General features: G+C 69.8%; 42 protein-coding genes, 2 tRNA genes, 3 pseudogenes and 1 riboswitch (1 of these 48 running past the window's edge). Of the genes and pseudogenes, 24 read left to right on the top strand and 23 right to left on the bottom strand.

Annotated features, from left to right (window positions below; all coding sequences use genetic code 11):
- Nucleotides 1-1468 carry the 3' portion of an amino acid permease gene (locus ACFVT1_RS32810; protein ID WP_389802116.1) on the top strand. Its footprint begins 62 nt before the window's first position, so only the last 1468 of its 1530 coding nucleotides appear in the window; its start codon lies beyond the left edge, outside the window; its stop codon occupies nucleotides 1466-1468.
- A gap of 92 nt (nucleotides 1469-1560) precedes the next feature.
- Nucleotides 1561-1633 (top strand) — tRNA-Lys (locus tag ACFVT1_RS32805).
- A 34-nt stretch (nucleotides 1634-1667) separates the two neighbouring features.
- Here ACFVT1_RS32805 and xerC read toward each other — a convergent pair.
- Both xerC and ACFVT1_RS32795 read right to left on the bottom strand, forming a co-directional pair.
- Complete coding sequence (gene xerC / locus ACFVT1_RS32800) at nucleotides 1668-3230, bottom strand: tyrosine recombinase XerC (RefSeq protein ID WP_389802186.1); 1563 nt, start codon at nucleotides 3228-3230, stop codon at nucleotides 1668-1670.
- A 437-nt stretch (nucleotides 3231-3667) separates the two neighbouring features.
- A pseudogene (locus ACFVT1_RS32795) lies at nucleotides 3668-3892 on the bottom strand (JmjC domain-containing protein); the annotation flags it as partial.
- 97 nt (nucleotides 3893-3989) lie between these two features.
- Between ACFVT1_RS32795 and ACFVT1_RS32790 the strand changes: the two are divergent.
- Complete coding sequence (locus tag ACFVT1_RS32790) at nucleotides 3990-4361, top strand: hypothetical protein (RefSeq protein ID WP_389802114.1); 372 nt, start codon at nucleotides 3990-3992, stop codon at nucleotides 4359-4361.
- A 189-nt stretch (nucleotides 4362-4550) separates the two neighbouring features.
- Here the strand turns inward: ACFVT1_RS32790 and ACFVT1_RS32785 are convergent, their stop codons facing one another.
- Nucleotides 4551-5321, bottom strand: a complete 771-nt coding sequence (locus ACFVT1_RS32785) for a hypothetical protein (RefSeq protein ID WP_389802112.1) — start codon at nucleotides 5319-5321, stop codon at nucleotides 4551-4553.
- Between the two features lie 315 nt (nucleotides 5322-5636).
- Here ACFVT1_RS32785 and ACFVT1_RS32780 point away from each other — a divergent pair, with 315 nt between their 5' ends.
- On the top strand, nucleotides 5637-5909 hold the full coding sequence (locus ACFVT1_RS32780) for a twin-arginine translocase TatA/TatE family subunit (protein WP_389802109.1): 273 nt from the start codon (nucleotides 5637-5639) through the stop codon (nucleotides 5907-5909).
- 268 nt (nucleotides 5910-6177) lie between these two features.
- Here the strand turns inward: ACFVT1_RS32780 and ACFVT1_RS32775 are convergent, their stop codons facing one another.
- Together ACFVT1_RS32775 and ACFVT1_RS32770 are read right to left on the bottom strand one after the other, a co-directional pair.
- Nucleotides 6178-7197 carry a hemolysin family protein gene (locus ACFVT1_RS32775; protein ID WP_389802107.1) on the bottom strand — a complete coding sequence of 340 codons (1020 nt, stop codon included), beginning with the start codon at nucleotides 7195-7197 and terminating at the stop codon, nucleotides 6178-6180.
- Nucleotides 7194-8534, bottom strand: a complete 1341-nt coding sequence (locus ACFVT1_RS32770) for a hemolysin family protein (protein ID WP_389802104.1) — start codon at nucleotides 8532-8534, stop codon at nucleotides 7194-7196. The genes ACFVT1_RS32775 and ACFVT1_RS32770 overlap by 4 nt, the downstream gene beginning before the upstream one ends.
- Nucleotides 8535-9064: 530 nt before the next feature.
- On the opposite strand from ACFVT1_RS32770, the gene ACFVT1_RS32765 reads away from it, so the two are divergent.
- The gene (locus ACFVT1_RS32765; protein WP_389802101.1) at nucleotides 9065-9499 is read left to right on the top strand and encodes a sec-independent translocase; all 435 of its coding nucleotides are present in this window, start codon (nucleotides 9065-9067) and stop codon (nucleotides 9497-9499) included.
- A 65-nt stretch (nucleotides 9500-9564) separates the two neighbouring features.
- Nucleotides 9565-9795 (top strand): hypothetical protein, encoded by a 231-nt coding sequence (locus ACFVT1_RS32760; RefSeq protein WP_389802098.1) that lies wholly within the window; start codon nucleotides 9565-9567, stop codon nucleotides 9793-9795.
- 19 nt (nucleotides 9796-9814) lie between these two features.
- On the opposite strand, the gene tatA is transcribed toward ACFVT1_RS32760, so the two are convergent.
- Nucleotides 9815-10096, bottom strand: a complete 282-nt coding sequence (gene tatA / locus ACFVT1_RS32755; protein ID WP_389802095.1) for a Sec-independent protein translocase subunit TatA — start codon at nucleotides 10094-10096, stop codon at nucleotides 9815-9817.
- A gap of 146 nt (nucleotides 10097-10242) precedes the next feature.
- Here tatA and ACFVT1_RS32750 point away from each other — a divergent pair, with 146 nt between their 5' ends.
- Nucleotides 10243-11769, top strand: coding sequence for an LCP family protein (locus tag ACFVT1_RS32750; protein WP_389802093.1), 1527 nt, complete (start codon nucleotides 10243-10245; stop codon nucleotides 11767-11769).
- 432 nt (nucleotides 11770-12201) lie between these two features.
- Here ACFVT1_RS32750 and ACFVT1_RS32745 read toward each other — a convergent pair.
- The 5 genes and pseudogenes from ACFVT1_RS32745 to ACFVT1_RS32725 all read right to left on the bottom strand — a co-directional run.
- Nucleotides 12202-12780 (bottom strand): annotated as a pseudogene (locus tag ACFVT1_RS32745) (TerD family protein).
- A 219-nt stretch (nucleotides 12781-12999) separates the two neighbouring features.
- Nucleotides 13000-13674 carry a lytic transglycosylase domain-containing protein gene (locus tag ACFVT1_RS32740; protein ID WP_389802090.1) on the bottom strand — a complete coding sequence of 225 codons (675 nt, stop codon included), beginning with the start codon at nucleotides 13672-13674 and terminating at the stop codon, nucleotides 13000-13002.
- Nucleotides 13675-13777: 103 nt separating this feature from the next.
- Nucleotides 13778-16375: a magnesium-translocating P-type ATPase gene (gene mgtA, locus ACFVT1_RS32735; protein WP_389802087.1), complete on the bottom strand. Its 2598-nt coding sequence runs from the start codon at nucleotides 16373-16375 to the stop codon at nucleotides 13778-13780.
- 31 nt (nucleotides 16376-16406) lie between these two features.
- Nucleotides 16407-16769, bottom strand: coding sequence for an ArsR/SmtB family transcription factor (locus ACFVT1_RS32730; RefSeq protein WP_389802084.1), 363 nt, complete (start codon nucleotides 16767-16769; stop codon nucleotides 16407-16409).
- Nucleotides 16770-17446: 677 nt separating this feature from the next.
- Nucleotides 17447-18007 (bottom strand): annotated as a pseudogene (locus tag ACFVT1_RS32725) (TerD family protein); the annotation flags it as partial.
- A 248-nt stretch (nucleotides 18008-18255) separates the two neighbouring features.
- On the opposite strand from ACFVT1_RS32725, the gene ACFVT1_RS32720 reads away from it, so the two are divergent.
- Both ACFVT1_RS32720 and ACFVT1_RS32715 read left to right on the top strand, forming a co-directional pair.
- Nucleotides 18256-18522 carry a GlsB/YeaQ/YmgE family stress response membrane protein gene (locus ACFVT1_RS32720; RefSeq protein WP_389802081.1) on the top strand — a complete coding sequence of 89 codons (267 nt, stop codon included), beginning with the start codon at nucleotides 18256-18258 and terminating at the stop codon, nucleotides 18520-18522.
- Between the two features lie 32 nt (nucleotides 18523-18554).
- Nucleotides 18555-18812 (top strand): hypothetical protein, encoded by a 258-nt coding sequence (locus tag ACFVT1_RS32715; protein WP_389802078.1) that lies wholly within the window; start codon nucleotides 18555-18557, stop codon nucleotides 18810-18812.
- A gap of 227 nt (nucleotides 18813-19039) precedes the next feature.
- Here the strand turns inward: ACFVT1_RS32715 and ACFVT1_RS32710 are convergent, their stop codons facing one another.
- The 3 genes from ACFVT1_RS32710 to ACFVT1_RS32700 form a co-directional block, all read right to left on the bottom strand.
- Nucleotides 19040-19945 (bottom strand): ion transporter, encoded by a 906-nt coding sequence (locus tag ACFVT1_RS32710; RefSeq protein ID WP_389802076.1) that lies wholly within the window; start codon nucleotides 19943-19945, stop codon nucleotides 19040-19042.
- Between the two features lie 267 nt (nucleotides 19946-20212).
- Nucleotides 20213-21145 (bottom strand): M56 family metallopeptidase, encoded by a 933-nt coding sequence (locus ACFVT1_RS32705; protein WP_389802183.1) that lies wholly within the window; start codon nucleotides 21143-21145, stop codon nucleotides 20213-20215.
- Nucleotides 21146-21149: 4 nt separating this feature from the next.
- Nucleotides 21150-21581 (bottom strand): BlaI/MecI/CopY family transcriptional regulator, encoded by a 432-nt coding sequence (locus ACFVT1_RS32700; protein ID WP_389802073.1) that lies wholly within the window; start codon nucleotides 21579-21581, stop codon nucleotides 21150-21152.
- Between the two features lie 212 nt (nucleotides 21582-21793).
- On the opposite strand from ACFVT1_RS32700, the gene ACFVT1_RS32695 reads away from it, so the two are divergent.
- The 4 genes from ACFVT1_RS32695 to ACFVT1_RS32680 all read left to right on the top strand — a co-directional run bounded on the left by ACFVT1_RS32695 (nucleotide 21794) and on the right by ACFVT1_RS32680 (nucleotide 24359).
- On the top strand, nucleotides 21794-22369 hold the full coding sequence (locus ACFVT1_RS32695; protein WP_389802070.1) for a TerD family protein: 576 nt from the start codon (nucleotides 21794-21796) through the stop codon (nucleotides 22367-22369).
- A gap of 56 nt (nucleotides 22370-22425) precedes the next feature.
- Nucleotides 22426-23007 (top strand): TerD family protein, encoded by a 582-nt coding sequence (locus ACFVT1_RS32690; RefSeq protein WP_389802067.1) that lies wholly within the window; start codon nucleotides 22426-22428, stop codon nucleotides 23005-23007.
- A gap of 47 nt (nucleotides 23008-23054) precedes the next feature.
- Complete coding sequence (locus tag ACFVT1_RS32685) at nucleotides 23055-23510, top strand: tellurite resistance TerB family protein (RefSeq protein ID WP_389802064.1); 456 nt, start codon at nucleotides 23055-23057, stop codon at nucleotides 23508-23510.
- A gap of 102 nt (nucleotides 23511-23612) precedes the next feature.
- Entirely contained in the window at nucleotides 23613-24359 is a 747-nt protein-coding gene (locus ACFVT1_RS32680; protein ID WP_389802062.1) for a hypothetical protein, read from the top strand.
- Nucleotides 24360-25360: 1001 nt separating this feature from the next.
- On the opposite strand, the gene ACFVT1_RS32675 is transcribed toward ACFVT1_RS32680, so the two are convergent.
- Nucleotides 25361-26755, bottom strand: a complete 1395-nt coding sequence (locus tag ACFVT1_RS32675; protein WP_389802059.1) for an FAD-binding oxidoreductase — start codon at nucleotides 26753-26755, stop codon at nucleotides 25361-25363.
- Nucleotides 26756-27122: 367 nt separating this feature from the next.
- Nucleotides 27123-27533, bottom strand: coding sequence for an SHOCT domain-containing protein (locus ACFVT1_RS32670; RefSeq protein WP_389802057.1), 411 nt, complete (start codon nucleotides 27531-27533; stop codon nucleotides 27123-27125).
- Between the two features lie 262 nt (nucleotides 27534-27795).
- Between ACFVT1_RS32670 and ACFVT1_RS32665 the strand changes: the two genes are divergently transcribed.
- The 6 genes from ACFVT1_RS32665 (at nucleotide 27796) to ACFVT1_RS32640 (ending at nucleotide 34109) form a co-directional block, all read left to right on the top strand.
- Nucleotides 27796-28017 carry a hypothetical protein gene (locus ACFVT1_RS32665; RefSeq protein WP_389802054.1) on the top strand — a complete coding sequence of 74 codons (222 nt, stop codon included), beginning with the start codon at nucleotides 27796-27798 and terminating at the stop codon, nucleotides 28015-28017.
- A 221-nt stretch (nucleotides 28018-28238) separates the two neighbouring features.
- The gene (locus tag ACFVT1_RS32660) at nucleotides 28239-29438 is read left to right on the top strand and encodes an SPFH domain-containing protein (protein WP_389802051.1); all 1200 of its coding nucleotides are present in this window, start codon (nucleotides 28239-28241) and stop codon (nucleotides 29436-29438) included.
- 284 nt (nucleotides 29439-29722) lie between these two features.
- Nucleotides 29723-29796, top strand: a tRNA-Met gene (locus tag ACFVT1_RS32655).
- Nucleotides 29797-30016: 220 nt separating this feature from the next.
- The gene (locus ACFVT1_RS32650; protein ID WP_389802048.1) at nucleotides 30017-31180 is read left to right on the top strand and encodes a PP2C family protein-serine/threonine phosphatase; all 1164 of its coding nucleotides are present in this window, start codon (nucleotides 30017-30019) and stop codon (nucleotides 31178-31180) included.
- A 282-nt stretch (nucleotides 31181-31462) separates the two neighbouring features.
- Nucleotides 31463-31615, top strand: a riboswitch (cyclic di-AMP (ydaO/yuaA leader).
- An 11-nt stretch (nucleotides 31616-31626) separates the two neighbouring features.
- Complete coding sequence (locus ACFVT1_RS32645; protein ID WP_389802045.1) at nucleotides 31627-32904, top strand: M23 family metallopeptidase; 1278 nt, start codon at nucleotides 31627-31629, stop codon at nucleotides 32902-32904.
- A 260-nt stretch (nucleotides 32905-33164) separates the two neighbouring features.
- A complete protein-coding gene (locus ACFVT1_RS32640) occupies nucleotides 33165-34109 on the top strand; it encodes an aldo/keto reductase (RefSeq protein ID WP_389802042.1) in 945 nt (314 codons plus the stop codon).
- Nucleotides 34110-34195: 86 nt separating this feature from the next.
- Here the strand turns inward: ACFVT1_RS32640 and ACFVT1_RS32635 are convergent, their stop codons facing one another.
- The 4 genes from ACFVT1_RS32635 to ACFVT1_RS32620 all read right to left on the bottom strand — a co-directional run bounded on the left by ACFVT1_RS32635 (nucleotide 34196) and on the right by ACFVT1_RS32620 (nucleotide 40482).
- Entirely contained in the window at nucleotides 34196-35896 is a 1701-nt protein-coding gene (locus ACFVT1_RS32635) for a PrsW family intramembrane metalloprotease (protein ID WP_389802039.1), read from the bottom strand.
- Between the two features lie 60 nt (nucleotides 35897-35956).
- Complete coding sequence (gene trmB / locus ACFVT1_RS32630) at nucleotides 35957-36769, bottom strand: tRNA (guanosine(46)-N7)-methyltransferase TrmB (protein WP_389802180.1); 813 nt, start codon at nucleotides 36767-36769, stop codon at nucleotides 35957-35959.
- A gap of 286 nt (nucleotides 36770-37055) precedes the next feature.
- Entirely contained in the window at nucleotides 37056-38312 is a 1257-nt protein-coding gene (lhgO, locus tag ACFVT1_RS32625; protein ID WP_389802177.1) for an L-2-hydroxyglutarate oxidase, read from the bottom strand.
- A gap of 265 nt (nucleotides 38313-38577) precedes the next feature.
- Nucleotides 38578-40482, bottom strand: a complete 1905-nt coding sequence (locus tag ACFVT1_RS32620) for a collagen-like protein (RefSeq protein ID WP_389802037.1) — start codon at nucleotides 40480-40482, stop codon at nucleotides 38578-38580.
- Between the two features lie 1203 nt (nucleotides 40483-41685).
- Between ACFVT1_RS32620 and ACFVT1_RS32615 the strand changes: the two genes are divergently transcribed.
- Together ACFVT1_RS32615 and ACFVT1_RS32610 are read left to right on the top strand one after the other, a co-directional pair.
- Nucleotides 41686-43881 (top strand): asparagine synthase-related protein, encoded by a 2196-nt coding sequence (locus ACFVT1_RS32615; RefSeq protein ID WP_389802035.1) that lies wholly within the window; start codon nucleotides 41686-41688, stop codon nucleotides 43879-43881.
- A 211-nt stretch (nucleotides 43882-44092) separates the two neighbouring features.
- On the top strand, nucleotides 44093-47593 hold the full coding sequence (locus ACFVT1_RS32610; RefSeq protein ID WP_389802032.1) for a BTAD domain-containing putative transcriptional regulator: 3501 nt from the start codon (nucleotides 44093-44095) through the stop codon (nucleotides 47591-47593).
- Nucleotides 47594-47620: 27 nt separating this feature from the next.
- Here the strand turns inward: ACFVT1_RS32610 and ACFVT1_RS32605 are convergent, their stop codons facing one another.
- Both ACFVT1_RS32605 and ACFVT1_RS32600 read right to left on the bottom strand, forming a co-directional pair.
- Nucleotides 47621-49675 (bottom strand): sigma-70 family RNA polymerase sigma factor, encoded by a 2055-nt coding sequence (locus ACFVT1_RS32605; RefSeq protein WP_389802029.1) that lies wholly within the window; start codon nucleotides 49673-49675, stop codon nucleotides 47621-47623.
- 846 nt (nucleotides 49676-50521) lie between these two features.
- Nucleotides 50522-51511, bottom strand: a complete 990-nt coding sequence (locus ACFVT1_RS32600; protein ID WP_389802026.1) for a TetR/AcrR family transcriptional regulator — start codon at nucleotides 51509-51511, stop codon at nucleotides 50522-50524.
- Nucleotides 51512-51851: 340 nt separating this feature from the next.
- Here ACFVT1_RS32600 and ACFVT1_RS32595 point away from each other — a divergent pair, with 340 nt between their 5' ends.
- Together ACFVT1_RS32595 and ACFVT1_RS32590 are read left to right on the top strand one after the other, a co-directional pair.
- Nucleotides 51852-53294: an NAD(P)/FAD-dependent oxidoreductase gene (locus ACFVT1_RS32595; protein ID WP_389802023.1), complete on the top strand. Its 1443-nt coding sequence runs from the start codon at nucleotides 51852-51854 to the stop codon at nucleotides 53292-53294.
- A gap of 184 nt (nucleotides 53295-53478) precedes the next feature.
- Nucleotides 53479-55260 (top strand): SpoIIE family protein phosphatase, encoded by a 1782-nt coding sequence (locus tag ACFVT1_RS32590; RefSeq protein WP_389802021.1) that lies wholly within the window; start codon nucleotides 53479-53481, stop codon nucleotides 55258-55260.
- Nucleotides 55261-55313: 53 nt separating this feature from the next.
- Here the strand turns inward: ACFVT1_RS32590 and ACFVT1_RS32585 are convergent, their stop codons facing one another.
- Nucleotides 55314-56618 (bottom strand): MFS transporter, encoded by a 1305-nt coding sequence (locus ACFVT1_RS32585; RefSeq protein ID WP_389802175.1) that lies wholly within the window; start codon nucleotides 56616-56618, stop codon nucleotides 55314-55316.
- Between the two features lie 155 nt (nucleotides 56619-56773).
- On the opposite strand from ACFVT1_RS32585, the gene ACFVT1_RS32580 reads away from it, so the two are divergent.
- Complete coding sequence (locus ACFVT1_RS32580; RefSeq protein WP_362201019.1) at nucleotides 56774-57331, top strand: MarR family transcriptional regulator; 558 nt, start codon at nucleotides 56774-56776, stop codon at nucleotides 57329-57331.
- The last annotated feature ends 340 nt before the right edge of the window (nucleotides 57332-57671 follow it).

Below are 57671 nucleotides of genomic sequence, written 5' to 3'. Positions count from 1 at the left end.
CGAGCTCGGGTACACCCAGGTACTCGCCCGCCGGATGTCGGCATTCTCCAACTACGCCGTCTCGTTCACGATCATCTCGGTGCTCTCGGGCTGCCTGACGCTCTACCTCTTCGGCATGAACACCGGAGGTCCCGCCGTCATGACGTGGGGCTGGGTCGGCGTCGGCCTGATGACGCTGTTCGTCGGCCTGGCGATGGCCGAGATCTGTTCGGCGTACCCGACCTCCGCCGGCCTCTACTTCTGGGCCCACCGGCTGGCCCCGCCGCGCTCGGCGGCGGCCTGGGCCTGGTTCACGGGCTGGTTCAACGTCCTCGGCCAGGTCGCCGTGACGGCCGGAATCGACTTCGGGGCGGCGTCGTTCCTCGGCGCGTACCTGAACCTCCAGTTCGACTTCGAGGTCACCCCCACCCGTACGATCCTGCTCTTCGCCGCGATCCTGCTGCTGCACGGCCTGCTCAACACCTTCGGTGTCCGGATCGTCGCGATCCTGAACAGCGTGAGCGTGTGGTGGCACGTGATCGGCGTCGCCGTCATCGTCGGCGCCCTGACCTTCGTACCCGACTCGCACCAGTCCGCGTCGTTCGTCTTCACCGAGTTCGTGAACAACACCGGCTGGGGGAGCGGCTTCTACGTCGTGATGATCGGCCTGCTGATGGCCCAGTACACCTTCACCGGCTACGACGCCTCCGCCCACATGACGGAGGAGACCCACGACGCGGCCACGGCGGGCCCGCGCGGCATCGTCCAGTCCATCTGGACCTCCTGGATCGCCGGCTTCGTCCTGCTCCTCGGCTTCACGTTCGCCATCCAGTCGTACGACGGCGCGCTGAACTCCCCGACCGACGTCCCGCCCGCCCAGATCCTCCTGGACGCCCTCGGCGCCACCACCGGCAAGCTCCTGCTGCTGGTCGTGATCGGCGCCCAACTCTTCTGCGGCATGGCGTCCGTCACGGCCAACAGCCGTATGATCTACGCCTTCTCGCGCGACGGGGCCCTGCCCTGGTCCCGCGTCTGGCACACGGTCAGCCCCCGGACCCGCACCCCCGTCGCCGCGGTCTGGCTCGCAGCCATCGGCGCCCTGGCCCTGGGCCTCCCGTATCTGATCAACGTCACGGCGTACGCGGCGGTGACCTCGATCGCGGTGATCGGCCTGTACATCGCCTACGTCATCCCCACCCTGCTCCGGCTGCTCCGGGGCGACGACTTCACCCCGGGCCCCTGGCACCTGGGCCGCTGGTCCCGCCCGATCGGCATCGTCGCGGTGACCTGGGTCCTGATCATCACGGTGCTCTTCATGCTGCCGCAGCTCTCGCCGGTCACCTGGGAGACGTTCAACTACGCCCCGGTCGCGGTCCTGGTGGTCCTGGGGTTCGCGACGACGTGGTGGCTGGTGTCGGCGAGGCACTGGTTCCTCACACCGGATCACCAGCGCACGACCCCCGCGGAGGACCCCGCCCGCACCCCGTGATTCCACCGCGGATCCCCCGCGACAGGGCCCGGTAACCGATACCCGATCGGCGGCCGGGCCCCGGCGGGCTATGCTCAGGGGTGATTCGCCGAGGGCCGTTAGCTCAATTGGCAGAGCAGCGGACTTTTAATCCGTTGGTTGTGGGTTCGAGTCCCACACGGCCTACCGCCAGCAGCGCGGGGAAACCCCCTCTGACCTGCTACTTAGCGCCTCGATCGGTTTCATCCGGTCGGGGCGCTTCGTCTTCTCCGGCCTCGTGCGTGAGCGATGCGTGAGCGGACGGTCCGACAGCAGGGGCTACGGAGGGGGCCTTACGGGCACGTGGCACCAGCGCGGCGGCGGCTTCTGCCGCGGCTTTGTCGATCTCGGGCAGCAGGCTCGTGTACGTGTCCGACGTGAGCGTGATCGTGGAGTGGCGCAGGGTCTCCTTGAACGTATGGAGGTCACCACCCCCGCCGTGGGTGAGAGCGGCCGCGACGTGACGCAGGTCGCGCAGGGTGATCGGCGGCAGGTCGGTGGCGGCGAGGATGCGGCGGAACGTCTCGGAGACCGTCTCCAGGTGCAGCCAGGATCCGTCCTCGCGGGTGAAGACCTTGCCGGTCTCGTTCCAGGCGTCGCCCCACTTCTCCCGGGCGCTCAGCATCGCCTTGTGGTGCTCGCGCAGAAGAGCGACGTTGATGCTGTCCAACGCGATCGTGCTGGCGCTGCCGTCGGTCTTGGGGGCGGACTCGTAGGTGTCCCAGCCGTCGACGACGATTTCCTTGGCCGGGGTGATGAGGCCGGCGTTCAGGTCGACGTCGGTCCAGCTCTGGCCAACGGCCTCGCCCCTGCGAAGGCCACGGGTGCCGACGAGGTGGAAGAGGGCGTAGAGCCGATCGGATTCGGCCGCGTCCAGGAACGTGCCGAACTGCGCCGGCGTCCAGACCATCACCGGTGACGGCAGCTCACCGGTAGCACGCCAGCGCTCCACCCGCTGGGTCGTCCAGAGCAGGGGCTTCGGGCGTTTGCCGGATTCCAGCTCGATGTGGGAGGCCGGGTTGAAGGTGATGTACTGCTGGGCGATCGCCGCGTTCAGAGCCGCTCGCAGCGTGCGCCGGATGCTCTGCTGCGTCGCTGGGCCGGTGATCTTCCGGAAAGGCTTCATCTCGGCGAGTTTTTCCCGCTCGACGGCGAGCCGCGCCCGCTCGGCTGCGATGGGGCGACCGGCCTTGCTGGGCTTACACCTGGCGATCTGCTCGCGGCGTTCGAGGTTCTCCGCCTGGATCACCTCGTTGGCGTCGGCTATGCCGTCGTACATCTCCACCAGGTGGCCGACATTGAGACGGTCGAGGCGGACATGGCCGATGCGCGGCTTCAGGTGCACGCGTATGTGCGAGGCGTACCCGTTGAGCGTCGTCGTGCGTGACTTCTTCGAAAGAAGCCACTGGTCGAGCCATTCGCCCACGGTTCGTCGGCCGATCAGGTCCAGGCCCGCCCTGAAGCGCCTTCGGGTGTCTTCGACGTCGGGCAGCGGAGCTTTCTCGTCCGCGACCTGTTCGAGCAGGGCCGCGATGCGGGCCAGGTCGTGCTCGTCGTCGGAATCGGCGATGGAGATAAGGGCCCGTACGTGGTCCAGGTCGGACTGCGCGGCCTTCAGCGTCTCGTAGCCGGCGCGGTTGAAGGAGCGGCGGGTGCCGTCCTCGCGGGGTGGGAGTTCCTGGCGTATGGAGTAGGAGCCGTGCTTCCGGCTGGTGAGCTTGGGGCACTTCTTGCCGAACGGCAGCCGCCTGCTCCAGAGTGAGTTCGGTGTCGCTGACGAGGTCGGCGAGCGGGTGTTCCGATCGGTCGGCGAGGCGCTTCAGCAAGGGCAGTGCGGGTGCTGCGAAGGTCCAGGACTCGCCGCCTGCCGTCAGAACGGCGTTGCCGTCGTCCGTCGTACTGAGCGTGTGGCGTGCGGTGAGCATCCGCGCCCTGACGCCGGGGTCCGCCGGCACTGCGTCCACGAAGGGCGAACCGTACAGGCTCGTCCGCGTCCCGGTGCTGGAAGTAGCGATCAATCAGGCTTCCGTCGGCCATTTCTTTGACGAGCAGATCGCGCAGCTGGTCAACGACATGCTGCTTCTGATCGGCGGAACCGAAATGGGGGAGGTCCGCCCTGACTATCTGTTCTGCTCGCGGAGTGTCCAGAACCCAGGACACGAGGTCGACGCCGGTTGTGGAGCTGAGCCCGCACGTCAGGTGGAGCGACCGCTGTCCCTCGGAGGCAGAGACGGCGTGCCACCAGCCACGGGGCAGGTAAAGGATGTCCCTTGGTGTGAGGACGAACTCTGCGACGGGCTCGTCGGGCGGCGGGGCGGTTTCGGTCACGTCGCGGTACATGGGGGCGACGCGGGTCGGTCCGTAGGTCTTCCAGCGTTTCCGGCCGTCGACCTGGACGACGACCACGTCGTGGTCGTCCCCAGTGCACCCCGAAGCCCTCGCGCGGCTTCCAAGAGGCGTACAGGTTCACCTGGACCTTTGAGCGGAGCCTGGCCTCAAGAGCATGGGCAAGGCCGTGTACGCCTGGGTGCAGTTCATCGAATGCGTCGATCACCATGGTGGCGCCCTGGGCGAGCTGTTCGTGCAGGGAGGCGGGGTGGATTCGATGCCACACGGTTCGGCGCCTGGCCACTTCACGCACGGTGTAGGCGTCGAGGGGAACGACCACGCCGTCGGCGGAGAGACGGAGTCGCGGTGGTTCCAGGCGGTGTCGGGCGATGATCTCGTTGAGGTCGTCCCAGTCGAGGAGTGGCCCTGGTGGAAGGAAAAGGCAGAGTGTCGCACCGCGCTCCCTGCCTGGACCGCATACGAATCAGGCAGGGCTTTGGTCAGCATGGGCGGCCAGGTATCACGGCCGATGCAGGCGACTCCATGACTGCTGCACTCATACCTGGAAGACCGACCTCTTCCGGTTCGCAGCCGAGCCTGGCCCGGCGTTCACCGTCTGCGCAGACAACGGGATCCTGGCTCTCTCCTGCCAGCCCAAGAGGAGGGCGCATCTCGCAGGAACCGGCGCGGCGCGATGAGCGGCAGACCTGACTTCGTCCCAGTGCGATCAGTTTGCTCAGGGCAGTTCGGGGCCAGTGAAGTCAGGCCCCGAGAAGTCGGGGCTCGAATAGTCGGGAGCGCTGAATGCTGGTCCCCGTCTCGGCTCAGAACCCCCCTTCGCGCAGTCTGTCGCACGTGACGTGGCTGTCGCATCCGGCTGGTCGAGGTCGCCGGGGCGCGCAGCTCGAAGCGAGTTGCGCAAGAAGGGCAAGATGCCACGTTCGAGCAACGCTTCCTGCCATGCGTTGTTTGCGCGGTCCACATCGGAATCTGTGTCGCCAGCCGTCGAGCGATTACGCGTCGCTGCCACCAGTAGCCAGACGAGGCCGGTCAGCAGCGTCACTGCCGCAACCCCTGCCGCAGTCATTGCGGCGAGGAGCATGACGTCAGCGAGGTGTGAGTGTGCGTCAACGGCACGAAATCCGAAGCCGATCAGGCCGAAGACCGCAGCAGCCGTGGCAGAGAGTCCCGGAATCAATACAGCCACTGCGTGCAGCATGCCGCTGCCGTTGACCGCCGCGTCATCGGACTCGCGCTGTGTGTGCAAACGCGCCATGCCCGACGAGGCCGAGGCAGCGAGCAGCTGGCGATACACGCGGTACTCAGAAGCAGCCGAGGTGGCGATGGCGATGCGCGCGCCAAGTGCCTGGGTACGCAGTTGTTCGCTGTTGAGAGCTTTGGGAGTATGACGCCTCTCCTCCTGGAACGCAGTGGAGTTCAGGGCGTGGTCCAGGAGTCGCTCGAATACGAGCAGGTCTTCTGCCCGTAGGTGATCCGGATGGTCCACGAGTCCCCCTCAGTCGTTGGAATGCACTCAACGCGTCTTCAGCGATGGTTCCCGGCTTGCGCAATCCCTAAAGCATGCCCATGCGGACACCTGGCCCGAGCTGGACCTCGGGAGACTTGCAACTTACGCAAGTGGGCAACCATTGATGCCGCAGTCCACCACAGGGGAATCTGTTGACCGTGAAGCATCGTCAGACATCTCAGACGAGAGTGGCTGTCCTGACGCGATCCCTTCTTGGGGCGTGGACCGCGAAGGCGGGTTTGTAGAGCGGCCATATTCTGGGAGAGGCTTCTTCAGCGCTGAAGATTGTGGCGCGTGTCCGGTACGCAGTACAGACGCCTGCCCGCCCCGGGAGAGAGCAGACCTGATGTTCGGCTTGGGCGAGCTGGCCGTAATCCTCGTCGTCATCGTGGTCCTGGGGATCAAAAACTGCCCGAGCTGACGCGTTCGGCAGGCAAGGAGGCCCGGATCTTCAAGAGCGAGGCCAAAGCTCTCAAAGAGCAGGGCTCCGGGGAGTCAACGGCGTCGAGAGGCAGTGTTGTGTCCGACACCGTCGTCGACGGTGCCGAGCGCTCTCCGCGTCCCTGAACCGGCCCCGCCCGAGGACGTCGGCACCGTAACGCGCCATCAGGTGCCGACAGTCATCGGGCTGCCGATCGTTGTCCATGGCTCCAACCACTCCTCACGGACATGGCCCCCGGGCTGTCGGCGGGCAGGCATCCACATCTTCCCCTCCTGGTACGGCATAGACCGCCGTACCATTACCGCACCGGAGATGGCGTGGCCGTAGGGCGCGGTGGCGGGGATTGCCACGAACACCCCGGGCCGACCGGGACCCTCGACTGGCGGGCCGCCGCTATGTCCCCTGCGGGTGAAGCAGCCGGGCCAGCAGGTCATCGAGGACAACCATGCCGGTGAAACTGCCGGTGTCGTCGCGGACGAGGGCGAGCGACGCGCGGCGCTGACGAAGCTGCTCGATGGCGTGACCTACCGTGTCCTGCTCAGTCAGCTCCGGCACGGGGCGGGCCAGTTCGCGGGCAGTGACCAACCGTCCTCGGGTGCGGGCGATGAGTGCATCGCGCGCATGCACGGACCCGATGACGAGGGCGCCGTCGCGGACCAGCAGGCGGTTGCGGCCGTGCTCGGATGCCGTTGCGAGGATCGCGTCCACGTCGGCCTCGGCGGGCACCGAGGTGATCTGCGCGGCAGGCACCTGGAGGTCGCCGACCGGGTTGTGCGGCTCGGTGAGCGAACTGGTGAGCAGTTCCGAATCGGCCTCACTGATGAGGCCGAGCCGTCCGGACTCCTCGAACAGCTGGGTGAGCTGTTCGCGATTGTGGACCGGGGCGAACTCGTCGCGCGGGGTGACCTTGCACAACCGGACCAGGCTGTTGCTCACCCTGTTCAGCAGCCAGATGAGCGGGCGCACAGCCTTCACCAGCGCCCGGAAGGGCGGCGAGAGCAGCATCGCGGAGCGCTCGGGGTGCGCGATGGCCCATGACTTCGGGGCCATCTCGCCCACCACCATGTGCAGGAACACCACAGCGATCATGGCGGCGGCGAACGAGATGCCGTAGCTGAGACCACTGGGCAGGCCCAGCGTGTGCAGCAGCGGGTCGAGTTCGTGCGAGATGGCGGGTTTGGATACCGAGCCCAGGCCCAGGGTGCACACGGTGATGCCGAGCTGGGCGCCGGCGAGCATCAGGGACAGTTCGCGCATCCCGGCGAGCGCGGCCTTGGCACCGCGCTGTCCTTCGGCTGCGGCCTGCTCCATTCGGTGTCGTTTGGCTGCCACCAGGGCGAACTCGGCAGCTACGAAGAAACCACTGCCGATGAGCAGCAGCACAGTGACGAGCAGTGCCATCGGGAAACTCATGCCTGCTCCTCCTCACGCGACGTACTGATACAGGGCTGCGCTGCGAGGCGGACCCGCTCGGGAACATGTCGGTCGAGCGTGAGCACGTCGACGGCCACCCGCCTTCCGCCGGGCAGCTCAACGGTGAGGCAATCACCGACGGCGGGAAAACGGCCCAGCCGGTCGACAGTCAAACCGGCCACGGTGTCGTAGTCGTCCCCCTCGGGCAGCTCGATTCCGGTGGCCTCGGCAACCTCGTCGAGACGGCGCCCGGCGTCCACCAGCCAGCCCTCGCCGTCCGCGACGGCGAGTTCGGTGACGTTGTCGGACTCGTCGGCGATGTCCCCGACCAACTCCTCGGCAATGTCCTCGTAGGTGACGATGCCGGCCACACCGCCGTGCTCGTCCAGAACTACGGCGAATTCGTCGCCCTGCTCCCGCATCTGGCCGACCGCATCCGGAAGGGGCAGAGTGTCGGGCAGCAACAAAGGCTGCCGGACTAGGGCACCAGCGGTCGTAGCCGTCAACCGGTCGGCGGGCAGCCGCATCAGCTCGCGCACGCCTAGTACGCCCGTGAGGTCATCGGGGTGGTCACCGAGGACCGGATAGGTGGAGTGGCCGTGCTGTGCGATGACGTCGACCACTTCGGCCGCGGATGCGTCTTTGCGGACAAAGACGGCGTCCGCGCGCGGCACCATCACCTCGTCCAGGGTCCGCTCGGAGAACTCCAGCGCGTGGTCCAGCAGTACGGCAGTGTCCCTGGGCAGTTTGCCCTGCTTGTGCGACTCACCGATCAGATGCCCCAGCTCCTCCAGGGTCGCGCCATGGTGCAGTTCCTCGACCGGCTCGATGCCGACCTTGCGCACCAGCCGGTTTGCCGCGCCGTCGAAGATCCTCACGATGGGCCCGACGACCTTCAAGTACGCGAGAGTGGAGGCGGCCAGCGTCTTCGCCAGCCGTTCGGGCACAGCAATCGCGAGGTTTTTCGGGGCCAGCTCTCCGAGCACCATCTGCACGACGGTGGCCAGCACAAAGGCGAGAGCCACGGAGATGCCGGCAACCGCGCCGTCGGGGATCCCGATGCCGGACAGCGCGGGATTGAGCAGCGCGGAGACGGACGGCTCGGCGATGAATCCGACCACGAGACCAGTCACCGTGATACCGAGCTGGGCACCGGACAGCATGAAGGACAGCCGTTCCAGCACTTGCAGGGCGCGCGCGGCCCGACGGTCCCCTGCCTCGGCCTCGCGTGCGAGGGTGAGGCGATCGGCAGAAACGTAAGCGAACTCCTGAGCGACGAAATAGCCGGTGCCGGCGGTCAGAACGAAGACGGCCAGCAGGCCGAGTGCGGCACTCATCGAACACCACCCTGCCACGTGCCGTGATCGGGAAACTGGCTGGATGATCGGGGACTATGCCCCGAGAGGTCCGTCGATCTGGCGGACAACGTCGGTACTCCTCTGCTGGCAGTGGAACTGAAGAAACGATTCCGGCAACGTCCGTGGTTCCCGAGGTCGTGGCGGAGCGCCGGTCCGGGCCCACTATCAACACGCAGCCGAGCCCGGTCCGCCGGCCAGGCGGGTCCTGTTCCGCTGGAGGGCCCACTCTGTCCTCGGCTCCATCACACACCGAAGGATCCGCTGTGCCGGCCGGGGCGCACAGCCCCACCGGCACCGCCATCAGGCCCGGCGTCTCTTTACTCAGAGACGCCTTACCCCCCTCGGACAGAGAAGCTCCCACGGATCCCCCTCCCCACTCCGGGCTGTCGCTGAGTCTCAACACGGAGCCTACTGCGACAGTCCATACGCTTGCGCAACCTCTAAAGTGTTTGGTGCCGGAGCCGCTCCGATGGTGACCGGTCATGTGACGCGAAGGAGGAAGGTCTCAGATGTTCTCCGATGTGGGGCCCTTGGAGCTCGCAACGCTGGCAGTTCTCGCCGTCCTTCTGTTCGGGCCGGACAGACTGCCCGAGGCCATCCAGAACGTGACGGCACTCATCCGGAAGTTCCGCGAGTTTTCCGAGGATGCGAAGCAGCAGATCCGCTCCGAACTGGGCCCTGAGTTCAATGACTTCGAGTTCGAGGATCTCCATCCGAAGGCGTTCATACGCAAACACGTACTCGACGGCGACGGACTCGGGCTCCACGAGATCCGCGACGCCCTTGACCCGAGGGAGGAGTTGACGGAGGTCGTCGATGCGGTCCGCTCGACAGGAGATTCCCCTTCGGAGCGCGCGGCCACACCGGTGCGGGTGAACCTGGCGAAGGAACCCGGGGTGGAATCGGCGGCCCGAGCGCCGATTGACTACCCCGACGCCACGTGATGCCGCGCTCCGCCGTGACCCAACTCATTTCACTTCAAAGGTTGCGCAATGCTTAAACTGTCGCCATGGACAGAGGAAGCCCGGCGGGGTGGGAAGCGGCGGTACTTTTCGGGGGTCCCGCAGACGGGCTGCGGATGCGGGTCGCCGACCGGCCGCGGACGATCCAGGTGACCTGCCCCTGCAAGCTGGAAGCCCCGTCGAACGGAGTGCGCGCGGAGGCGCTGTATATCTACCGTCGCGACTTGCGGGTGAAGAGTGAGCCGCTGCGGTACGGCTTCGACGGGGCCAGTCCCTAATGGTCGTGTTGCGCACGGCTCAGCGGGCAGTGTCGCTCTCCGCGACGAAACGGGCCGACGCGGCATCGCCCGGTGCCGCCCGAATAGTACGCGGCGCCTCCTGTGTCGAGGTGCCGTCTGAGGGAGTGGTAGAGGGCTCTGCGGCGCCGTCCTGCTTCATGGCCTTGGCCTCACTCTTGAGGATGCGCATCGACTTACCCAGGGACCGGGCGGCCTCTGGCATCTTCTTCGAGCCGAACAGCACGATGACCACGATCGCGACGATCAGCAGGTGCCAGGGCGCCAGTCCGTTGTGGAACATCCCACCCACCCATTCCCTTCATCCGGCAGAGGTGGATGCCGGGCGCACCGCACCACCTGCAACGCTTGCTATGTTGCGCAACTGTACAACCTTGCAGTGGGGCCGGACGTCCCCTTCGTATGAGGCAGACGGATGAGGGCGTACGCATGACAACCAGCCACTCGGCGGCTCCACCGCGACGCAGGCACACGGCGCCTGAGCCGCGGGGCGGCGGAAATCACAACGTCCGCACAGGGCGGCGTCGCAGACGAAGTCGTCTGCGGATCACCCTCGTTATAGCGCTGTCCATATTCGTGCTCGGCGCAGCCGGGCTAGGCTGGATCTTCCTCAAACTGAACGGCAACATCGACACCTTCAGCGCAGACGGCATTTCCGGCGACCGCCCCAAAGCAGCGAAGGGCGAGAACGTCCTCGTCATCGGATCGGACGCGCGCACTGGCGGCAACAGCGCGCTGGGCGGCGGAGACAAGGGCGACATCGGTCGCTCCGACACCGCCTTCCTGCTGCACGTCTACGCCGACCGCCAGCACGCCGTCGCCGTATCCATTCCGCGCGACACTCTGGTCACCATCCCGCCCTGCAAACTGCCGGACGGCTCCTGGACCAAGAAGCGGACCAACACCATGTTCAACGCGGCCTACTCCGTGGGGCAGACAGCCAACGGCAGTCCCGCATGCACCCAGAACACCGTCGAGGAGCTCACCGGGTTGCGCGTGGATCACACAGTGGTCGTCGACTTCAAGGGCTTTGCCGAGCTGACGGACGTGGTCGGCGGGGTGAAGGTGTGCCTGCCACAGGACATCCATCAGAAGGACCTCAACCCCAACCGCAGCACCCAGGGAAGACTCCTCTTCAGTAAGGGGGAACAGACAGTCGCCGGCCAGAAGGCTCTGGACTACGTACGCATCCGGCACGGCATCGGCGACGGCTCCGACATAGGCCGTATCAAGCGCCAACAGGCGTTCGTGGCCAGTCTCATCACGAGGGTGAAGAGCGACGGCCTCACTCCTACCAAGCTGCTGCCGCTCGCCGACGCCGCCACCAAGTCGATGACGGTCGACCCCGGTCTCGGCTCGGCCGACAAACTGATCTCCTTCGCGATGTCCCTGAGGGACATCGACCTGCACAACACCAAGTTCGTCACCATCCCCTGGCGATACGAGGGTGCTCGCGTTGCGATCGTCCAGCCGGACACCGACGCACTCTGGGCCGCGCTGAAGGCCGACCGGACCATCGACGGCAAGGACGCCAGTGGCAAGAAGGGTGCGGCGACGACCTCCGCCGCGCCGAGCGCCGACGAGCCCCCTTCCGGGGACGGCGTCGACGTCGCGGTCTACAACGGCACTACCACCAGAGGACTTGCCGCGCGTGCCGCGGCCACTCTTACCGACCACGGCTTCACCGTCACCGGTACGGCGAACGCGAGCACCCAGGACCACGCTGACACCGTGATCGAGTACGGGCCGGGGGAGAAGAACCAGGCCCAGAGCGTCGCCGGGCTCTTCCCCGGTGCCCAGTTGCAGTCGGCGTCCAGCACGGGCATCAGCGTGACCCTGGGCCGGCCCTACGCGGCCGAGGGCCCCTCGGCCGAGGCAACCGGGGTTCCCACGGTCGTGGCCGACGACGCTCGCTCGGCCGATGACGACCTGTGCTCCAACCTGTCGTACGGGTAGGGCCGCCCGGCCAGCGGATGCACACACCGTCCAAGGAGGCGGCATCCGGGGATCGGCCATTCTGATCCAGAACCGTGCGGGGGGAAGGGCGCGGACAGCACATTCAGGGATGTGCCAGTCGGTGTCCTCCAGGTCCGGATCGGCGGCCGTCAGTGTTACCGCGTCGGCGAAGAGCGCCATGCCGTTGTTCGCGGGTGTCGAAGACCTCACCGACGATCCGGACCGTGACCGCTTTCCCCCAGGCCGTTCAGGGCGCCGGTGTCCCCGGACCTGGGCGTCGGTGGCGTCCAGGGAGTGTGGCGGGACCACGGCCTCGCCGGACTCGAGTGAACCAGCGGCTCGTGACTGCCGTGTGCCTGCCCCAGGAGGCGCCGCCAGCGCACCCGACGTGTCCACACCGGCACTCCCGGCGAACTCTGCATAATCACATAACTACTTACTGACGGCGAAGCGCATCAGAGCGTGCTCGTTACCCTGCTTGATCTTGCCCGTAGTGTTGATCACTTCGAGCTTCCAGCCGTCGCCCACGCGAATGGCCTTGGCCACGGCGCAACCGTTGTCCTGGGTGAGCAGGCTCGGCCAGATGTCGGCGACCTGCTGGGAGGTGCCCCCGGTCGCGTCGTACACCTTGAAACTGATGTTGCGTGCCTTCTGGAAGGAACTCCCCTTCTTGTAGGCGGCGGCGACGAACACGATCGACGTGATGTGGGACGGGATCCGCGCGAACTCGACGGTCACCGTTTCGTCGTCCCCGTGTTCGGTCTGGTTGTCGCCGCTGTGCACCAGCGAGCCGTTGCCCATCGGGTCGAGGGAGTCGAGACCGGCGAGGCGCACCGGGTCTCCGCCCTACATCGCGACGGCTATCAGGTCGAGGTCGGTTCCGGACTTGCGGCGGAGCATCCCCATCACTCCGCCGCTGCTGCCGGCGGTGGGGTCCCAGGACACTCCGATGGACAGATGGGTCACCCCGTCCAGATCTGCCGGACCGTCTTCCTTCTTGAGCGTAATCATGTGTGGATCAACTTTTTGGCGACGGGACTGCGACACCCAGAGTGTGCCTGGAGCTTTCGGACTTCTCCACGCCCGGCCTTCCGGTCACCGTCTCGTCTCATTGCTTCACGTGTGGGCACTGGACCACGATGCCACCGCGAAATCCGCCCCCATGGCACAGGTATTGCCCTCCTGGCAGCGCAGAAGACATGTGTCCGGCTCCGGGCCCGCCAACGATCGTCAGTGGGGCCTACGGGCGATGACTGCTCCAGCCTTGGACCAGTTGGCGTGGAGCCTGTCGAGGTACGACTGGGCCTGACTGCCTGGCGTCGCGCCGTGTGCGAAGGCCAGCATGTTACCCGCGCCCGTGTTGTAACCGAGCGCCAGAAGCTCGTTCTTACTGTATGAGGCAGACAACTGGGCGGGCAGTAGGGCTGCCAGGTCGTGCAAGTACCATGCCTCGGCCTCTATGGCTAGATCCCGGTCGTCGGGCAGTTCATCCCAACGTCGATCGCCGAAGTCCCGCCCTTGCTTGACCTCGTCGAAGGTGGCGCGGTGCATGTTCGCGATGCCGAAGGACGCGTTCGGCTTGTACCGCTGCCAGGCCCTCTCCACATCCGGGTCGTGCGGCTTGTACGACTCGTTGTAAAGGATCGCCAGCAGCAACTGGGCGCTGATGCCCGCCTGGCGGGCGCGGGCACGGATCTGCACGGTGTAGTCGACGGGGTCGTACGGCGAACCGGCCACCGAGGCGGAGGGGCTCACGGCGGCGGACGGCGAGGAAGAGGCCGCCGCGGACCCCGCCGGGAGCGGCGTGCCGGCCTGCGGAGTGTCGGCGACGCGCGCGATGACATAGAGAGCCAGGCCGAAAAGCAACAAGGGCAGCCATCGCCACTGGGCCCGGGATTCCGCCACTGCCTCACCCCTTTCGCGCTTCAGTTCCTCGTCCTGAACGTAGCGGACAGGTTTGTCTTCGCAGCAGCGCGGTCATGCGACGGCACTTTGCCGAATGAGCTGCTCAGGCTCGCTCGTAGAGTGTCCCAGCCACGTTCAGTGCAGTTGCGTAGAGCGCGAGAACGGCAGCGAGCAACAGGTAATAGAGACCTGGCAGCGGTGCCATACCGAGCAGGGGGGCGAGCGGGGACAGCGGCAGAAGAAGTCCGGCGGCGGCGAGCACGGCTGCGGCCCGGCCGACCGGTCCCAACACCCGGCCTTCGGCACCGCGCCTGCCGAGGCGCAGGAGCAGCATCACCAGAGCCTGGGTGAGCAGATTCTCGGTGAACCAGCCGGAGTGGAACACCGCCTCGTCACCCGCTGTCCCCGGCGCGTGCAGGGCCAGCGTAAGCACGCCGAAAGTGGCCAGGTCGGCGGCCGCGTTGAGGACGCCGAAGCCGGTGATGAAGCGCAGGAAGTCCCGCGGGCACAGAACCGTGGGCCGTCGCAGCGCATTCCGTGCCGGACGGTCGTAGGCGTAGGCGAGCTGAGCGGCGTCGAAACACAAGTTCTGCACCAGGACCTGTGCGGGGAGCATCGGCAGGAAGGGCAGGAGGAGGCCCGCGGTAAGCATCGCGATGACGTTGCCGAGGTTGGAGGAAAGCGTGGTGTGCAGATACGTAGTGATGTTGCCGCTGGAGTACCGGCCTGCGGTGATGGCGTGGTCGATCGAGGTGAGGTCCTTGTCGGCCAGCACCACGTCCGCGCTTTCCCGGGTCACGTCTGCGGCGTCGCGCGGGCAGATTCCCACGTCGGCGGCGTGCAGCGCGGGCACGTCGTTGATGCCGTCGCCGAGGAATCCGGTGGTGTGTCCGCCGGCGCGCAAGGCGGTGGTGATGCGGGCCTTGTGCTGTGGTGTGCAGCGGGCGAAGACGGTGGTTCGGCGGGCGAGTTCGGTGAGCTCGGCGTCGGTGAGAGCCTCGATGTCGTCGGCGGTCCGTACCTCTCCGGGGGCGAGGCCCAGGTCGTGGCAAGCGCGGGCCGCCGTAACGGGGTGGTCACCGGTGAGGACCTTGACGGTGATACCTCGGTCGGCGAAGGCCTTGAGGGCGTCGGACGCGGTCGGTACGAGCGCGTCCCGCAGGGTGACGAACCCTCGGAAGGTCAGACCACGTTCATCGGCCGGGGCGTAGTTGCGGGTGCGGGCGGGGCGTTCGGCGGTGGCGACTGCCAGCACCCGCAGACCGCTGTCCGCCTGTTCGGCTGCGAGCGTGAGCAGGCGCTCGCGTTCCCGGTCCTCCAGCACGCAGCGTTCCAGTACGGATTCGACTGCGCCCTTGGCCACCAGGGTGTGGACGCCGAGGCGTCCGGGGGTGCGTACGACGGCGGTCGTCAGTCGACGTACCGAGTCGAAGGGGATGGCTGCTGTGCCGTCGTAGCGTTCCACCGAGTCCACGTCTGTCGCTTCCAGGATGGCCTCGTCGAAGGCGTCCGGCGCGGGCAGGTCGGCGAGCTGAAGGGTCCACCAGGCGTTGACGGAGGCCCAGTGCAACACCTCGGACGCGTCCTTGCCCTGGGCGTCGAGAGCGCGTTGCACAACCGGCCGGTCCAGGGTGAGTGTGCCGGTCTTGTCCAGACACAGCACGTCGACGGCGCCGAGATCGTGCAGCGCGGGCAGCCGCTTCACGATCACCCCATGAGAGCGGGCGAGAAGTGACGCGCTGCGGGCCAGACAGGTGGTGACGATGACCGGCAGCATCTCCGGGGTCAGACCGACCGCCACCGCAACCGCGAACGGCAGGGTTTCCAGACCACGGTCGAACAGCGCTGCGTTGGCCATCAGCACCAGCGGCGGAGTGATCAGCATGAACCGGATGAGGATCCAGGAGATGCCGTGGACGGACCGGTCGAAGGCGCTCGCCTCGCGGTGCCCACGCTCCTCGTACCTGTCAGCCAGAGCGGTGCGTGCCCCGGTCGCCACGACCACTGCGGTGCCGCTTCCCGCGGCGACACTGCTGCCTTGGAAGCACAGCTGCGGCTGCTCGAAGATCCCGCCCGCAACCGGGGGCGGCGCGTCAACGGGGTACTTGGCAATCGGTGCCGACTCTCCGGTCAGCGCCGCCTGGTAGAGGCTCAACCCATCGGCCCGCAGGAGCCGTACATCGGCCGGGATCAGGTCGCCCGGGCCGAGGCGGATCACGTCTCCCGGTACCAGTTGGTCGACCGGGATCTCCCGGGCCACAGGCGGTGCGTCCTCGTCGGCGCGCCGCAGCACGGTCGTCGTGGTCGCGGCCAACGCCTGCAACGTCGTCATCGCCCCCTCCGCCCGGTGCTCGCCGGACGAACGCAGTACGCAACTGACCACGACCAGCACTATGATCACGCCTGCGGTTCCCCAGGAGGCCACGAGCGCCGAGACCAGGGCGAGGCACAGCAACACGGCAGTGAACGGATCCCGCAGACTGCGCACAAAACGCCCGAGCCAAGAACCCGGCCACCGGTCGGGCGGGATGTTCTCGCCGAACTGGCTCAGATACTCCTCGGCCTGTACTTCCATCAGCCCGCGCGGCCCGCTGTCCAGCCGCCGCAGTGCCTCAAGCGTGGTCGGCGCCGTCCGGTCGCGTATGGCTTCGTCACCGATGGGGCCGCTCTCCGGCGCCGACGCGATTGCGGGGCCGGGCATCTCCGCGCCCGTTCCCGCAATCGCGGAGGTATCAGGCACCGGTCTCGCGCAGTCGACCCACCGGTCCCGACGCTACCTCGGCGCGTGCGGCCAGCTGGCCGACCATGAGCCGGACCACGGTCACGATATCGGGATCGTCGACGTAGTAGACCTGGCGTCGGCCATCGCGGCGGGAGCGTACGAGACCGGCAAGTCTCAGCTTTGTCAGGTGTTGGCTGACTGCGGGCAGAGTCCCGCCCACCCGGACCGCGAGGTGGGTGACATCACTCTCACCCTGTGCCAGCGCCCACATGATGTGCAGCCGCGCCGAAGACGCCAGCAACCCGAACGCGGCGGCTGCCTCGGCCAGCACCCCGGCGGGCGGATCCTCGGGGCCACCAACGTCTGCCGCCACAACCCGCTCCCGTTCCGTCCTGGTCACCGTCCCGTGTCCTGGTCCAGTCTAGGTGTCCGACACCCGCGCCTTTCGCGCATCCACCCGGCCATCCGACGAGGTGACCGGGCGGGCGCGACAGGATCGGCAGGTCAGTCCTCGTAGTAGTTGTTCACGACCACTTCCGGCTCGTCGTCACTGAATGCCTCATTGAGCAGCGCACCTCCGACCAGGCCGGCCGCGCCGGCGCCAATGAGCGCACCCGTGCCGAATCTGCGGCCGCCTTGCTGGTCTTGGTGGTCGGCGTGCTGGGACGGATAGCCCTGCTGCGGGTAGCCGGCCTGCGGCTGCTGCGGGTAGCCGGCCTGCGGATATCCAGGCTGGGGTGGGGTGTAGTACGGCGGAGGGGTTGTTTGCACTCGTTGGGCGCAGCCGCCGCATACCTGGATCTGCCGGGGCACACCCCACTGCGGAGACCACGTCACGGGCGTCATGCCGGGACCATGGCTGGGATCGAAGAAGCAAGTCATGGGAGAACTCCCTGTTGGTTGTGGTGGTTCGGCGACTGTCGGCGGCTGCGGCACGACGACGGTCGGTGTCGGTACCGAAGGCGTCGTCGGCGCGTATGTACTAGTGCCTCTGCCGTCCGCGGCGGCCGGCGCCGGAGTGGTGGACTTCGGCCCCGTTGCCTCGCTCAGGACGTCGACGCCGTAGTCGGTGGCGATACCCGCGAGCCCGGAGGCGTAGCCCTGTCCTACTGCGCGGAACTTCCACTCCGCACCGTGCCGGTACAGCTCACCGAAGATCATCGCGATTTCCGCCGACAGGCTCCCGGCCGCCAGGTCGTAGCGCACCAGCTCGGCGTCGCCTTCCCGGTCGGTCACGCGAATGTGGGCGCCGCGCACCTGGCCGAAGTTCTGGCCCCGGGCCGCACCCTCGTAGATGGACACCGGAAAGACGATCTTCGCGACGTTGATCGGAACCCTGGCGAGGTCGACATGGACCTGTTCGTCGTCCTCTCCAGCGCTGGTGCTTCCGTTTCCGGAATGGCGGACCGAGCCATCCGGGCTGCTCAGGTTGTTGAAGAAGACAAAATGCTGGTCAGACAGGACCTTCCCTGCCTGGTCACACAGCAGCGCACTGGCGTCCAGATCGCAGCCGGCTCCCACCTGCCATCCAAGCCCGACCGTCACGGCAGTCAGGCCGGGGGCCTGTTTGCTCAATGCGACGTTTCCGCCCTTGGTCAGGAGCACACCCATGAACTTCCTCCGCAGTCGCTCCGGCGTTGCGCGCTCGTCTTGCTCAACGTGGTCCGGAGACGTTGAGTTCCATAGTTGCGCAATATCTTAAGTGACTGTTCCTGCTGATCTTACACCCGAAGAACATGCAACCGCCCGTCCCCGGGACTGCGTCCTTTGGGTATCTGTAGTTTGCGCAACTGAGCAACATACGACGACCGGTCGGGCGGGAGACGATCCCGAACACGGCTCGGCAAGGAGACGACGACATGGGCATCATCAGCTGGATCACCCTCGGGCTCCTCGCGGGTGCGATCGCCAAGATCCTGCTTCCCGGCCGCGATCCGGGCGGTTTCATCGGTACGACGCTCATCGGTATCACGGGCGCCTTCGTGGGTGGCTGGATCTCCGCCCGATTCCTGGACCGCCCGGTGGAGAAGGAGTTCTTCGACCTGACCACCTGGGGCGCGGCTATCGGCGGCTCCCTCGTCCTGCTCATCGGATACCGCCTCCTGTTCGGCAACTCCCGGGACTGACCAGCTACGGCTTCCCCAGCCCCGCCATCCCGGTGGCACTCGGCCGTGATCTGCGCCGTGCGGGTGCCACCGCCGAGGGTGTAGCGAGCCAGTTCGGCACCACGCCCAAGGTCATCCAGCTCTCCCGGCGGGCCTGCGGACTGAAGGTCCGGGACTTCGTCGGCCACCTGCCGCATCCGCTGAGTGTCCTGGGCCTACGAGGGTTCCACGGTCATCGTGGCCTTGATGGCTTGCGGTTCCTGCGCGAAGAAGCCTGGCTGCCAAAGGGAACTGACGAGGTCACCATCTGACGCGACGCCTGGACGGGCGCCGCGACGCGTCGCAGAAGGATCGAGGCTCGGAGATCATCCCCGCATGAGCGGGGACGCGGACAGTCGAGAGACTCCGAAGCTCGGAAATACATCGTGTCGCCGTTCAGAAGGCGAGTCCGAGGTCACTGCGGCCGTAGTTACCGCGCAGGATCGCCCCGCAGCCCCGACGGCTGAACCAGCCGCCTCCCGCACCCAGACAATTCCGGTCAGAGGCGGGCGCTCGCCGTCTCGATAGTGTCCGGGCTCCCTTCTCCAGTGCTGCTGTGCGCGAGCCCTGCTTCGATGTCGTCAAGAGCCCTACGCGCGGCAGCCAACTGCTCACGCAGCTCGGACTCTGCGCCGGCTGTTGCAGTACGTGGTGACGGGACCTCCTCGTTCCGTTCGGTCTCCATCTCCCGGGCCTCTTGGAGAGAGTTGATGACTACTCCGATCAGCAGGTTCACCAGGAGGAACGAGCCGAGCAGAACGAAAGAGGCAAAATAGACGATGGTCCAGCGGGAGATCTCCAAGCCGGCCCGCACTGCATCGCCGAGACCATCGAGGGTGATCAGAAGGAAGAGAGTGAGGGCGGCGCGGCCGAGTGATCCGTAGTGTTCCGGGTCGGCCGCGGCGAAGAACACCCAGCCGACCATGGCGTAGATGTACAGCAGGAGCGCCCCGACAAGGACGAAGCTCACAGTGCCGGGCAGGCTCTTGCCCACGGCCACGATGACAATCCGCAGCTGAGGCAGGAAGCGGGCCGCGCGCACGACGCGAGCCAGCCGCAGGAGGCGCAGGACAGTGGCGTTCTCGCGGGCGAAGGGCGCGAACGCCAGGGCGACCACCGCCAGGTCGAAAACGTTCCACGGGTCACGGAAGAAGTCTCCGGGCCGGTCTGCGTACGCTGCGGCCCGCAGCAGGATTTCCGCAGTGAACGCCGCGAGGAACAGATGCTCGGTCGCCTTGAGCGGGGTGTGCCATTCGTGCACGGCGTCGGCGTAGGTCTCGACGCCGAGGAGGGCGGCGTTGCCCATAATGAGGCAGAAGACCACGGCGGTGAATGCCCCGGAGTCCACGATGTGACGACTGCGCGTCGCCACGGCACTTCGTAACTGACCGGTCCGGTCGGACATTCCTGATCCCATCCCTCGCAGACCCTTCCGGTCAGCATTTGAAGTGGATCTTAAGGCGTGCCGGGATCGGCAACGAGGCGGGATGTCATGGCTCCCGTGGGCAGATCTCAGGCGGTCGGCGCCTATTCTCCTGGTGTATCGGTTTCGACCCGGATGTCCGGATGGAAACCGGCGGCAGCGGTGGCCGGAGAGCTGATCAGCTTTGCGGTCGCCAGTGTGCTGCGACGCATAGTGCTTCCGCCGGGTTCTATGCGCCCGGCGCCACGACTACAGCGGCGTCGCCGCTTCAAGTACGACGAACAGCGCGAAGGCCGCGTTCAGCGAGGACAGAGTGGACACCGCCGTTCCTGCCGCGGCGAAGAACGTCGCGATGCCCGTGGAAGTGAGAGCAGGTGGCCAGCCCCGCTCCGGCGGGACCGGGCCCAGCAGTGCGGCCACCCGCCGGGGGACAGGCCCGGCCGCGGCGAAGGCGGCGACGGCAGGAGCGGCCGCCCGGTGTGAGATGAGAGCCGCTTTGCCTACGGCGCGGGCCGTGAGCCGCCGGTCTCCGGTATCGATGGCGGCTTCCTCATCCGCCCAGCGCTCCGTGCTGTACGCGATGGCCGCGCGCAGCGGTCGCAGGAGCGGGTTGGCACAGCCGGCCAGTTGGGCAGCGAGTAGCAGGCGGTGGTGTCGGCCTGCCAGATGGGCCCGCTCGTGCGCGAGGAGTGCACCCTGCTCAGCCGTCGTCAGGCAGGCGAGCATGGCGGAAGTAACCATGATCCTGCCAGGTGAACCGGGTAACGCGTAGGCATACGGCACGCTGTCGGGCAGAACGGCGACTTCGGACTTCGTCGGCAGCTCCGCGAGTGCTCTGTGCGCACGGGCCCGGAAACGGTAGTGGCGCTGCACCGTGGATGCGCAGGCCATGGCTACGAGCGCGAGGGCGACGATCGACGTCTTCCCGGCGAGTTTGTCGTGTGGAACAGCCTCCCGTACCTCGTCGTCGGACCAGCCGTCGGGCAGCGGGTTGCCGGGCAGTTGGGCGGTACCGACCACGACCAGAAGGCCGAGACAGAGGGTGCTGCACGACGCAAGAATGACAGCGATGCTAGTCAGGAGACGGGCGGCGCTGCGTGGGTGCAGATGCTGCTCGGCCAGGCGAGCGATGGGCAGCGCCGTGAGAGGCAGAAGAAGGGGCAGATAGACGAAGACGCCCATCGGTTCAGCTCTCCGATTCATCCGTGGACGGGTCGGAAGGTTCTGGACCGGTCTCGTTGAGCAGCGACCGCAGTAGGTCCTCGTCGTCCGGCGACAGCGCAGAGACGAAGCTGGACAGCACGGCATCCCGGTCGTCCCGCTGATCGAGGAGCCGCCGCATACGGAAAGCGGTAAGTCCTGCACCACTCGCCGTCGACTGCCACAGAACCGGGCGCCCCGAACCGGTGCGCGTGACCGCCTGCTTGTCGAGCAGCCGCGTCAGAATCGTGATGACCGTGCTGTACGACAAGCCGCCGTCGAGGCGCTCCTGCACCCAAGCTGCGGTGACGGGCTCGGTGGCCTCGCCCAGTACGGACAGCACCTGTGCTTCGAGCTCGCCCTGTCCGCGCCGGCGGGCGCGCGGATCCCGTGTACGGCCGTCTTCCTCTGCGCCCACGACGCGGCCCCTTTCGTACCGTTCCCCGATGCCGCTCGTACAACTGCCGGGCGCCGGGGCATAGTACCCAGCCCCTCGGGCGCCTCACGTGATCGGTGAATCCCAGGCCCGCACGTCTCATGCCAACTCTACAGTGCTGTAGATTTCCGCTGTTGTCACTCGGTGCCCGCACGGTCACGCGCGGGCACACCGCTGCGTAGAGGGAGAAATCCATGGGTGTGAGCCTCGCCAAGGGCGGAAATGTCTCGCTGACCAAGGAGGCGCCCGGGCTGACCGCGGTCCTCGTCGGTCTGGGCTGGGATGTCCGTACGACCACTGGAACGGACTACGACCTGGACGCCAGCGCATTGCTGTGCGACGAGGCCGGCAAGGTGCAGTCCAACGAGTACTTCGTCTTCTACAACAACCTGAAGAGCCCGGACGGTTCGGTCGAGCACACCGGCGACAACCTCACCGGGGAGGGCGAGGGGGACGATGAGATCGTCAAGGTCGACCTGTCCGCTGTACCGGCCGACATCGCCAAGATCGTGTTCCCGGTCTCCATCCACGACGCGGAGGGACGGGGCCAGAGCTTCGGGCAGGTCCGCAACGCGTACATCCGCGTGGTCAACCAGGCAGGCGGAGCCGAGATCGCCCGCTACGACCTCAGCGAGGACGCCTCCACGGAGACGGCCATGGTCTTCGGGGAGCTGTACCGCAACGGAGCCGAGTGGAAGTTCCGTGCTGTCGGGCAGGGTTACGCCTCCGGCCTCAGCGGCATCGTCGCGGACTTCGGAGTCAGCCTCTGACCGGGCTCGGCCCGACCCTCCCCGCCCCAGCACCGCGCCTTGCCGAGAGTGGAGCCATGACCGTCAACCTGTCCAAGGGCCAGCAGATCAGCCTCGCCAAATCCGGCGGCGGCGAACTCACCGTCGTACGCATGGGGTTGGGATGGAAGTCCGCCCCTCGTAAGGGCTTCCTCGCCCGGCTGACCGCCCGCGAGATCGACCTCGACGCCTCGGCCGTCCTCTTCGCCGACAAGGCTCCGCAGGACGTCGTCTTCTTCCAGCACCTGACCAGCGACGACGGGTCGGTCCGGCACACTGGCGACAACCAGGTCGGCGGCGCGGGCCAGGGCGGCGACGACGAGTCGATCGTCGTCGACCTGTCGCGCGTCCCGGCCCACGTGGACCAGATCGTCTTCACCGTGAACTCCTTCACCGGCCAGACCTTCGAAGAGGTCGACAACGCCTTCTGCCGCTTGGTCGACGAGACCACCGGTCAGGAACTGGCCCGCTACACGCTGACCGGCGGCGGGCGCCACACCGCTCAGATCATGGCCAAGGTTCAACGGTCGGGTGCGGGATGGCAGATGACAGCCATCGGCGTCCCGGCCGACGGGCGCACCTTCCAGGATCTGCTGCCGGCCGTCGCCGCACACCTCTAGAACCACCTCCACCCACCGGACAGAATCACCACACCTGGAGCATTTGCATGGCGCTGTGGGACCGCATCAAGGAATCGGCCTCGACAATGCAGACACAGCTCAACGCCAAGAAGAACGACCTCAAGAGCGGTGCCTTCCGCGATGCGAGCATGGCCATGTGCGCCCTCGTCGCAGCCGCGGACGGGTCCATCGACCCCACCGAGCGGCAGCGGGTCGCGGCCCTGATCGTGAGCAACGACGTCCTGCAGAACTTTCCCGCCGACGATCTGCAGCGCCGGTTCAACGAGTACTGCCAACAGCTGACTTCCGACTTCGACTTCGGAAAGGTCGGCATCCTGCAGACCATCGGAAAGGTCAGCAAGAAGCCTGCCGAGGCCCGCGCTGTCGTTCAGATCGGCATCGTCATCGGCGGCGCCGACGGCCACTTCGACCAGTCCGAACGTGCCGTGGTCCGCGAAGCCTGCTTCGCGGTGGGCATCTCGCCGGCCGAGTTCGACCTGTAGGTCCTCAGCGGCGTGGGCGTGCTGTACACACACGGCGCGCCCACCCCCTTGCCCGCCGGACGAGGGGATTCATGGCGAGGTCCGTACTCGACGGGGGATGGCGTGACCAGGACGTACAGACTGCAGGACGAGGACAGACCCGACTACGCGCTGGCGCTGGACGAGGCCATACGAACCTCCGAGATACGGGGCCTGCTGGAGCAGTCCTCCCTCACCATCGGTCAGCTGCGTCTGCGCGGACTCAGTGCCGGGCACCGCATTGCGGCGGCCGCCGATACCGAGTACCGGACCTACACGTCCTTGCGGCAGCAGACGGCCGGCAGTGACGACTCGCGCCGAATCCTCCCTCTGTCCGGCCGCGGAGAGCAGGAGGAGTACGGGGCAGGTCTGCTGCCTGTCCTGGCCGTCCTCACCCCGGTCCTTGCCGCCGTCGCCGCGGCCGCATTTCTGCTCATCGGCTACGGCCTGGCCCTGGCGGGCGGACGAACACCCACGGCCGACGCGCTGATCACCGCAGGCTGGGCCAGCTTCGGCATAGGTGCAACGACGGCCGCCGTCGGCCTTTTCTACCTCTACCGCACGGCCGTGCAACACACGGCGTCCGCGCCGAGGTCGCGCGCCGCTCGGTCACCCGAGGTGAACAAGGCGCGCGAAGCCTGGCTGCAGAGCCTCCGGGACAACTCCCTTCTCCCCTTCCTCCGTGACGAACTCCGGAAACCCGACGCACTTCCCCCGGACAGCGGCCGGGAGGCGGGCCCCCGCTACCGAAGTCCCGATTTCTCCAGCCCCGACTTCGGGAGCCCGGACTTCTCGGGGCCCGGTTTTGGCAGCCCGAAGGCGCCGACGTAACCCCCTGGCTGTGCCCGGCCCGGGCTGATCCATGGCGCGATCAGATGGGTCTTCCGTATTTCGTGGTGGGTGTTGTCACTGAACTGCGCGTGGGCGGTCGGCCTGCTCTTCGCCACATGAAATGACGTTCGGGTCCGCGTACGGCGGCCGCCGAACCGCGTTGCCGCCCACTTGGTGCGCAAGGCGGTCGCGGTGCGAGTCCGTGGCCCCGCCTGCGAGAAGGCCGCAAGCCGGAACGCCCACCGGCCCACCTTGGATCCCTGATGAACATTTGGAAGGTGTGTTGGCTTGGTCGTCTTCAACGGGGCCTGGATGCGTGAGCGATGCGTGAGCGGACGTGCTGACAGGGCGCATGCAACCTTGGACCGGCCAGCATGCGGCATGCCTCTGACCAGGCATTTCTTGACCAGCGCGGAAACTGACGGAAGTCCCGGCAGGATCCTGCCGGGACTTTTAATCCGTTGGTTGTGGGTTCGAGTCCCACACGGCCTACGCGACGCAGGGCGGGGAAACTCCTCTGACCTGCTGGGGAGCGCCTCGATCGGTTTCATCCGGTAGAGGCGCTCCGCCGTTGTGGACCCCGTGCGCGAGCGGATGCCTCCGTCCCGCCCGCCGCGACCGTACGCGCAGGGATGTCCGGGACCGGGACGGCCGCCATCCGGTGGAGCCGCAGAACAGCGGAGGCGGACCACGAGCTCGTGAACGTTCGAGACTCCGAGCCGGTGCACGACTGATGGACCGGTGCACGACTGATGGATCCGGCGCGTGTGTCAGTCGGCCGTGGAACAGGCCGTGAAGCGCTTGGCGCGGCTTCCGTGGTCCACGGTGCCGAGCCGATCCTCGACCGCCTCTCCGGAGTGGGGCGGCCCTATGACGCCTACGTGCTGCGCGACGGTGTCCAGGTGAGGGTCGGTGATCTCCCCGGCGGGAGCGATGAGCCGTGACAGGTGAACTCGCGGCGGTCCGCGGAGACTTATGGCCGCGCCGTAGGGGCGCAGCCCTCAGGCCGCCGGCTCGATGTTCTGGTTGGCGTGGAAGAAGTTGTACGGGTCGTAGGTGCGCTTGACGGCTGCCAGGCGGTCGTAGTGGTCGCGGTAGGTGGCGCGTACCCGGTCCGGGGTCTCGCCCGCGCCGATGAAGTTCACGTACGTACCGCCCATCGAGTGCGGGTGGAGCTCCTCCCAGTAGTCGACGCACCACTGCCTGAGCTTCCCGGCGTTGTCCGGGTCCGGGTCGATGCCCGCGATGACGCCCGACCAGACCGCGTTCCGGTAGGCCCAGGCGGTGTCGTCGGGGCCCGGCCGGTGGGCGGCGCCGTCGACCGGGTAGAGGTGAGTGGTCGACAGGTCGGTGGGGAGGTTCTCGGCGTACTTGGCGTGTACGGCGATGGCGTCGTCGGAGATCCGGTCGAAGAAGTTGCCGCGCCAGTACCACTGCAGGCCGGCCGGGAGCAGCTCGTCGAACATGGACTGCAGGGCGGGATAGGGCATCGGCGCCGCGAAGTGGAAGGCGGGCGGGCCGGGTTCGCCGACGGGTTTCAGGGCGGCTTCGAGGAGGTCGGGACCGCCCGTCCAGCACCACACGATCCCGCACATCCGCTGACCGTGGATCTCCTCCGGGAACGGCGGACCGGGCGGCACGGTGAGTGCGGCGAAGAAGCCGTTCAGGTCCTCGGGGGCCGCCGGCAGGAAGTCGCGGTACCAGCGCAGCACGTCGGGGGTCCGGTCGACCGGCCAGAAGGTGATGGCGACGCCCACGGTGTCCACCGGGTGCATCCGGAAGGTGAAGGAGGTGACGATGCCGAAGTTTCCGCCCCCGCCGCGCAGCGCCCAGAACAGGTCGGGATGCATGGTGCCGCTCGCCGTCACCGCGGTGCCGTCCGCCAGGACCACGTCCGCGGCCAGCAGGTTGTCGGCCGTCAGGCCGTATCTGCGGGTGAGGTGGCCGTGGCCGCCGCCGAGGGTGAGGCCGCCGACACCGGTGGTCGACTGGATTCCGGCGGGGGTGGCCAGTCCGAAGGCGTGGGCGGCGTGGTCGAGGTCGCCGAGCGTGGCGCCGCCGCCGACCGTGGCCGTTCGCGCGGCGGGGTCGATGTGCGCCCAGCGCATGGGCGACAGGTCGATGGTGACGCCGTCGTCCACCAGACACAGGCCGGCGCCGCTGTGTCCGCCGCCGCGGACCGCGAGCACGAGCCCCTCGTCGCGGACGGCATCGACCGCGGCCATGACGTCCGCCGCGTCGCTGCACCGCACCACCGCTGCCGGACGTCTGTCGATCATGGCGTTGTAGATCGTGCGGGCGTCCCGGTACTCCGGGTCCCGGGGGCCGATCACGGGGCCGCGCAGCACCGCCCGCAACGCGTCCGGGGTTTCGAGCCTGGTGCCGCTGCCGTTCATGGTCCGGCCCTCTTCTCGCGCGCCGGGACGGTGACCGCACACGTTGCCGGGCTCCGCTGCCGGGCCGTCGGGCTGTCTGCCCGGTGTGCCCGGTACGCCCGGGGGCGCCGACGCCTCGGCGCCCCCGGGAACCGCGGGCGGAAGCGGCCACCGTGGCCTGATGCCTCAAGCGTCCCCGCGGTCCGGGAACCGCGCCAGTCGCCGGACCGCGGGGAGAAGGGACATGCGCGTCACGGGCCTCACGGCCGGGGCGCAGAGGCTCCACGGGACTCACGGGCCGGGGCACACAGGCTCTACGGACCTCACGGGCCCCGGGCACAGGTCCGGGGGCATACGGGCCCCACGGGCCCGGCAGCGGGGTGCTCGCTCAGACGAGGAGCTTTGTCTTCGCCCGCTGGTACTCCTCGTCCGTGATGGCGCCCCGGTCCTTGAGCTCGGCGAGTCTCGCCAGGTCGTCGACGTGCTTGCCCTCCTTCGGGGCGTTCGCCTCGGAGGTGCCGGCGGCCTCCCGTACGTACGCCTTGAAGGCCGCCTCCCGGTCCTGAGCCTCCTTGATGTCCCGCTTCCCCATGGATTTGCCGCGCACGATCACGTACAGCAGGACGCCGAGATACGGCAGCAGCAGGGCCACGATGAGCCAGCCCGCCTTGCCCCAGCCGCCGAGGTCGTCGCTGCGGAAGATGTCCGCGATGACCTTGAACAGCAGGAACAGCCACATGATCCAGAGGAAGAACCAGAGCATGGTCCAGAAGAGGTTGAGCAGGGGGTAATTATCCACGGTCGGCTCCCTGATCACCGCGAGTTCATCGCGTCGACTGGCTGAATGGTAAATCAGTCATATCACCAGATATCGGGCCTTGCCTCCGGGTGATCTCCGGGCCGCCCTCGGTCGCGGCTGCGGAGTACCGTGGGAATGTCGAGGGAGGCCCGGGAGGCTCCGGCCTCCAGGAGGCGGGGTCGCCCCGTGTTCGTGAAGCGGCGTGAGAAGCGGCGTGAGCGGCAGTGCGAGCAGCCCCGCGCATGGACGCTCGCGAGGGCACATGCGCACAGCAGATGAGTCCGCCCGGAGCCCGGTCGGGGCGATCGGCCGTGTCACGGTGCCGATTCCGGTCGGGGGCCCGGGAGAAGTACTGGTGGCCGTACGGGGTGGGTCCGAGGCCTACACCGCATGGTCGGCGACGTCGATCGACAGGGACGCACGCGTCGTTGTCGTCGACTCGGTCTCGGCGCGCGGCGTGATCGTGGAGCGTCTGCCGCCCTGAGGCGATGCGAGGGCGCCAGGAAGCGGTGTATCTGCGCGAGGCGGTGACGTATCGATGCCGAGCAGTGACGTACCCGCGTCGAGCAGTGACGTACCTGCGTCGAGCACGTGCGTACCCGCGTCGAGTGCGCACGTACCGGCGTCGAGCAGTGACGTAACCGCGTCGAGCGCTCACGCACCCGTGTGAGCGGATGTGCAGACACGTACGGCAGGAGTCTTCCGATGTTCTTCTGGCACGTTCCCGCCCCCAACGAGGCGATGCTCATATCCGGTTCCAAGGGGCAGACGCTGGACACCCAGTTCCGGATCGTCACCGGCCACGGCAGTTTCGTGCTCCCGGTGAAGCAGAAGGCGCGCATGCTCTCCCTGGCGCTGCGCGAGGCGGAGATCACCGAGGACTGCGTGACGCAGCAGGGCATCCGCCTGAACGTCCGGGCCGTCGCCGTCTTCAAGGTCGGCGACGACGCGGTGTCCATCGCCAATGCGGCGCGCCGCTTCCTGACCGAGCAGGAACAGATGGAGGAGCTCGTCGGCCAGATCTTCGCGGGCCATCTGCGTTCCATCGTCGGCGGGCTGACCGTGGAGCAGATCATCCGCGAGCGCAACCGGGTCTCCCAGGAGGTTGTCGCCGGCAGCCACGGCGAGATGGAGAAACTCGGCATCGTGGTGGACGCCCTCCAGATCCAGGAGATCGAAGACGCCACCGGCTACATCAAGAACCTCGCCGCCCCGCATGCCGCCGCCGTCGCCAGCCAGGCCCGGATCGCCGAGGCCAAGGCCGACCAGGAAGCCAGTCAGCGCGAGCAGCAGGCCGCCGCGCTCAAGGCGGAGTACGAACGCGATACCGCGATCAAGCGGGCCGGATTCCTCGCCGAGACCGAGCAGTACAACGCCCGCGCCGCGCAGGCCGGGCCCCTTGCCGGGGCCAGGGCCTCGCAGGAGGTCATCGAGGAGCAGACCGCGTTGGCCGAGCGGCAGGCCGCGCTCGCCGCGCAGCGGCTCGAAGGAGAGGTGCGGCGTCCGGCGGACGCCGAGGCGTACCGGCAGCGCACCCTCGCAGAGGCGGCCCGTGACCGGGTGAAGTTCGAGGCCGACGGCAACGCGTACACCGAACGGACCCTCGCCCAGGCACAGGCCGACGCCAACAGCGCGCGCGCCGCCTCGCTGCGCGACGGCAATCAGGAGCTCATCGCGGCCAACCGCATCGTCGAGAACCTGCCCGTCCTGGCCGACGCGGCCGCCCGCGGCATGTCGGGGGCCGACCTCACCGTTCTGAACGGCACCAGTGGTGTCAACGAGATGGCGGCGGGCGTGGTCAGCCAGGGGCTGGCGATCCTCCAGGCCCTGCAACGGGGCGCGAATCCGATGAAGTCCCCGGCGGTCGACGGGAAGACCGCTCCCCGTATCACCGAGACGAATTGAGGACTCCCCGAGACGAATTGAGGATGGCAGGGCGGCAGGGCGGCAGGACGGCAGGGCCGCAGGGTCGCGGGGCCACGGGGCCACGGGGCGGCGGGGCCCCCGGGGAGAAGATGCGGCGGGGCGGGGCGCAGAGGCCGACTGCTGGGGCCGGGCGTCGGGTGTCGGGCGTCGACAGCCGCGTGCCGGGCGAGCGCCGGAGTGGGCGCCGGAGTGGGTGCCGGGCGGTCATGATTCGTTCCGTGGTCATGAGCCCGCCGCACATGCCGTACAGTTGTGTTTACCGACGCGGGGTGGAGCAGCTCGGTAGCTCGCTGGGCTCATAACCCAGAGGTCGCAGGTTCAAATCCTGTCCCCGCTACTGAAGAGTCAGGCCCGGCACGCATACAGCGTGCCGGGCCTGACTCGTTCCGGCCGACCCGTCGACCCACGAAGGAGCAGGTCCGGGTGGTGTGTGAGCTGTGCCACGTACGTACCCCCATTGGCCGATGAGGAGTCGCCGGGCGACTCCGCTCCGGTGAGCCTGGGGGTGGGGCGCGGTACCGTCCGCAGCCGCGCGCGTACCGGGCAGGAGACCACAGGTGTGGAAGCGGCTGAGGCGGCGCGGCAGGCATGCCGAGGGCGACGGCACCCGTACCCGGCGGTTCGTCCGCGCGCTGCCCGCCCTGATGATCGTCGGCGGGCTGGTGTTCGATCTCCTGACGCCGCCGACCTTCACCGCCATTCCGCTGTTCGTGGCGGCGCCGCTGATCGCCGCGCCGTTCTTCTCGCTGTCCAGGACCATCTGCACCGGCATCGCCTCGATGCTGGCCGTCATCGTGCTGCGGCTGTACAGCGCCACGCTGCCGCAGGTCGTGCCGCTGATCGAGCTGCTCACCCTGGCCACCGTCTCCGTCCTCGCCGTTGTGATCAACGGGGTCGTACGGCGGGGCAATGAGCAGCTGGCCTCCGCGCGGGTCATCGCGGAGACGGCCATGCGGGCGGTGCTGCCGAAGCCGTCCGACCGGATCGGCGGGCTGCATGTGGCGGCGCGGTACGAGGCGGCGCAGGCGGACGAGTTCGTCGGCGGCGACCTGTTCGCCGTGACGGACACCCCGCAGGGGGTGCGGCTGGTCGTCGGGGACGTACGGGGGAAGGGACTCGATGCCGTCGAGTCGGTGGCGGTGATCATCGGGGCGTTCCGGGAGGCGGCCGAGCAGGAGCGTTCGCTGGAGGGCGTGGCGCAGCGGCTGGAGCGGGCACTGGCGCGGGAGGGGACGCGGCGGGGCGGGCTCGACGCGGTCGAGGGCTTCATCACCGCCGTGCTGGCCGAGATCCCGCCCGGGGGGTCCCGGGTGCGGATCGTCAACCGCGGTCATCCCGAGCCGATCCTGCTGCACCCGGACGGGGAGCTGGAGGTGCTGGGGCCCACGGTGCCCGCGCTGCCCCTCGGGATGGACCTGGGCGTGTGGCCCGACCGGGCGGACGAGTGGGATCTGCCGGCGGGGACGACCCTCCTCCTGTACACGGACGGTCTCTCCGAGGCGCGGAACGCCGACGGCGTCTTCTACGACCCGGCGGCCCGGCTGCGGGGGCGGATCTTTCCGGGGCCCGAGGAGCTGCTGTCCGCGCTGACCGATGACGTACGGCTGCACACGGGTGGCGAGACGACCGACGACATGGCGCTGCTCGCGGTCGTGCGTCCCGCGGAGGGGCAGCCGGACCGGCGCAGGACCGTGAAGATCGTGGGTCTGGAAGAGGTGTGACGGGCGGGGGCGTGAGCTCCGCGCGAGCCGGGCGCGACCTCGGGCGCGGGATGCCCACCGTACGTAATCGAAGCGCACCGCTCCGCATAACATTTGACGCAACGTCAGAATCCGGGTAATGACTGAAGGTCGATCAACTCATACCGTTCCGCCCGATTGTGCCCCGTAAAGTCCAGGCCAAAGACATGAACGATCAGTGGGAACAGCTTGGAATCAGGCACGGGTGTCTATTAACGTTCGATAACGCAGCGCGGTCGTCCCAGCCGTCGTCAGTGGCGGCACCGTGCGCGAGCGCCGAATTCCGCAAGGGAACCGGGGAACCACCTACATGGGGTGAATCGGACACCTGCGTCTCGTGAGAGACGGAGGGGCCCGTAGGAGACCTTCCTGCTCCGAACCCGTCAGCTAACCCGGTAGGCGAGAAGGAAGGAAAGGAGTGCGCCCCCGTGGCGTCCAACAAGCCTGCCCCCGAGGCCCCCTCTCGGTTCAACCCCGACTTCGTTTCCGATGTCGTCGCTGACTTCGATTCCCCGGCCGGACCCGACTCCGGCTTCGGCGCCGACTACGGAACCGCCCGGACCGGAACCGCCTACGGTGCCAACTACGGCACTGTCGCGACGGGATCGGCGTACGGCACCGACTACGGCACCGTCGCGACGGGAACGGCATACGGCACCGAGCCTGGCGGCGACTTCGCCGGTGGGCTCGGCGGCGAATTCCGCGCCGACGGCAACGGCGGGCCCGAGCGGGGCCGGGACGAGTGGAACCCCACCGAGGAGTCCGTCCGCCCCGTACGCGGCAAGCACCGCGTCGCCAAGCAGCGCAACGGACTTGCCCGTAGCTCCACGGTGCTCGGGGTCGGCGTCATCGCGGCGGTCGGTGCGGGCGGCATGGCCACCGCGCAGAGCAAACCGCCGGTCTCCATCTCCCTTCCCGACTCCATCGCGGACAACCTCCCCGATGCCAAGTCCCTTCCGGGCGTGGGCTCTCTCTTCTCCGACGAGTCCGAAGCCGACAAGGCCGCGGACGCCGCCACTGCTGCCCCGCTCACCACCGCCGGTCTCACGACCGCCGAGGCCGAACAGGGCACGGTGGACGCGGGTGAGGCGCTCCGCGCGCGCATCCTCCAGCAGGCGGAGCAGCAGCAGGACGCCGCCGACGCCGAGGCGAAGGCCGCCCAGGAGAAGGAGGCCGCGGAGAAGGCCGCCGCCGAGGCCAAGAAGCAGCAGGACGCCGCCGAGGCCAAGGCCGCCGCGGAGAAGAAGAAGGCGGAGGAAGAGGCCAAGAAGAAGGCCGAGGCCCTGCGGCTCGCCAAGCTCGCCGCCAGCTACGCCCTTCCGACCTCCTCCTACACGATCACCTCGACCTTCGGCCAAGCCGGCTCGATGTGGTCCTCCGGCTACCACACCGGCCTCGACTTCGCAGCGCCGACGGGTACGCCGATCAAGGCCATACACGGCGGCACCGTCAAGTCGGCCGGCTGGTCCGGTTCGTACGGCTACCGCACGGTGCTGGAGCTCGACGACGGTACGGAGCTGTGGTTCTGCCACCAGTCCTCCATCGGCGTCAGCGTCGGCCAGAAGGTCTCCACCGGTGAGACCATCGGCCGAGTCGGCGCGACCGGCAACGTGACCGGCGCGCACCTCCACCTGGAGGTCCACACCCCCGCCGGTACGGGCATCGACCCGATGGCCTGGCTGCGCGGCAAGGGCCTCAACCCCTGATCCGCAGGTCACCCTCCCGATCCGCGTGATCCGAGCCGGTTCGCCGGCCGCTGAACCCCGGCAGCCCTGACGCTCACCCCCCGACGTCAGGGCTGCCGGTCTGCCGGAGCAGCACAGCCGTCGGAGCAGAGGGAACAGCCGGCGCATTCGGCCAGCCGGTGCATTCGGTCAGCCGGTGCGTTCGGCCAGCTGGCGCATTCGGCCCGCGGAGCAGTCGGCCCGTCGGAATAGTGGTGCCGCCGGGATTCGTTGATCCATTTATGACTTCTCTTCGCAAGCTGGGCTCCTCCGACCTTCAGGTCTTCCCGCTCGCCCTCGGCGGCAACGTCTTCGGCTGGACCGCCGACGAGGCGCAGTCGTTCGCGGTGCTGGACGCCTACGCCGCGGCGGGCGGCAACTTCATCGACACCGCCGACGCCTACTCCGCCTGGGTCCCGGGCAACGAGGGCGGCGAGTCGGAGACCGTCATCGGGAAGTGGCTCGCGGCCCGCTCCAACCGCTCCGACATCGTCGTCGCCACCAAGGTCGGCGCCCACCCCTCGTACAAGGGGCTCTCCGCCACGAACATCAAGGCCGCGGCCGAGGAGTCGCTGCGCCGGCTCGGCACCGACCACATCGATCTGTACTACACGCACTTCGACGACGAGACCGTCCCGGTCGAGGAGATCATCACCGCCCTCGACAAGCTCGTGAAGGAGGGCAAGGTCCGGGAGATCGCTGCCTCCAACATCAGCCCCGGGCGGCTCCAGGCGTCCCTGGACTTCTCGGAGCGCGAGGGGCTCGCCCGGTACGTCGCCCTTCAGCCGCACTACAACCTGGTCTCGCGCGACACGTACGAGGGCGAGCTCCAGGAGACGGCCGCACGGGCCGGGCTCGCCGCCGTCCCGTACTTCGCTCTGGCCTCCGGCTTCCTCACCGGCAAGTACCGTCCGGGTGCTTCGGTGGAGAGTGCCCGCGCCGAGAAGGCCGGTGAGTACCTGGGGTCGGAGCGGGGGCAGAAGGTCCTGGCCGCGCTCGACAAGGTCGCCCAGGGGCACGACGCTGAGGTCGCGACCGTCGCCCTGGCCTGGCTCGCGTCCCGGCCGACCGTCGCCGCGCCGATCGCCTCGGCCCGTACGGTCGAGCAGCTGCCCGCGCTGGTGGCCGTCGCCGACCTCCGGCTGACCGAGCAGGAACTGGCGGAACTCACCGAGGCATCCGCCTGACGGGCACGAGCACGAGCACGAGGGCGGGAGCGAGGGCGGGCGGCCGTTCATGGATCGTGGTCGCGGTCGCCTGTTCGTGAACGGCCCTACTGCGGGGGCGGTGGCCGGTGCGGGTTCAGGTAGGGGTTGTACCCGTTCCCGCCGGGCTGCGGGTGCGCCGGCCGCGGGTAGGCGTGCGGGGCCGGCGGCACGTGGTGGGGGTGCAGGCGGCCCGTCGCCTGCGCCGCGTACGTCAGCGCGGGGGCGGCCACGCCCCGGCGCTGCCAGAGGTGGTGCAGCAGCTCCAGCTCGCGCTCGGCGAAGTCCGGGCCCGCGGTCCCACGGCGGGCCTGCCGACGCAGCGAGGCCAGTGAGGTCGCGAATGATTCGTACTCGGCGACCGCGCGGGCGGCAGCTCTGCCGTGGGCCTTGGCCTGCGCTTCGACATGAGCCCTGACCTGCGCGCGCCTCGGCGCGTATCCGGGTGCGTAACCCGGTCCGAATCCCGGTCCGAATCCCGGTCCGTAGCCGGGTGCGTACCCCGGTCCCGGGCCCGGACCGGGGTACGGCCTTGGTCCGTATCCCGGTCCGTATCCTGGCCCGTATCCCTGCACGTGCCCCGGTCCTTGCCCGTGTCCCGGCCCATATGCCGACGCGTACGGCGGCGGCCAGTGTCCCGGTCCGTACGGACCCACCCGGATTCCCCCGGCCGCCGCCGCGTGTCGTTGGCGTGCCGCGTCACGGGCCATGCCGCGGGCCCGCATCGAGGAGAGGGCGAGTGGTTCGGCGGGGGTCAGCCAGCCGGCCGCCGCATAGGCGGGCAGCTCCGCGGCGAGCGTACGCAGCTCCCGTCGGCGCGACCAGATCGCCAGCCAGGTCACCAGGCCGAAGACCGGGACCATGAAAAGCCCGTACACGGCGTAGAAACCGTACGGGCCGAACGTCGCCGACCCGTTCCACAGGGCATGCATGCCCATGGCGAGGACGAGTCCGAGCAGCGGCAGCGCGATGCGCCGGATCCGGCGGCGCCGCGCACCGGCTGCGGCGAGCCCGAAGCCTATGCCGGTCAGCACGGTGAAGAGGGGATGCGCGAACGGCGACATCACCGCCCGTACGAAGAACGTCGCGGCCGTCACCGAGACGACGCCCGAGGTACCGATCTGCTGGTCCTCACCGAAGGCGTTGCCCAGGTAGAGGATGTTCTCGGTGAACGCGAAGCCGCTCGCGGTGAAGCCGGCGACGACGATGCCGTCGACGATCCCGTTGAACTCCCGTCTTCGGAACAGGAAGATCAGCAGGACGGCCGCGGCCTTGGCGCTCTCCTCGATCACCGGCGCTATGACCGTGGCACCGAGGGTGTCGGCGTGCGACGGGTCGGCGGTGGCCGTGGCTATCCAGCGGGTCGCGAACGAATTCGCCAGGATCGCGACCAGAGCGGCCGCGAACGCCCCCCAGGCGAAGGAGAACAGCAGATTCCGCCAGGGCGCCGGTTCGACCCGGTCCAGCCAGCGGAACGCGGCCATCAGGAGCGGGACGGGCAGCACGGCGAGACCCAGGCCGACGAGAAATCCCTCGGTGCCCGTCTGATCGCGGACCAGGGCCAGGATCGCCAGTCCGCACAGCGCGAGCACCGTGCACACGGCCGCGATGCGGAATGTCCTGCTGCGCCACACCATCCCGACGCGGCGCGGCCGGTAACGCCAGTGCCTCCGCTCCGGTACGGCAGCCAGGATCTCGCCGACCCGCTGCTCCTCGAGCACCGGGACGGCCGGCTGCGACTGCCGTTGCTGGACAGACCCGTCGGACACCACCCGATGACCCTAACGAGCAGCACTGACACCTGGCCATGGGGCACCAGGGCTATCGGCTCAGCGGCGGGCGAAGAGCAGGTCGTGGACGACGTGACCCTTGTCGAGGCCCTGCCCCTCGAACCGGGTCAGCGGCCGGAACGCCGGCCGCGGCGCATAGCCGCCGTCCGCCTGGGTGTTCTCGAACAGCGGGTGTGCGGACAGCACCTCCAGCATCTGCTCGGCGTACGGCTCCCAGTCGGTCGCGCAGTGGATCACGGCCCCCGGCTTCAGCCGCTGCGCCGCCAGATCGAGAAACTCCGGCTGGATCAGCCGCCGCTTGTGATGGCGCTTCTTGGGCCAGGGATCGGGGAAGTACACCCGCAGCCCGTCCAACGAGTCCGGCTTCAGCATCTCGCGCAGCAGGATGATCGCGTCACCGTTGGCGACCCGGACGTTGGACAGTCCGTTCCGGTCCGCGAGGCCGAGCAGGTTGCCCTGGCCCGGGGTGTGCACATCGACGGCGAGAATGCCCGTGCCCGGGTCGGCGGCCGCCATCTGCGCGGTGGCCTCACCCATGCCGAAACCGATCTCCAGCACGACCGGGAGCCCGTCGAACAGTTCGGGCAGATCCAGGACACGCTGCCCGTCGATGTCCAGGCCCCACTTCGGCCACAGCCGCAGCAGCGCGTCCTCCTGGCCGGGCGTGACGCGGCTGCGGCGCGGCTGGAAGCTGCGGATCCGGCGCTCGTGGTGCGATCCGGCCGGATCGACGGCGGGCCCGCCGGGGAAGCGCGGTTCCTGGCGCAGCCTGCGCTGCCGCTCGAAGGAGGCGGCGCGCAGATCGTCCGGAATCCCGGCAGCGGGGGAGGAAGGACTGTGGGCCATGGCCATGGCGGCGGCGTCGGCATCGGCCGTGGAGGCGCTGCCCGTCCCGGTCACGGTGCTGCCCGTCCCGGTCACGGTGCTGCCCGTCCCGGTTGCCGTGCTGCTCGTCCCGGTCACGGTGCTGCCCGTCCCGGTTGCCGTGCTGCTCGTCCCGGTCACGGTGCTGCCCGTCCCGGTTGCCGTGCTGCTCGTCCCGGCCACGGTGCTGCCCGTCCCGGCCGCGGCCTCGCCCGGTGCCGGGGCGGAAGGGTTCGCGGAGGAAGCGGAGGAATCTGCGGAGGGGTTCAAGGGCTCAGACACAATGCCCCGATTCTACGGCGGGCGGCTTCCACCCCGTCTCCCCTGCCCGGAGCAGCGCCCTGCGTGCCACCTCCCGCCCGATGGGCAGGGAGGCCGTCGCGGCGGGCGACGGGGCGTTCAGTACGTGGACCGTGTGCGGTGCCTCACGGATCAGGAAGTCGTCCACCAGGGTGCCGTCCCGGAGCACTGCCTGGGCCCTGACCCCGGCCGGGGCGGGCCGCAGATCGGCCTCCGTGACCTCGGGCAGCAGCCGCCGCACGGCTGCCGTGAACGCGCGCTTCGACAGCGAACGGTGCACCTCACCCGCCCCGTACCGCCAGTGTCTGCGCGCGATCTGCCAGGTGCCCGGCCAGGTCAGGGTGTCCGCCAGCTCACCGGGGCGCACGACGGACCAGCCGTACCCCTCCCGGGCCAGCGCCGGCACCGCGTTCGGTCCGACGTGGACGCTGCCGTCGTGGCCGCGGGTCAGATGCACACCGAGGAAGGGGAACGCCGGATCGGGCACCGGATAGACCAGGCCGCGCACCAGCTCCGGCCGCGCCAGCTCGTAGTACTCCCCACGGAAGGGCACGATCCGCACCCCCGGGTCGTCGCCCGCGAGCCGCGCCACCCGGTCGCAGTGCAGCCCCGCGCAGTTGACCAGGACCCGGGCCCGCACCACCGCACCGTCCGCCGTGCGCACCGCCACGCCCCAGGGGCGCCGGTCGATCGCGGTGACCTCCGCCCCGTAACGGATCACCCCGCCCGCCCCGCTCAGCTCGGCGGCGAACCGCGCCGCTACCGCACCGAAGTCGCACACCCCGGTCGTCCCGACGCGGATCGCGGCGAGCCCGCGCACCCGCGGCTCGTACTCCGCGATCTGGGCGGGCCCCAGCTCGCGCACCGGCAGCCCGTGCTGCCGGCCGCGCTGGACCAGGGAGTGCAGCCGGGGCAGCTCGGACCGCTCGGTCGCGACGATCAGCTTGCCGGTCACCGCGTGCGCGATGCCGTGCTCGGCGCAGAAGTCGACCATCTCGGCGGCACCGCGTACGGCGTAGCGGGCCTTGAGCGAGCCGGGGCGGTAGTAGATGCCGCTGTGGATCACTCCGCTGTTGCGCCCGGTCTGGTGGCGGGCGGGGCCCCGCTCCTTCTCCAGCACCGTCACCCGGGTGCCCGGAGCGGTGCGCGTGATCGCATACGCCGTCGACAGGCCGACGATTCCGCCGCCGATCACCAGCACATCGCAGTCGTACGCCGCGTGCGTCATCACCACGCCACCTCCCACCCCGATAGTGCACTGACCCACTGACAACGCACTCAAACCAGTGAAGCCCAGCGTGGCGCCGATCTTTACGCCCGGAGGCGACCGGACGGCACACCGGATGCCGCCCGGACGCCGTGCGTACACCGTGAGGACACGGAGGCGAGGCCACGGAGGTGCGGGGCAGGCGCGCCGGTCGTCGAGCCGGTCGTCGAGCCAGTCGTCGGGCCGGTCGTCGGGTCGGTTGTCCGGCCCGGGCGTCCGGCCCGGACGCTTACGCGGGCGCCACCAGCAGAGGTCGGGCCCGCTCGCGCAGCTCGGCGACGCGCGGCTCGTGCCCGTACGGTTCGAGCCGGTGCAGCAGATCCCGTACGTACTCCGTGGTCCGCGCCGAAGAGATGCGGCCCGCCACCTCCACCGCCCGGGTGCCCGCCGCGCAGGCCGCGTCCAGGTTCCCCGACTCCAGCTCGGCCACCGCCGACACCACGAGCCGCAGCCCGTGCGAGCGGACGAATTCCTCGGTCGGCCGCGACAGGGCCTGCTCGGTGAAGCGCCGCACCTGCCGGGGTGCCTTCAGGTCGAGGTGGCACTCCGCAGCGTCCGCCGCGAATCTGTCGTACGAGTAGAAGCCCAGCCACGACGGGTCCGCGTCACCGGCCCGGGAACGCTCCAGCCAGCCCTCGGCGGCCTTCAGCGCAGCCCCCGCGGCCTGGGCGTCGCTCGCCTTCGCGTGGGCGCGTGCCTCCACCAGACGGAAGAAGCTCATGGTGCGGGCCGTGGCGAGCCCCCGGTTGCGTTCGACGGCGGCCTGCGCGAGGTCGACCCCCTCGTCGGCGAAACCGCGGTAGGTCGCCTGCAGCGACATCGAGGCGAGGACATAGCCGCCGAGCGGTACGTCGGCCGCGGCCCGCGCGAGCCTCAGCGCCTGGATGTAGTAGCGCTGCGCGGCCTCCTGCTGGCCGGTGTCGAAGGCCATCCACCCGGCGAGTCTGGTCAGCTCGGCCGCCGCGCCGAAGAGCGCCCGGCCCACCTCGTCGCTGTACGAACCGAGCAGCAGCGGTGCGGCGTCGACCCGTAAGCACTCCGGGACCATGGAGGAGCGCCAGTCCCCGCCGCCGTACTTGGAGTCCCAGCGGCGGGCGTCCTGGGCCGCCTCGCGCAGCTTGGAGACATCGCTGTGGCCGACCCGCAGCGGGGAGATGTCGCTCGTGACCGGGCCGACCGGCGCGGAGTGGGCGGGTGCGGACGGGGACACGGACGTGGCGGGCGGCGCGGGCGGGGCCTCCGGGCCCGGCTGGGCGGGGATGGACGGTGCCCGCTGCGTACCCAGAGCTCCCAGGGTTCCCAGCGCCGCCTGAGCCGCCTGTGCGTTCAGGGCTGCCTGCGGTGCCTGCGGTGCCTGCGGTGCCTGCGCTGTCGGCGCTGCCTGCGCTCCGGATGCCGCGTGCGTGCCGAGCGCCGGTCGCGCCCGCAGCGCTCCTCGCGCGTCCTGCGTGGCCGGAGTCCCCGCTGTGCCGGGAATGGCCGCAGCGCCGGGCGTGCCGGGTGTGGCAGGAGTCCCCGCCGCGCCCGGGGCGACCGGTGCGCCGGACTCCGCCGCCGTGTCCTTCCCCGCCGCGCCCGGCATCCTCTGCGCCCCTGCGCCGGTGCGTGCGCCCCTTGGGTTCTGGGCGCCGAGGATGACTGCCACGGCGGCTGTCGCGTCGCGTTCCACCGACGGATCGGCGGGGGATATCAGCCAGCGGGACGCGGGCGTCGCGTACGCGCTCACCGAGAACGAGCCGGCCAGCGACTGCCAGATTCCGCCGCTGCCCGCCCGCCGCCCGGCCAGATCCAGCCGGTACAGCTCGGTCGCCGAGCGGACCGCCTCGGCCACATCGCGCGGAAAGGCCAGCCCGACCTCCGGCGCCGGGTCGGCGTCCGCGAGCCCGATCTCGTGCAGGGGGACCGGCCGGCCCAGTTTGGCGCCGATCGCCGCCGCGATGAGATGGGGCGCGGCGCCCTGCGGCACCATGCCCTTGGAGACCCATCGGGCCACCGAGGTCTTGTCGTACCGAAGTGTCAGTCCGCGCTGCGCCCCGAGGTCGTTGACCCGCCGGGCGAGCCCGGCGTTGCTGATTCCCGCGAGGGCGAGAACGGTTCCGAGCTTCTCGTTCGGTCCGCGTTGCTCCCTGGACATGCGCCACCCCTCGACACACAGACGGCCGCCGCGTCACCGTTGCGGCGCGCGGCATTCGTACCGTGTCCTCCCCAGGGACGAGCCCCGGCACTCCGGCCGCACACGCATATGGCCGAGCCCCGAGGAATATGCCTCCTGCCGAGAACCTCAGTAAACCCAGCGTAGTTCGCCGCATCCCTACCGTTAAGGGGCAGACGTCCGTATGGCGGGAATGTTGTCCGTGCGGATCCGTGCGGACGCGGCCGGCCGCGGCGGCGTCGCTCCGGTCGTCGCGCGGAGCGTCCCGGGCACGGCTCGGATCCTCTCCTGGGCCCGGCTCGGACCTTCGCCCGGAACCGGCGCGGGACCCTGCGCGACGCCCTGTCCGGACCCCCGTGCGACGCCCTGTCCGGACGCGGCGGGACGCCGCCCGCCGGGCCTCGTACGTGCTCCTGGTGTGTGGCCGTGCGCCCGGCCGTGCGCTCTCGTCCGGTTGTTTCGGAAGCGCTTCCATGAGTGCTGCGTGGGTCGGCCCACTGCATTGGACTCAGTGGGCTGGGGGACACTGCCGCCTCATTCCCCGCAGGCGGCGGACCGGTCCGGGAGGCGGACGACGCCTCCCGGACCGTGCGTCGCACTGTGCGCGGAACCGGCGGGGAGGCCGGTGTGAAGTCGGCGAAGCGGGGCACGGGACGGGGGATGAAGGTGGGCGAAAAGGGTCTTCCGGCGCGGTGAGTTCCCTGTCGTCCGGTTGCCGCGTGCGCTGAAAATGGCCGAATGTCGCCGGTCGGTCGAGGTTGGATCGATCGACTCGCGGACATCCCGTCGACCGTCCGGTGATCACCGGTGACCGACCGGTCACCGGTCGTGGGTGGTCCGGGGGGTGGCTGGATCCAGCCCGGTGGACCGTGCCGGAACGGGGTACGCAACACGCCCGACCCGTAAGCCTGTTGGTGTGTGAATCACTTCGCGCGGGCCGTGCGTCGGTCGTTGCCGGGGGAGCCCCGTGCGGGTTGCCGTTCGGCGTGCGCCCGTCCGCACGTCACCGCCCCCTCTCGCGGCCCGGTCTTTGCCAGGGGCGCATGCCCTTCCGACGTGCGCCGTCCGTAGCCCCTCCTGTGCGCCTTTGTCGTGGCAGCATGTTCGCAACGGCGCCGCGCGCTACCGGAGTTCTCCCGATAATGTCCCGCTGCGCCGATTTGTCCACAGCCTGTGGAGGCGGCGATGCGTTGGTTGGTGGGGTGGAGCAGTATCGCCGCGAGCTTCGGCACGGCCGGTGCCGTCGGCGACGCCGACGAGGGGCGCACGATGCACCCCGTCGGATCCCAACTCCTGTGGGGAGACCCGGATCCGCTCTGGGCCGTCGGCGACTGGCGCCCCGACGAGATCCGCACCAGCTCGGTCGAGACCGCCGAAGGCGCGCCCACCGCCCGGCTCGCCGTCCTCGGCTGCTGCAGCGCCACCGACGAACAGCTGCGCGTCGGCCTCCTCGCCGCCCGCGGCGGAGCGCTGCGCCATCTCACCTCCTGGCCCGGCAGCTACACGGCCGTCGTCCAGGTCGGCCGCCGGATCACCGTCATCGGGGACCTCGCCGGAGCCCGCCCGGTCTTCTACACCCCCTGGGCCGGCGGCACGGCGTACGCCACCGCCGCACTGCCGCTCGCCGACCTCATCGAAGCCCAGCTGGACATCGGCCACCTGGCCGCCCTGCTCGCCTGCCCCGAAACACCGGAGGCGCTGCGCGACGGCACCCCGTACGCGGGAGTGAAGCGCATCCCGCCGGGGCACGCGCTGATCCTCCGCGAGGGCTCACGCGAGATCACCGGGTACGAGGCGGTGGCCTCCCTCGCCGTCGCCGCGCCCCAACTCGACCCGGTCAGCGCCGTCGACGGGGTGCGCGACGCCCTGGTCGAAGCCGTACGCGCCAGACTCACCGCCCCGCGCCACGCCCCCGAGACCCTGCCGCCCGACCCGGGCCCGGTCCCCGGCATGGGGCCCGCCGAACGACGCGCCGCCCGCGGCGCCCCCGTGCCCGGCATCGGCGCCGACCTCTCCGGAGGCAGCGCCTCCGCCACCCTCGCCCTCCTGGCCGCCGGACTGCCGGGCCTGCCCGGCACCCTCCTCGGCCACGGCGCGGGAGCGGGCGAGCGGCTGCTCGCCGTCACCTTCAACGACCTCACGGCGCGCGGACACGAGGACGAACTCGAACGCGCCCGCGTCATCGCCGCCAACCCGCGCCTGCACCATGTCGTCGTCGCCGCCGGGGAAGAGGCCCTGCCCTACGCCGACCTGGGCGGCGGCCCGCTCACCGATGAACCCGCCCCGTCCCTCGTCGTCGCCGAGCGGCACCGCCGCCGCCTCGCCTCGGGCAGCGCCGACCACTTCGTCGGCGGTGGCGCCCGACAGGTGCTCGACGCCCACCCGGCCCGTCTCGCAGACCTGCTGATGGACCGTCGACGACGCCATCTGCTGCGCCCGGTCGCCGCCCTGGCCAAGGCCGAGGGCCCGACCGCGCACTCCCTCTTCGTCCCGCTGACCGTCTACCGGGCGGCCCGCCGCCTGTCCCGTACGTCGTACCGCACCGGTCTGGAAACGGCGGCCGACCGGCTGCCCGACGCCAACCGCGACGCCCCCGACCTCGACACGCCCGCCGACGCGTCGCTCGCCGCCCTCGCCTGGTCGCGGCCGGGACCCGCCGCGCGCTGGCTGACGGGGGAGGCGCTCGCCGAGGTGTCGGTGCGTCTGCAGGAGGCGGCGATCCGCCCCGCCTCCGTCCAGCGGCCGGGCGAGGCCCGCGCCCGGGCGGCCCTCGCCCGGTTCGCCGCCGACCACCGGATCCTGGAGCAGGCCGCGGAGAACCGCAGCCAGCGGCTGCACGCCCCGTTCCTCGACAATCAGGTCGTACGCGCCGCCCGAGCGCTTCCCGAATCGCTCCGCGTCCAGCCGGGCGCCCGCGCCGCGATCCTGCGGCGGGTGCTCGCGGGCGCGGGCATCCACGAGCTGCCGCCCGGCTGGGGCGCCCCCTCCCTCGCCCTCGCGAACGCCACCGCCCGCACCGGCCTGCGCGCCGCGCTCCCCGACCTGATCGCCCTCTTCGACGCCCCGCTGCTCGCCGACGCGGGCCTGGTCGAGGCCCGCGTCGTACGGAAGGCCCTGCGCGCGGCCTCGGAGGGCGAACCGCTCCCGCTGGACGGCCTGGCGCATCTGGCGTCCATGGAACTCTGGCTCCGCCGACTCGTGTCACGGCGCGGCACCTGCTGGACGGGCACGGCGGCGCCACGCCAGCGCGCGGTCGCGGGCGGGGTCACGGGTGGGGTCGCGGGCGGGGTCACGGGTGGGGTCGCGGGCGGGGTCACGGGTGGGGTCGCGGGCGGGGTCACGGGTGGGGTCGTTCCGGCGAGGCGGACCATGCTGCCGTAGCTGTGGTCTGTGGCTTGTGGTCCGTAGCCGTGGACTGTGGTCCGTGCCCGTGCCCGTGCCCGTGCCCGTGCCCGTGGCCGTGAGCGGGGTGGGGCGGGGCCGCCGTGGTGGGCTCGCGCTCACTGCCGGCCGCCTGCGGTCGGGGCCCGTTGCCGGGTGCGGAGGCCGGTGGACACCTGCTTCCGTGCTTTCCGCAGGACAGAATGGCCGGATGCGTTACCTGATCCTGGGCGCCACCGAGGCACGAGACGAGAACGGCGGGGCGCTGCCCGTGGGCGGTATGCGGTTGCGCGCCCTCCTCGCCTCCCTCGCCCTGCGTACGGGCCGTCCCGTGCATGTCGCCGATCTCGTCGACGACGTATGGGCCGCCGATCCTCCGCACGACGCCCGCGCCGCCCTCCAGGCCCTCGTGGGCCGGTTGCGCCGGGTGCTCGGCAGGGACGCGATCACGAGTGACCACGGCGGATACCGCTTGGAGGCCGCGCCCGAGGAGGTCGACCTGCACGTGTTCGAGCGGCTGTCCCGGCAGGGCGCCGACGAGCTCGACGCGGGCGACCCCGTGGCGGCCGCCCGCACACTCCGTACCGCGCTCGCCCTGTGGCGCGGCCCGGCCCTGGCCGACCTGCCGGACCGGGAACACGGCCACGGTCTGCGCCCGGAGGCCCACCGTCTGACCGCGCTGGAACGCCGCATCGAGGCCGACCTGCGGTGTGCTGCGACCGCTGCCGGCCCGCGCACCCTCGTACCGGAGCTCAGGGAGCTGACCGCCGCCCACCCGTACGACGAACGTTTCCGGGCGCAGCTGATCCGCGCCCTGCGCGCCGAAGGCCGTCAGGCCGAGGCGCTGGCCGCCTACGAGGAGGCGCGCCGCGCCCTTGCCGACGCCCTGGGTGCCGACCCGGGACCGGAACTGACCGCGCTCCACCGGGAACTGCTCACTCCGCCGCCGACGGCGCCATCCGAAGCAGCCGTACCGGCCCTCCTGTCCGCCTCAACCACTTCCTTACCCCCCTCGCCTCCCTCTTCCCTCTCTTCCCTCTCTTCCCTCTCGGCCGGATCCGCCGGATCCGCCGGATCCGCCGCATCGGGCACGCCCCGCACTCCCGGCCCCGCTCCGGTCCGGGGCAACATCCGGCCCCGGCTCAACTCCTTCGTCGGCCGCGAGCCCGAACTGCGCTCCATCCACGCCGACCTGGCCCGGTCCCGCCTGGTCACCCTCACCGGCCCCGGCGGCTCCGGCAAGACCCGTCTCGCCGAGGAGGCCGCCGCCCGGAGCGGTCCGGCGGCCCCGGCCCCCGTGGACTCCTGGATCGCCGAACTCGCTCCGGTGGATGACCCCGTGGATGTCCCCGGAGCCGTACTCACCGCTCTCGGGCTGCGGGAGACCACGCTCCTGCGGGACAACAGCCGTGACGGGCAGCCGTTGCGCAGCGACCCGACCGGCCTCCTCGTCGAGCACCTGGCGCACTGCTCCCGCGTCCGCCCCTTCCTGCTCATCCTGGACAACTGCGAACACGTCATCGGCGCGGCCGCCGCCCTCGCCGAAACCCTGCTCACCCACTGCCCGGAGCTGCGCATCCTCGCCACCAGCCGAGAACCCCTCGGTGTCCCCGGCGAATCGATACGCCCGGTCGGACCACTCCCGGCCGACCCCGCCCACCGCCTGTTCGCCGAGCGCGCCCGCGCTGTACATCCCGACTTCGACCCCGAACAGGAGGCCGCACACGATCCGGACGCCGTCGCCGAGATCTGCCGACGGCTCGACGGGCAGCCGCTCGCCATCGAACTCGCCGCTGCGCGGCTGCGGCTGCTCACCCCACGTCAGATCGCGGACCGGCTCGACGACCGGTTCCGGCTGCTCACCGGTGGAGCCCGGACCGTACTGCCGCGCCAGCAGACGCTGCGCGCCGTCGTCGACTGGTCCTGGGACCTGCTCGACGAGGGCGAACGCACGGTTCTGCGACAGGTCTCCGTCTTCGCGGGTGGCTGGGACCTGCCCGCCGCGGAGGCCGTGACCGCGGCGGGAGCAGCCCTCGCTGCCGGGCACTCCGCCACGGGGGCCTCCGGCACCGGGGCAGCCACCGGCCCGGACCCGGCCGGGCCCTCCGCGGCCGACCAGATTGGTGCTCTCGTCGACAAGTCCCTCGTCGTCGCCGCCCCGGCCGCCTCCGGCGAGATGCGCTATCGCCTCCTGGAGACCATCCACGAGTACGCCGTCGAACGTGCGGCCGAGACCCCGGACGCACGCGCCGCCGCCGCGCGGGCGCACACCGCATACTTCGTCGCGCTGGTCGAGGCCGCCGAGCCCCGTCTCCGCTCCGGCGACCAACTCCCCTGGATCGAACGTCTGGAAACGAACCTCGACAACATCCGGGCCGCCCTCCACCGCACCGTCACCACCACCCCGTCCGAACCGGACGCGGTGCGTCTCGTTCTCGGCATGGGGTGGTTCTGGTTCCTGCGGAACTTCCGTTCCGAAGGTCTCGGCTGGGCCGAGCGGGCCGTGGAACTCGGCCCGGAACCGGCCGACGGCAGCGACCCCCGCTTCTGGCCGCGCATGCATCTGGAGATACTGCGGTACTTCCTCGCCGCGCAGAGCCAACCCGCCGACGACGTCCGTGATGACAGCAGCCGGCGGGCCCTGCTGGGCCGGGTGGCCGACGCGTTCATCTCCTCCGGTCCGCAGTCCGCCCGTTTTCCGGGACTGCTCTGGCCGATGGCCCTGTTCGTGAGCCGTACCACCGCCGAGGCTCACGAGATGATCGACGTGGCGGTCGCCAACGCCCGTATCCACGGCGGTGCATGGGAGTACGGCATCACGCTGTTGTTCCGTACGCACATGGTCGTCGACATGCCCGGCGGCATGCCGGGGGTCGACGACGGCCTCGCCGAGCTGCGCGAGCTCGGCCGCCGCGTCGGTGACCGCTGGCTGCGCGCCCAGGTCGCGGGTGCGGCCGCGGAGGTCGGCATGACGCGTGGACGGTACGCGGAGGCGCGTGCGGCGTACGCGGAGGCGCTGCTGCTCGCCCGCGAGGTCGGGGCGTACGCCGAGGCGCCGTTCCTCCTGGCCCGCCTCGCCGAACTTGATCACCGGATCGGGGACATGACGGGCTTCGAGCGGAGCCTGGCCGAGGCGGAGACGGAGGCGGAGCGCTACCAGGTGCACGACGCCCGCGGCTACGCCTACTTCCTGCGCGCCACCCTGGCCCTGGACCGCGGCGAGATCGCGGAGGCGCGACGGCTGGTCGACGAGGCGGAGGCGTCGATCGGACGAGGCAGTCCGCCGTCGCACTTCACCGCGGTGGTCAAAGGGCTGGCCGCCCGGATCGCCGTGTGCGAGGAGGGGCCCACGGGCGGCCCGGTGGCCGGGGTGCGCGGTCTGGCGCGCGCACTTCACGCGGCGCGGGAGGCCCACTGCCCCGAGTTCGTCACCGGGCATCTGGCGGACAGTGTGGCGGCCGTGCTGCCGAAGCTGGGCCGTCACGGAGCCGCCGTACGGATTCTGGCGGCGGCCGACGGCTGGCGCCTCTCCAGCCCCAGGACCGAAGCACAACAGGCCGAGGCGGACGAGGTCGAGCGACGGGCACGCGAGGAACTGGGACCTCAGCTGTACGAGTCGGAGCGCGTCGCGGGCCGCACACTGACGGTCGACGACGTCATCGCGCTCCTGACCCGTATCACCGAGGAACTCCCGGACACCCCCGCCGCCTGACCCCCGACCGCGCCGGCCTCGGCCGCCTCACTGACAACTGATGGTCGAATGGGCCCAGTCGGCCAACGCGGCGCCGCCACCCGGATGCGCCCGCTGGGCGACGAGCCGGATCTTGTCCTGCCCGGCGATACCGACCCTGACGGGCACGGCCGGATCGTCACCGTTCATCACCGGGGACTGCCACAGCAGCGTCCCTTCGCCGTTGAAGACGGAGAAGCGCACCGAGCCGAACCCCGTGGTCATGTCGTCGATCCCGACCATGGCCTCGTAACGCGTGCACGGCCGGTTCAACCGGATGGTGACTGAGGACTTGCCGTGGACGGTCACTCCGTGCGCGTACTGCGTGCCACCGATCGACAGACCGGAACGCTGCCAGACCCAGTTGCTCTCATTGATCACCACCTCGGGTCGGGTGTGGTCGCCCACCATCGAGTAGCTCAGCTCGTTGAGCTGATAGACGGTCGGGGCGGGCGGCGGAGTCGGAGTCGGGGCGGGCGGCGACGGCTTCGATGGATCGGACGGCAGTGTCGGCTCTGGTGTCGGCTTCGGCTTCTGGGTCGGCTTCGGAGTGGGCTTCGGTTTCGGAGCCGGTGTGGAGGTGGGCCTGGGCTTCGGCTTCGGAGTGGGCTTCGGGGCCGGGGCCGAGGCAGGGGGCGCGGACGGCGCCGGCGCATCGGGCTTCGACGGCGGTGCCGGCTTCGGCTTCGGCGGATCGGACGTCGGCGCCGCGGGAGCCACGACAGCCGGCTTGGCCGCATGTCTGGCCTCGGGCTTGGGCTGGTCGTCGCCGACCAGCGCCCAGGCCAGCCCGGCCGTCACCGCCACGGCAACAGCCGCCGCGATACCGGCCTTCGCCGGGACACCGAGCCCTTCCGAGACCGCGGCACCACCGGCGCCGCCCCCGGACGTGCTCCCGCCGGTCGCCGCCGCTGCGGCACCGGCGCCCGCGGCTCCCGCCGCGCCACCCGCGACGATTCCGGCGGCTTTGAGCGCATACCCGGCGGCGAACCAGCCGATGACCGCGACCGGCAGCAGCGCGGGAATCCCGGCGTTGACGTGGGCCAGTTCGCCCGCGGCGAGCCGGCACTTCGCGCACTCGTCCAGGTGCCCCCGCAACCCGCGCTCGGCCCGCATCCGGAGCCCACCCCGGGCATAGGCGCCGAGGCGGTCGGCGTAACGCGCGCAGTCGCCGCCCGAGGTGAGCGCCTCGCTCACATGCGCCTGGAGGTAGGCCTGCTTGAGCCCCTCGCGGGCCCGGCCGGCCAGGACCGCCGTGGCATTGGCGGTCAGCCCGAACAGCGGGGCGATCTCGCTGGGTGACTCCTCCTCGACGGTGGTGTGCCACAGCACCGCCTGCCAGCGCTCGGGCAGACTGCGGAACGCCTGCATCGCCATCGACTGCTCGGCCTCGTGCATCGCCAGCACATCCGCGCCGAGGTCGAGCGTGTCCGCGTCCGACACCTGGGAGGACTGGGCGGACCGGGCGGCGAACACCGCGAAGTCATCGACCAATTGCTCCCGCTTCGCGGTCTTGGTCCAGGCGGCTCCGACATGCCGGACAGCCGTCATGAGGTAGGCCCGCACCGCCTCCACGGGCCCCTTGCCCCTGCGTACCGCCTGCAGGGTGCGCGCGAAGACCTCGGCTGTCAGGTCGTCTGCGGTGTGCGCGTCCCGGCAGCAGGACCGCGCGTAGCGGCGGACCGCGTCCGAGTGCCGCCGGAACAACTCCTCGTACGCGAGATCGTCGCCGTCCCGCATCCGTCCGATCAGCTCGGCGTCGGAGAACGCGGAGCCGGAGGCATCAGCGGTGCTGCTGCCGCCCTCCCGCTGCATCGGCACCGAGGCTTCGGCCCCCACGCCGACGCCGACACCGACACCGACGCCGACACCGACACCGAAACCGGCGTCGGCGGGGGCCGGCCACGGGCCGGGCAGGACGGCGCCGCTCTCCGCGTCACCACCCGATCGCTCGGGACCGGCCTGACTCGGTACTTGCCGGGAGGTCAGCTCACCGGCCTCCGTCGCCCCGCCCATGGCGGAGGCGTCGTCGAACGACTCTTCCTGCTGCCCGTCACCGCTCATCGCGGAAGCCCCCGTTTGCGCTGTCGGACCCGAACATCGAGCAAGCGTGCCACATGGCGCAATCACGCCGAACCTTCAGCCCCTGCAACCACTCATCCGGGGCCTTTTCTCGAATGTGAGTACTAGAAGTCGCTCATTCGGGGAAGGGATATTGGGTTCTTCTGCAGGGGCAGACCGAAGGCAACGGGCAGCGGCTCCAGCGACGAGAACCGATACGCGGCTGGTCAAGCGCCGATCAGGCGCCGACGGGACGCCGTACGAACACCGATCAGAAGCCGCAGAGAGCTGGTCTGTGGGCTGCTGACTGAGCGCGGACGCGGTAGTCGGAGCCGGAGCCGGGAGGGGTACGCGCGTAAGCCGGATACATAAATCCAGACACATAAGCCGAATGTGAGCTCGGACGAGCGACAATGAGCCGCTGAGCAAGCCCCACAGAAACGGGCCACGCGGGTCGCGGATCACCGGACACGGCAACCCCTGCACGCCAGCCATTCAAACCAGCCATGCGCACCGGCCATTCACACCGGCCGTATGCCCCGGTATCCGGCCCCGGCTACGCACCCCGGTGTGCCCGCGCCGATCGTCCGCCCTGCCCCGGAGAGGCAGTGCGCGCACGCAACACGTCCGCGCACCACCCCACCCACGCGCCGCCAGGCTCACCGCGCCGACGCGCCGCCAGGTTCACCCCACCCACGCAACGCCGCCGCCAGGCTCACCGCGCCGACACCGCCACGCCCACCGCGCCGACGCCCTCACACTCAGATGCGACCCGCTCATGCGACCCGCTCACGCGCCGCCGCATCCACGCTCGCCCCGCTCACATAACGGGCAGCGAACGCACTCCGCTCACACGCCGGGCCGCGAGCGCAGCCCCTCCAGCAGGATGTCCAGCAACCGGCTCGAAGCCGCTGCCTGCTGGGCCGCGTCGGGCAGCGAAGGCGCCGCCGTCGCGATGACCAGCAGCACATCCGCCACCGTCACGTCACGGCGAAGCTCACCGGCCGCCCGTGCCCGGTCCACCAGCCGGCCGACGACCTCCAGCAGCTCACCGGCTCCCGTGTCGTCGTCATCGAGGCCGGTGTCCGCGGCGGAACGCCCGCCGGTCGACCGGGTGTCGGCCTGACCCGCACCCTGCCGCTGCTGAGGCACCCGCGTCTCGTCCCGAGCGCTGTCCGAGCCCGGCACGGAGGCCGCTATGGCCTCCGAGTCCCCGACCGCAGCCGAGTTGTCGACGGCCGCAGCCGCAGCCGCAGCCGCAGAAACAGCGGAAGCGGCAGCGGAGTCGATGTCGGAGTCGACTCCGACCCGGAGCACGTGAGGAGGCAGCAGCCGCCCCGCGCCCGAGGCGACGGACGTTCGCAGGAAGCACGACAGCGCCGACCACGGCTCGTCCTCCTGACCCAGCGCGGTCCGGGCCTGGTCGGTCAGCCGGGAGGTCTCCTCCTCGGCTATCCGCCGCACCAGCACGTCCTTGCTCGGGAACCGCCGGTACACCGTGCCGACCCCGACTCTGGCGCGACGCGCCACGTCCTCCATCGGAGCCCCGTACCCCAGCTCGCCGAACACCTCGCGTGCCGCTCGCAGGACATGTTCCAGATTGCGCTGTGCGTCCACGCGAAGCGGAGCCGAGCGGCCGTTGGCGGCAGCCGCCCCAACCGTCGCACCCGTCCCGCCGGTTCCGGCTGCCGCGACCGAGCCGACCGAGCCGACCGGACCCACCGAGCCGACCGGACCCACCGCGTCCACTGTCCCCACTGCTCCGTTTCGTCCGTTTCCGTCGGACGAATGGGACGTGACTGCCGCAGCGGTCTGCCAATGAGAATCCTGAATGTGCATAACTGTTCCCCCGGTTATGACGTCTCCCCCCGGAGACTTCCCGCCGTTTGAGCCGGAGAGCGGATCATGGTCCCGACCCGGCACCCCGACGTCATACGAACATAGTTGAGCCCGGGTCAATTCAGAAGGGGGTAGTTCCGCACGGAGCGCCCCCCGATCGGAGCAAGGACCGGTTGGTCACTGATTCGGCCCCGGCCCCCCACCCCCACTCCAACCCCTGACCTGCGCAGCTCCCGTGTCCTCGTGGTGATCGGCGGCAGCGGCCCGTCCAGAACCTCCGGTCACACAATTTGCCGGGGCTGTGGACAAACCCTTGAGCACGTTGCGTCATGGGGTGGTGATGGCTTCAGATTCCGGGGGAACACCCCCCGGCCCCCCGCCGGGTGTGCGCATTCTCGTCGTCGGTGGCGGCTACGTCGGGATGTACACAGCGCTGCGCCTCCAGCGGAAGCTGAAGCAGAGACTCAGGAGCGGTGAGGCCGAGATCGTCGTCGTCACGCCCGATCCCTATATGACGTATCAGCCGTTCCTGCCCGAAGCCGCCGCCGGTTCGATCTCGCCGCGCCACGTCGTCGTGCCGCTCCGCCGGGTCCTGGCGCACTGCCGGATCGTGATCGGCGAGGCCGAACGGATCGATCACGCCAAGCGCACGGCGACCGTCACCACCCTCGCCTCGGGGGAGGACGGCACCGGCGCCGTCGAGATCCCGTACGACGAGCTGGTCCTCGCACCCGGCTCCGTGTCGCGCGCCCTCCCCGTCCCCGGCCTCGCCGACCACGGCGTCGGCTTCAAGACCATCGAGGAGGCCATCGGCCTGCGCAACCACGTCATCGAGCAGATGGACATCGCCTCCGCCACCCGCGACCCGGCCATCCGCGACGCCGCCCTCACCTTCGTCTTCGTCGGCGGCGGATACGCGGGCGTCGAGGCCCTCGCCGAGCTGGAGGACATGGCCCGCTACACCTCGCGGTACTACCACAACATCAAGGCGGACGACCTGAAGTGGATCCTTGTCGAGGCATCGGGCCGCATTCTCCCCGAGGTCGGTGACGCGATGGGCGCCTACGCGATCCGTGAGCTGCGCGGCCGCAATATCGACGTACGCCTTGGCACCCGGCTGGAGTCCGTCGAGGACCGGATCGCCGTTCTGAGCGACGGTTCCCGCTTCCCGACCCGCACCCTCGTATGGACCGCGGGCGTCAAACCCGCACCGATCCTCGCCGCCACCGGGCTGCCGCTCAATGAGCGCGGCAGGCTCCGCTGCACGGCGGAACTCACCGTGGAAGGCGTCGAGCACGCCTGGGCCGCCGGGGACGCCGCGGCCGTACCCGATCTGTCCGCCGCGGAAACAGGTGCGGAGACCGCGCCCAACGCCCAGCACGCCGTGCGCCAGGCCAAGGTCCTCGCGGACAACGTCCTCGCGTCGATCAGCGGCGCACCCCTCAAGGAGTACCGGCACAGTTATGCGGGATCCGTCGCCTCGCTCGGCCTCCACAAGGGCGTCGCGCATGTCTACGGTCGCAGGCTCAAGGGCTTTCCGGCCTGGCTGATGCACCGCACGTACCACCTCAGCCGGGTTCCGACGTTCAACCGGAAGGCCCGCGTCCTGGCCGAATGGACCCTCGCCGGGCTCTTCAAACGCGAGATCGTCTCCCTCGGCTCGCTGGAACACCCGCGCGCCGAATTCGAACTCGCCGCAGGAGGCAGACGCCCCGGGCCGGAGCACCCACCGGGCCCCCGGAACCCGCCGTTCTCCGACGGCCCGCCGGGGAGCGGCGGCTGACCGGCCGTCGGCCCGTCACCTCACGCCCGGGACGGACCGTACCGACAACTGTCAGTACGGTCCGTCACACTGGACGTGTGACCATAGGTGGGCCCACATCTGCACAGAGTGACCCGGCCGGCAGTGACCGACAGTGAGCAGCCCGCCCGAGCGGACCAGACCGACACACGAGGCCAGAAATTCCGTGAACTTCACGCGTTGGAGCGCCCGCCTACCCGGAACGCAGCGTCGCGCCGCCGCACGGGACGACCGCAGTCCCGTGCCCTCGGCCCGCGCCGAATACGCACGGCCGGAGACCGGACCCCGCCCACCGGACGGCGACACGCACAGTGACACGCACGGCACGTCTCCCGAGGACCGCGGCCCCGCTCTGGAGGATCTCTCGGCCCGGGACATCCTCGGCCAACTGCCCGCCCTGGTGGCCCTGGTGTACGGCCCCGACCACCGGATCGCGTATGTCAACGACGCCTACACCGCCGCCTTCGGCTCCCGCCCGGCCGGCGCCACCGCGGCCGAGGCCATGCCCGAGCTCGCCGAACTCAGCCTGCTGCCCCTCATGGACCAGGTCCTGCGCAGCGGCACCCCTCGTACGGTCAAGTCCCGCAAGGTCCGCGGCGGCAATTCGTACACCGTGACCTGCACCCCGGTACGCAGGGACAGCGAGGCCGCGACCGGGACCGAAGCGGACGACGACGGGGACGGGAGCAGAAAGCAGACCGGCAACAAGGGCAAGAACAAGGACAAGAGCAAGAACAGAAACGGGAACAGAGGAAGCGAAGACGGAGTGCTCGTCTACGCCGCCGACGTCACCGACCACGCCGAAGCGGCCGAACGGCTCCGCGCCAGCGAGCGCCGCCACCGCGAAACGGCCGTCACCCTCCAGTGCTCCCTGCTCCCGCAGGAGCTGGAGCAGCCCGACGACCTGCGGATCGCCGCCACCTACCAACCCGGCGGCACGGACGCCGCGGTCGGCGGCGACTGGTACGACGTCATCACCCTCGGCGCGGGCCGCACCGCCCTGGTCATCGGCGACGTGATGGGCCGTGGGGTACGGGCCGCGGCGGTCATGGGCCAGCTCCGCACGGCCGTGCGCGCCTACGCCCGCCTCGACCTCCCGCCGCACGAGGTGCTCCAGCTCCTCGACGGTCTCGCCGCCGAGATCGACGCCAGCCAGATCGCCACCTGCGCCTACGCGGTCCACGATCCGAACGAGGGCCGCCTCGTCTACGCCTCCGCCGGGCACCTCCCGATCCTGGTGTGCCACGAGGACGGCACGGTCCACCGTGCCGAGGACCCGACGGGACCGCCGCTCGGCACCGGCGGCTGGATCCACACCTCGGGCACGATCGCGCTGCCGCCCGGTTCCACCGCGGTCCTCTATACGGACGGCCTGGTGGAGCGCCGCAGCGAGGACATCGACGAGGGCGTCGCCGCCCTGGAACGCGCGCTTTCCGGTGCCAAGGGTTCACCCCAGGTGGTCTGCGACCGGCTGATCCGCTCCCTCGGCGTCACCGCGGAGCACGACGACGACGTGGCGGTACTGGTGGTCCAGCACCCCGCCCGTACAGGGACGAACGCGGAACTCTTCCACAACGCCTCGCTCGATCTCCTCGGCGGCATCGAGGCGGCCCCGCGCGCCCGCGCCTTCGCGACCGGCGTCCTCACGTCGTGGCGATTCCCGGTCGAGCTCTGCGACCTGGGCGTCCTGGCCGCGGGCGAACTCGTCGCGAACTCCCTCAAGCACGGCACACCGCCGATGCGCCTGGGCCTGCGCCGTACCGATCGCCGCCTGATCATCGAGGTGACCGACGGCGACGACCACCTGCCGCGCCGCCGCCGCGCCGAACCGGCGGACGAAGCGGGCCGGGGCATCTCGATCGTCGCGACGATCGCCACGTCCTGGGGCAGCCGCCGCACACCGGGCGGCGGCAAAGCGGTCTGGTGCGAGTTCGCCCTGCCGCAGTAGGGGCCCTGCCGGGACAGAGCCCCTACGCCTCCCCGCCGCTCACCCCTGCTGCCTCAGTGCGTGGTGGCGGCCGAGGCGGCTGCCACCGGCTCGGCCTCCGGCAGTGACACGGCCACGACCCTGGACGGCGCCGCCTCGATCGACGGCTGGTCCTGCACGGGAGTGAGCCGTCGGCCGAGTCGCAGCGCCAGCACCGTGATGCCCAGCGAGAACAGCACGAACGTCACGATGTACGGCCCGTGCAGCGTCGCCCCCATCGGGCCGCCCACCGCCGGACCGACCGCCAGCGCGAGCTGCTTGCACAGGGCGAACGCGGAGTTGTACTGCCCGACCATCGACTCCGGTGCCAGATCGGCGACCAGCGGAGCCACGGTCGGCGACAGCATCGACTCACCGAGTCCGAACAGCGCGTACGTGGAGATCATCGCGGCCGTCGCCATGGTCTGGCTGCCGTGCCCGAGCCCCGCGTACCCGGCGACGATCCAGGCGAACGCCCAGATCAGACCGACCGAGGCAATGACCCGGCTGCGCCTGCGGCGCTCCACCAGCCGCAGTACGACGAACTGCGCCACGACGATGACGGCGGTGTTGGCGGCCAGCGCGATACCGAGCGTCGAGGGCTGGATCCCGGCGGCCTCGGTGCCGTAGGCCGCGAGCCCGGACTCGAACTGTCCGTAGCAGGCGAAGAACAGCACGAAGCCCAGCACGCACAGCTGCACCATGGCCCGGTGCGAGAGCAGTACCCGCAGCCCGCCCGGCGCCTTGGACCCGTCGGCGGGCCTGGTGTCGGAGAAGGACGGTGTACGAGGCAGCCGCACCGTGGAGGCGATGACACCGAGCACGACGAACATCGCGGCCTCGATGAGGAACAGCAGGGTGAAGGTCTCCGGCCGGCTCGTGTCGACGATCTGCCCGCCGACCAGCCCACCGATGCCGAGCCCGAGGTTCTGCAGGAAGAACTGCATGGCGAAGGCGCGCGTACGGGTGGCGGTGCTGGAGCACCACACGAGCATGGTGGCGAGCGCCGGCTGCATGACCGCCGTACCCGCGCCGAGGACCGCGGCCGACAGCACGGAGGCGGTCACACCCGACGACAGACCGAGGGCGGCGGCGCCCAGGGAGGCGACGGCCGAGGCGACGACGAGCACGGGCAGCGGCCCGCGCCGGTCGATGGCACGCCCGGTGAACGGCAGAACGGCCAGCGCTGCCATGGCGAAGACGGCCAGCACGACTCCCGCGGTGCCCGCACCCAGATCCCGTACCTGTGCCACATAGACGTACAGATACGGAACGGTGAACCCCAGCCCGAACGCGCTCAGCGCACTCCCCAGCTGGATCCGCCGCAGTGCTGCACCCATCTCCCTGGTCACACTCACCTACCTCAAGGTCTCGTAGCGATATGTCGAGCCAACTGAACGACTCGAACCCGAAGACTTTAGCACTAAAGTTAGAACCTCAACAATTCAAACCGAAGGACTTCGATGGCTTTGGAGGGCGTGCCATACTGCCCGCCATGTCTGACACCACCGAGCAGCCCGGCCCGCAGGAGCCGAGCCTCGACGAGCAGATCGCCGCCTATCAGCGCGAGTTCCGCGATCTGGACCCCCAGGTCGAGCAGGTCGTCTCGGCTCTGGGCCGACTGAACCGCCGGATGAACGTGGCGTACGGACGCCAGGTCGCCGCCCTCGGCATCAGCAACGCCGAGTGGGAGGTCCTCAAGACCCTGGTCCTGTCCGGTTCCCCCTACCGCCTGGGCCCGGGGGAGCTGGCCAAGCGCCTCGGCCTCACCCCGGCGGCGATGACCCACCGCATCGACCGGATGGCCGGCGAGGGTCTGGTGACCCGGGACCGGGACGAGAACAACCGGGTGCGCGTGATCGTCGAGCTGACAGACGAGGGCCGTACGAAGTGGCTGGAGGCGATGCGCATGGCCACCGACTTCGAGGAGGACCTGCTCCAGGACCTCAGCGGCGACGAGCGCGGAGTCCTCGGCGACATGCTGATCCGCCTCCTGCGCCGCGTGGAACACGCCCAACCGGACGCCGGCGGCCGCCTCACCGACCTGGACTGAACGGACTGAACCCGTGCCGGACACGTGCGAAAACGGCTTGACCTGGCAGGGTTGACACCTCCCCGCACGATCCGTAAGGTTCTTCGAGTTGTCACGGAGCCGGAACGGTTCTGCGACAACCGATCCCGCCGCGAACGCGGCAACCAAAACTCAGCACGATCTCCCACTCGGGACAATTTCGGCATGCCGAAATTAATTTCGAAGACTCGATTATGAGTCGCCGGGAAAATCCGCTAGAGTTTGGACGTCGGAACGGCCCAACGGCCGGGAAGGCAAATCCCGCTGACTGGGAATCAGGCCCGAAAGGATCTGATAGAGTCGGACTCGCCGGAAAGGGAAA

This window comes from Streptomyces sp. NPDC057963, from assembly GCF_042887155.1.
Classification (GTDB): domain Bacteria; phylum Actinomycetota; class Actinomycetes; order Streptomycetales; family Streptomycetaceae; genus Streptomyces.
Note: the sequence above shows the minus strand (reverse complement) of the source record. Positions and strands in the feature narration are given on the sequence as shown.

What these genes read in the sequence shown, in the direction of transcription:
- trmB (WP_389802180.1), bottom strand. Translation starts at nt 36,769, where the DNA reads ATGGCCATGGCCCACAGTCCTTCCTCCCCCGCTGCCGGGATTCCGGAC.
- ACFVT1_RS32600 (WP_389802026.1), bottom strand. Translation starts at nt 51,511, where the DNA reads ATGCACATTCAGGATTCTCATTGGCAGACCGCTGCGGCAGTCACGTCC.
- ACFVT1_RS32760 (WP_389802098.1), top strand. Translation starts at nt 9,565, where the DNA reads ATGGACAGAGGAAGCCCGGCGGGGTGGGAAGCGGCGGTACTTTTCGGG.
- ACFVT1_RS32660 (WP_389802051.1), top strand. Translation starts at nt 28,239, where the DNA reads ATGTTCTTCTGGCACGTTCCCGCCCCCAACGAGGCGATGCTCATATCC.
- ACFVT1_RS32790 (WP_389802114.1), top strand. Translation starts at nt 3,990, where the DNA reads ATGGGCAAGGCCGTGTACGCCTGGGTGCAGTTCATCGAATGCGTCGAT.
- ACFVT1_RS32620 (WP_389802037.1), bottom strand. Translation starts at nt 40,482, where the DNA reads ATGTCCAGGGAGCAACGCGGACCGAACGAGAAGCTCGGAACCGTTCTC.
- ACFVT1_RS32595 (WP_389802023.1), top strand. Translation starts at nt 51,852, where the DNA reads ATGGCTTCAGATTCCGGGGGAACACCCCCCGGCCCCCCGCCGGGTGTG.
- ACFVT1_RS32685 (WP_389802064.1), top strand. Translation starts at nt 23,055, where the DNA reads ATGGCGCTGTGGGACCGCATCAAGGAATCGGCCTCGACAATGCAGACA.
- ACFVT1_RS32705 (WP_389802183.1), bottom strand. Translation starts at nt 21,145, where the DNA reads ATGGGCGTCTTCGTCTATCTGCCCCTTCTTCTGCCTCTCACGGCGCTG.
- ACFVT1_RS32665 (WP_389802054.1), top strand. Translation starts at nt 27,796, where the DNA reads ATGCGCACAGCAGATGAGTCCGCCCGGAGCCCGGTCGGGGCGATCGGC.
- ACFVT1_RS32720 (WP_389802081.1), top strand. Translation starts at nt 18,256, where the DNA reads ATGGGCATCATCAGCTGGATCACCCTCGGGCTCCTCGCGGGTGCGATC.
- mgtA (WP_389802087.1), bottom strand. Translation starts at nt 16,375, where the DNA reads ATGCCCGGCCCCGCAATCGCGTCGGCGCCGGAGAGCGGCCCCATCGGT.
- ACFVT1_RS32640 (WP_389802042.1), top strand. Translation starts at nt 33,165, where the DNA reads ATGACTTCTCTTCGCAAGCTGGGCTCCTCCGACCTTCAGGTCTTCCCG.
- ACFVT1_RS32585 (WP_389802175.1), bottom strand. Translation starts at nt 56,618, where the DNA reads ATGGGTGCAGCACTGCGGCGGATCCAGCTGGGGAGTGCGCTGAGCGCG.
- ACFVT1_RS32605 (WP_389802029.1), bottom strand. Translation starts at nt 49,675, where the DNA reads ATGAGCGGTGACGGGCAGCAGGAAGAGTCGTTCGACGACGCCTCCGCC.
- ACFVT1_RS32580 (WP_362201019.1), top strand. Translation starts at nt 56,774, where the DNA reads ATGTCTGACACCACCGAGCAGCCCGGCCCGCAGGAGCCGAGCCTCGAC.
- ACFVT1_RS32710 (WP_389802076.1), bottom strand. Translation starts at nt 19,945, where the DNA reads ATGTCCGACCGGACCGGTCAGTTACGAAGTGCCGTGGCGACGCGCAGT.
- ACFVT1_RS32695 (WP_389802070.1), top strand. Translation starts at nt 21,794, where the DNA reads ATGGGTGTGAGCCTCGCCAAGGGCGGAAATGTCTCGCTGACCAAGGAG.
- ACFVT1_RS32775 (WP_389802107.1), bottom strand. Translation starts at nt 7,197, where the DNA reads ATGAGTTTCCCGATGGCACTGCTCGTCACTGTGCTGCTGCTCATCGGC.
- ACFVT1_RS32615 (WP_389802035.1), top strand. Translation starts at nt 41,686, where the DNA reads ATGCGTTGGTTGGTGGGGTGGAGCAGTATCGCCGCGAGCTTCGGCACG.
- tatA (WP_389802095.1), bottom strand. Translation starts at nt 10,096, where the DNA reads ATGTTCCACAACGGACTGGCGCCCTGGCACCTGCTGATCGTCGCGATC.
- ACFVT1_RS32690 (WP_389802067.1), top strand. Translation starts at nt 22,426, where the DNA reads ATGACCGTCAACCTGTCCAAGGGCCAGCAGATCAGCCTCGCCAAATCC.
- ACFVT1_RS32610 (WP_389802032.1), top strand. Translation starts at nt 44,093, where the DNA reads ATGCGTTACCTGATCCTGGGCGCCACCGAGGCACGAGACGAGAACGGC.
- ACFVT1_RS32750 (WP_389802093.1), top strand. Translation starts at nt 10,243, where the DNA reads ATGACAACCAGCCACTCGGCGGCTCCACCGCGACGCAGGCACACGGCG.
- ACFVT1_RS32765 (WP_389802101.1), top strand. Translation starts at nt 9,065, where the DNA reads ATGTTCTCCGATGTGGGGCCCTTGGAGCTCGCAACGCTGGCAGTTCTC.
- ACFVT1_RS32675 (WP_389802059.1), bottom strand. Translation starts at nt 26,755, where the DNA reads ATGAACGGCAGCGGCACCAGGCTCGAAACCCCGGACGCGTTGCGGGCG.
- ACFVT1_RS32770 (WP_389802104.1), bottom strand. Translation starts at nt 8,534, where the DNA reads ATGAGTGCCGCACTCGGCCTGCTGGCCGTCTTCGTTCTGACCGCCGGC.